The sequence below is a fragment of the Burkholderia sp. KJ006 genome (assembly GCF_000262695.1).
GTDB lineage: Bacteria > Pseudomonadota > Gammaproteobacteria > Burkholderiales > Burkholderiaceae > Burkholderia > Burkholderia vietnamiensis.
Window position 1 is genome coordinate 922,747 of the sequence record NC_017922.1, and the last position, 57,671, is coordinate 980,417.

Sequence of the window (57,671 nt, forward strand, 5' to 3'; positions counted from 1 at the left end):
CGTTGGCTGCGTTGGCCGCATCGGCCGGCGGCTGCGCGACGGCCGGCGCCGCGCTCACCGCACCGGCCGCAGCCGGTGCGGCTGCCGCCGCGTTCTCCGGCTGGACCGCGGCAGGCGCCGGCGAGTCGGCAGGCGCCGGGGCACGCGGTGCGGGCGCGGCCGCCGCCGGCGCAGCCGATTGCTGCACGGGCGTGGGCGCCGGTGCCTGCGGCGGGCGTGGGCGCCGGTGCCTGCGGCGCATCCGCGGCGCCGTTCGCCGGTTGCGCGGCCGGCCGGCGCACGCCGTGGCGGCCTTCCATGTTGCCGGTTGCGTACACGTCGGCTTCGTTCGGCTTCGAGAAGCTGTCGGTCGGCATCGGCTGGTCGGCGCTCTGCAGCGGCTTCACCAGGTGCGGCGTGATCAGGAAGATCAGCTCGGTGCGGTCCTGCTGGAACGACGTGCTGCGGAACAGCGCGCCGAGCACCGGCACTTCGCCGACGCCGGGAATCGCCTTGAGGGCGCCGGTGGCGTTGTCCTTGATGAGCCCGCCGATCGCGAACGACTCGCCGTCGCTCATCTGGACCGTCGTCGAGGCACGCCGCGTCGTGATGAGCGGCAGGATCGACGTGCCGCCGATGTTGGTCGCGCTCAGCGTGACGCCGGTTTGCGACAGCTCCGACACTTCCGGCGCGACCTTCAGGCTGATGCGGCCGTTCGCGAGCACCGTCGGCGTGAACTTCAGCGCGACACCGAATTCCTCCTGCTGCAGCGTGATCGTCGACACGCCGGTACCGCTGCTTTGCGGCACCGGGATGAAGATCTTGCCGCCGGCGAGGAACGTCGCCTCCTGGCCGCTGATCGTCACGAGGTTCGGCTCGGCGAGGATCTTCACGAGGTTGTCGGTGTTCTGCGCGTCGGCCGCGATGCTGAACGGCTTGTTGTTCGCCTTGTTGAACACCGCGGCGCTCGCGACGCCGGCGAGCAGGTTGCTGACCAGCGCGCCACTCCACGAGCCGAAGCCGCCCTGGATGTTCAGCGCGCTGCCCATCTGGTTGATCAGCGTCTTCGACACCTCGGCCACCTTGACCTCGAGCATCACCTGCTGCGGCGACGTGACGGACAGCATGTTGAGCACGCCGCCGCCCTTGGCCGTCCCGCCTTCGCCGCCGCCGGCGCTGTCGCTGTAGGCGCGCGCGATCTGCACGGCCTGCTGCGCGGCCTGCGAGTTCGACACGGTGCCCGCCAGCACGATCGTGCCGGCCGCGGTCGATACGTGAATGTCGCGCTCGGCCGGCATCAGTTGCAGCAGCGACGCCTGCAGGCCGCCCGCATCGGCGCCGACCGCCACGTCGATCACGCGGCACGCGCCGCTCTTGCCCTGCACGATCATGTTGGTCGTGCCGACCGACAGCCCGAGGATGTAGAGCGTCTGTGGCGATACCATGGTTGCCTGCGCAACGGCCGGATTGCCGATGGTGCGATTGCGGACTGCCTCCGGCATCGGCACCAGCAACGACTTGCCGAGCGGCACGCTGACGCTGGTCGAATCGCGCACCGCGCCCACGCAGTTCGGCCCGCGCAGCGGCCCGGCAGCCGCGGCCGGCGCGGCGGCGATCGCCGGCGCCATGCTGATCGTCATCTGCATCGGTCCCTTCGCGACGGCGGCCGGCGCGCTCGCGCCGCCCTTCGTCAAGGCCGCCGATTCGGCGGCTTCCTGCGCCAGTGCGCTGTATACCGTCAGCGTTCCGGTACAGAGGATCGCGGCCATCATCGCGCCTCGTGCGATACGTGTGCGCACCGGGCCGGTACCTGAGTGTTGCGGATTGATCTTCATTTCGTCTGATCCCCCGAGTGACCGGCGCAGCGCCGGTTGTCGACTTCCAAGGCCGCCGTGCCCTGACGGCGGCCGATCTGGTTAATCTGTTGTGTGGGCCTGTCGTGCGGCTTCAGAAACACTCGACGCTGCCGTGCACGCCGGTCAGTACGCCGATGCAATCGCGGCGTGCCTCCGACGACGCGTGCGACGCGACGTGCACGCGCACGGTTCGCACGCGGGCCGGTGCCGGCGCGGGCGGTGCATCGGGCACCGGTGCCTTGCCGAGCAGCGTCATCTTGGTCGCGCCGTCGGTGGTGAGCGTCTTGTGATCGACCTGGTTGCGCAGCACCAGCGACAGCGTGCCGACGCTGCGGGCGAGGTCGAGGCGTTCGGCCTGGTCGGGCGTGACTTCGAGCGTCACCGCGTTGACGACTTTCGGCGCGGTGTCGTCGCGGCTCACCTGCTGCGCGACCGCCAGCACCAGGATGTGCTCGAGCACGATCTTCGAGATGCTTTGCCCGTCGGTCTTGCCCTGCTGCTCCTGCGTGTTGACGATCACGTCGACGTAGTTGCCCGGCAGCGCGAAGCCCGCGACGCCGACCACGTCGTTCACGCGCACTGTGATCGCGCGGCTGCCGTCGGCGATCACCGCGGACAGCCCGCCCTTGGTGCCGACCGGCGCGAGCTTCGACTCGATCACCGGCTCGCCGCGGGCGAGGCTGGTGCGCACGACGCGCCCTTCGAGTTCCTTCGTGTCGGTGAACGCGCCGGTCGGCACGCTGCCCGCCGGCCAGCTCACCATGTGGATCTGGTTCGGCCCGAGCGGCTCGCCCAGATTCAGGTCGGTGGTCGCGACCGCGACGGACGTGACCGAACCGTTGGACGTGTTCATCAACCAGCGCGACGCGAACACGACCGCGGCAAGCCCCGCGACCATCGCGACCACCAGCATCAAGATTGCTCGACTGTTTTTCATGGCAATGCTCCTCGACGAATCGTGAAAGAAACAACTCAACCGGTGACGTGCGTGCGACCGCCGCGCTCGCCTGGCGGCAGATACCCGCCGTCGCGCTCCGGCGCCGCACCGAAATAGCTGGCCCAGGCGTCATGCAGCGCGTCGTGCGTCACTTCGGGCGGATCGCCGCGATACCGCGCGCCGGCGGCAACGAGGCGCAGCAGGTCGGTCGGGTAGCACGCGAGATACGCCTTGCCGGTCGGCAGGTGCAGCCGGTGCAGCAGGTAGTCGAAGGCGTCCTGCGACGACACCAGCCCGAGCGACTCGCACGCGGCGTCGAACACCGCGCGGTAGTGTTCGATCGACATCGCGCCGACGTGCAGCTTGGAGCCGAGCCGGCGCAGGAACGCTTCGTCGGCGAACTGCTCCGGCGCGAGGTTGCTCGAGAACACCGGCCACACGTCGAACGGCAGTACGAAGCGGGTGCCGGAATCGAGCGTCAGGAAATCGACGCCGCGATCGAGCGGGCGCAGCCAGCGGTTGAGCAGATCGCGCGGCTCGACGCGCTGGCGGCCGAGATCGTCGACGATGTACATGCCCATGTTCGCCTTCATGTGCGGCGGCGCCTGGTAGAAGCCGGCCGCGTCGTCGCGGCGCAGGTCGAGCTCGTCGAGCGTCAGCTCGCCGCCGGACATCACGACCGGCCGCTCGCACAGCCGCCAGCGGCGATCGACCGACTGCCCGTCGCCTTGCGACGGCGCGTCGATGTGCACCAGCGGATCGTGGATCTGGATCACTTCGCCGGCCGCGCAGATCGCGTACGGCACCGGCACATGACCGGCCATCAGCGCGCCGAGCCGCTCGGCGAGGTAGGTCTTGCCGCTGCCGGCCGGCCCGTGGATCAGCAGCGGCCGCCCGGCATTCAGCGCGGCGGCGGCCGCGTCGAGGATCGACGTGTCCATGATCACGCCGTCGAACACGGCCCACACGTCGTTCTGCGCGACGCGCAGCTTGCGCACCGAATGCGCGTCGATGCAGGCGAGATACGCATCGAGCGGCACCGGCGCCGGCCCGCTGTAGCTGCTGCGCGCGCGCTCTTCGAGCGCCGCGACGCGGCCGGCGTCGGTCAGGCGGAACGTCACGTCGAGGTCCGTCGTGCCGCGATGGGTCAGCTCGACCAGGTGCTCGCGCACCAGGAACGCGAACACGTCGTCGAGCACCGCGAGCGGCAGACAGTGGCGCTCGATCAGATCGCCGTACGACGGGCGGCCGAGCACCAGCGTCGCCTTCAGCACGAGCCCGGCCACGAAGGTCTGGCTCAGCCCGGTTTCCGCGATCGAGCGCGGCGCCGGCGGCAGCTGCGCGTCGGGCTTCGCATGCGCTTCCCGCTGCGGCGACGGCTGCGGCAGATGCGCTACCTGCGCGTCGCGTTTCGGTTCGGTGGGATTCGTGTTCATGTTCGTTCCATCCTCGTTGCGGATACGCCGCGCTATGCGCACGATGCGAACAGCATGCCCAGCGTGCCGACGGCGATTGCGACGCCATACGGCAACGCGCCGACCGACGCGGATTCGACGGGGCCGTCGGTTGCCCCTGCAAGCGGCGCGGCGGCGCGATGCGCGACCAGCATCCACACGTTGGTCCACATCCGGCGCATGCGGCCGCGCAGCAGCGCGAAGCCGAGTGCGCCGACGCCGCCCGCGACGAAGGTGGCCAGCACGATGTAGAAGGTCATCTGCGCGCCAACCCATGCGCCAATCGCGAGCATCAGCTTCACGTCGCCGGCGGCCATGCCGCGCAGCAGATAGAACGGCAGCAGCAGCCCGAGGCCGGTCGCCGCGCCGGCAAGCCACGCGAGCACGCCGGCCGGCACGCCGTGCAGCGCACATTGCGCGACCAGCGCACCGGCGAGCCCTGCGACGACGAGCCGGTTCGGGATGCGGCGGCTCGCGAGGTCCGTGCTGGCCGCCACGATCACGAGCAGCGTCACGCACAACGGAACCGGATAAGGCGGCGCAACTGGCAACATGGCGAACCTCGGTCAAATGAAACGATCTGGATTACTGCCCGAGCGCGGTATTCACCGCCGCGGTCACGATCGACGCAATCGCGTCGTACGCGCCTTGAACCGAGCCCTTCAGCGCGACCACGGCGCCGAGCACGACGGTCGCGAACACCGCTGCGAGCAGCGCGTATTCGATCGACGTCACCCCTCGCTCGTCGTCGATCCATCGCGATACCGCTACTGCAAGTACCCTGGCGCGCATGACGGCCTCCGATCCGGTTGATCGACCGAGCGGGAGACGGCTCGCGGAGCGCACCGGCCGAGCCATCCGCCATTCGGTCCATCAGACATTCGTTGCTTGGTATGTCCGGCCTTGCTCGACGGACGACATGGCGACGAACGGGCCGGACCAGCCGTTCGTCGCCCCGTCATTCAGATCGCCGCGTTGAGGTCGTCTGCGATCGTGTTGAACACAGTCTTCAGGTCGTTACCGACCAGCGTCAGCGCGGCAACGAGGCCGACTGCGATCAGCGCGGCAATCAGGCCGTATTCGATGGCCGTCACGCCTTGCTCGTCTTGAACGAAACCGCGGACCTTCTGGATGAACGTGGACATGGCTACTCTCCTTTTGCACTGCTACGAAAACCCCGTGGTCTGGAATAGACGCGGGGAGCGGGTACCACCGGTACTACAAAGAAACTCGGAGCCGAGGCTCAGCGACGGGTGCGGCCGGCTGCGAGCCGATCCGGGCCTGGAGACGTCGGTGAGCTGGTGTGTGCGCTGCACATGCGTGGACCGATCGGCGATACATCACGATCGAACCGGACGGCACGGCTGCCGTCCTGCACAAGGCCGCGGATTGAATGACCGACGCAAGCGCGTCGATACTGCTGAAGGTTCCCGTCGCGGCATGCGAGCCGCGTGGTGCTGTGGTCTGTCATTTTTATTCCCCAATGCTGTCATCTGATTCTTATTGCGCGAACGATGCTGACGCTCGCTCGATCGATCGGTCGACGATGCTGCCCGCCGCTGCGTGGACCACTGCGCCGTATTCCCCGACGCGCTTGCGGTCCATCGTCCTGCACGGGTGAGGCGCTCCGGTATGTTCTGCTGCGTCAACCGGTCGCGGCTCGCATCGTCGCCTGCCGTGCGGCCCTAGACGCAAAGAGCAGGCCAGCCGACCGACAATCGAGGCGCAGCAAGGATTCCGACGATCCATGCGCCGGGCCGGCGGCAGTGCGACACCCGAAATGTTTCAGATTTGATATATGCGCGGCGGGCATCGGCGCGCGTCGGCCGGGCGCAGGCGCGCTGCCAGGGCGGTTCGAAAAATTTTCTCGGGACTTTCCCGAACCCGCGACGCCATTCATCCGACGCGTATTCGATGCAGTCCCGAAGCAGCGACAAACGCGGAATGTTTCAAGCGAGAAACATGAATTGCGCGGCGACCGATTTCTCTGACGTAAAAACGCCGTTTTCGGCCGAAGAACTGCCGCATCGACATCGCGCGTTTCCGGCCGCGGTTTGCGTCGTGCGATTTTTTCTCCAACAATGCATTCACCGGACAGCGCCATCGAATGCGATTCGATCCGGATACACGACAACACGAAAAGCCGCGCGCACACCACGCGGCATTCACCAGACACGGGGCATCATGTACACGGCCAATGATGGAATGCGCTATCGCGCGACACGCTGTGCTCAATGGCTGACGGCCGACCGAATCGTTCCGTACAGCTGCGTGATGCTGCTGTTGTGCGTGGGCTTCGTGATCACATGGGCCGTCACCACCGACGCGTTCACGGCGCAAACCACCGCCCGCCCCGGCGTCGACTTCTCCGTGTTCTGGAGTGCATCGCATCTGGTGCTGCACGGTCATGCCGCAGCCGTCTACGATCCCGTGTTCTTCTCACGGGCCGAGGTCGCGAAATTCGGTGCCTACATGGGTCACCAGTCGCTGCCCTGGCTCTATCCGCCGACGATGCTGCTGTTCATCGCGCCGGTCGCCCTCGTGCCTTTCCTGCCCGCGTACATCCTCTTTTTTGCGGGCAGTCTTTTATGCTATGCGCACGCCGTCCTGCGACTGTCGGGCCTGCGTGCGCACCTGCCCGTGCCGCGCGCCACCGTGCTCGTCGTGCTCGGCTACTCGGCCGTCTGCGCGTGCGTGCTGTACGGGCAGAACGGGCTGCTCACCGCCGGCATCGCGGCGCTCGCGCTGCACCTGCTCGGCCCGCGCCCGATCGTAGCCGGCGTGCTGATCGGACTGCTCGCCATCAAGCCGCAGATGGCGACGGTGTTCCCGTTCGTGCTGATCGCGACGCGCGCATGGCGCGCGTTCGGCGCGGCGGCGGTCACGACGACGCTGTTCACCGCGGCCGGTTTCGCACTGACCGGCCCAGGCTCGCTGGAGGGCCTCGCTCACGCGTTGTCGATCGTGCGCGGCATGCACTTCACGCTTCCCGCGTACTGGTTCGTGTCGCCGACGCCGTTCGCCGCGCTGCGGCTCGCCGGTGCGTCCATCGCGGTGTCGCTCGCGGTGCAGGGCGCCGTCGCGCTGCTCGCGATGGCCGCGGCCGTCTCCGTGTGGCGCCGCACGACCGACATGCGCCTGCGCGGCGCGGTGCTGGCCGTCGCGACGCTGCTCGCGACGCCGTACCTGTGGCAATACGAGCTGACCTGGCTCGGCATCGCGGTGTTTTGCCTGATCGCGCACGGCCTCGACGAAGGCTGGCTGCCCGGCGACCAGATCGTGATCGTGCTCGCGTGGCTGCTGCCGGTGTTCGAAGTGTTCAACCGGATCACGAAGTGGCCGCAGATCGGCCCGGTCGTGCTGCTCGCCGTGCTGCTGATCACCGTGCGGCGCGTCGCGCTGCCGCCGCGGGAACGGCAATGAAGGCGCCGCGCTTCCTGCTGCATGGCGGCTCGGCGATCGATGCTCATCCGGAGCTGCCGATCGCCGGCCCGCGCCGCCATCCGCACTGGCTCAATCGCGATCGCGTGCGCACGTATGCGGCGGCGGCCCTGCTGACCGAGCTGCTGTTCGTCTGCGTCTATCTCGCGCGCGTGCACGGCTCGCATACGTCGGTGCCCGAGCCGCTCGCGCAGGATTTCGCGCCGCTGTGGAGCGCCGCGCGGCTCGCGGTGCACGGGCATGCGCTCGATGCGTGGCATTTTCCGTCGCTGTTCGCGATCGAGCGGCTGGCGATTCCGACGCTGAATCTCGCCGGCGGCTCCGCACCGTGGCTCTACCCGCCGACGATGCTGCTGCTGGTCGCGCCGCTCGGCTGGCTGCCGTATCCGGGCGCGCTCGCGATCTGGCTCGGGCTCACGTGGATGCTGTTCGCCGCGACGATCCGCGCGACCGTGCAGCGCGACGCCGCGCTGCTGTGTGCGCTGGCGTTTCCCGGCGCGTTCGTCGCGCTGCTCGCCGGACAGACGAGCCTCGCGAGCGCGGCGCTGGCGGGCCTCGGCCTGCTGGCGCTGAACCGGCGCCCGGTCGCGGCGGGCATCTGCTTCGCGTTGCTGACGGTCAAGCCGCAGATCGCCGTGCTGTTCCCGCTCGCGTTGCTGTGCGCCGCGCAATGGCGCGCGCTGGCGGCATGGGCCGCGACGCTCGCCGCGGGCGTCGTGCTGTCGACGCTCGCGTTCGGCTTCGAGACGTGGATCGCGTTCGGACACGGGATCGCCGACGCATACCGCAACGTCGACGCGGGCCATGCGCAGCTCGCGCGCATGCCGACGGTGTTCGCGCTGGCCGCGTACGCCGGATGGCCGGCCGCGCTGGCGCGCACGCTGCAGCTGCTGTCCGGCGCGGCCGCCGCGCTCGTCGTGGGGTACGCGTGGCGCGGCGCGTGTTCGTACGCGCTGCGCGCGGCGACGCTCGCCTGTGCCTGCCTGCTGGTCAGCCCGTATCTGTTCGACTACGACCTCACGTGGTACGGCCTCGTGATCGCGTGGTACGCACGCTATGCGTGGACGCACGGCTGGCGGCGCTTCGATCGCGAGTGGCTGCTGCTGATGTGGGTCATGCCGCTCGCCGGCCTCGTGCTGGTGCCGCATCTGTCGTTCCAGTTCATGCCGCTCGTCACGCTCGCGTCGCTCGCGATGCTCGCCGCCCGGATCGCACAGGAACGACGCGACGTGCCGTCGATGCCCGACGCGCACGATCACTCGACCGACACCGGCTTCACGCATCCGGCCCGGTCGCATCACCGCTCGACGCACGGATTGCGCCGCATCGGCCGCCCGCTGTTCGGCGCCGATCGCTGATATGTCATTACAGGGGAACCCGTCATGCGCGAATCGCTCTACACACCGCTCGTGTCGCTCGTCGTGCCGTTCTACAACGAAGGCGAAGCCGTCGAACGCTTCTTCGACGTCGTGATTCCGCTGATGGCGGGCATCGAGGCGATCCGCTTCGAGATCGTCTGCGTGAACGACGGCAGCCGAGACGACACGCTCGACCGCCTGATCCGCGCCAGCATGAGCGATCGGCGCGTGCGGATCATCGACCTCACCCGCAACTTCGGCAAGGAAGCGGCGCTCACGGCCGGCCTCGACGAAGCGGCCGGCGACGCGGTGATCCCGCTCGACGCGGACCTGCAGGATCCGCCTAGCCTGATCCCCGTCATGATCGAACACTGGCGCGACGGCGCGGAAGTGGTCGCCGCGCAGCGCAGCAGCCGCGCCTGCGATTCGTTCGCGAAGCGCACCACCGCCGCGATCTACTACCGCGTGCACAACCTGCTGTCGGACGTGAAGCTGCCGGAGAACGTCGGCGATTTCCGGCTGATGGACCGCAAGGTCGTCAACGCGCTGCGCAGCCTGCCCGAACGGCATCGCTTCATGAAGGGGCTGTTCGCGTGGGTCGGCTACCGCACCGTGATCGTCGAGTATCAGCGCGACGCGCGCAGCGCCGGGCACTCGAAGTTCTCCGGATGGAAGCTGTGGAACCTCGCGCTCGAAGGCATCACGAGCTTCAGCACCGTGCCGCTGCGCAGCTGGACCTACATCGGCGTGTGCATCGCCGCGCTCGCTTTCCTGTATGGGGCGTTCATCATCGCCCGCACGCTGCTGTTCGGCAATCCGGTGCTCGGCTATCCGTCGCTGCTGTCGATCATGCTGTTCATCGGCGGGATCGAGCTGATCGGCATCGGCGTCGTCGGCGAGTACGTCGGGCGCATCTACGACGAGACCAAGCAACGGCCCGTCTATCTGGTGCGCCGCCGCTATCAGGCGCACGCGAAGGTGATCGAGCTGCCGGTCGCGCGCGATGCGCGGCGGGCCGGCGCACGCCGGCGCGTGCAGCCGGCGCGCGTGCGGGTCGGCGCGCGCTGAGCCGCGGGGCGCGCCGATGTTCGCGCTGCTGTATGCCGAACGTGCGCGGCTGGCACGCTTCGGCGTGACCGGGCTCGGCTCGACCGCGCTGCACGTGCTGGTCGCATCCGCGCTGTATGCCTGGTTCGATGCGACGCAGGTCGCCGCGAACGCGGCCGCGTTCGTCTGCGCGACCGCGTTCTCGTATCTGGCGAACACGCTGTGGAGCTTCTCGTCGACGCTGCATTCGCGCAACCTGCTGCGTTACCTCACCGTCGCAACGGCCGGCTTCATCGAAACGATGCTGCTCGCGCGCGCCGCCGAACTGCTCGACGTATCGCGCGGCGCGGCCATCGTCGCGATCGCGCTGCTGATCCCGCCGACGATGTTCGTGATGCACCGCGCGTGGACGTATCGCTGATGCGTCGGCGTCGTGCGAGGCCCGGTGGCCTGCATCCAATCGTTGCATGAGACGGCGATGCGGCGGCTTGCACCGCTTCCGCCGATACCGCTGCTTCGGTCTACCGCTCGCATCCGATCGCATGCGCCGCACGCGCGGCCTTGTCGCGACGTTCATCGAACGGTCATCGAACCGTCGCAGCCGATCGGCGCGGCGCCTGCTAGGATGGCATGTCCGCCGCGGGACGGCGGCGACGCTCGCACGCTGCGCGGCACGAATCGTGCTCGGTGCGCACCCGCCTCCCATTCGACGCCGGCTTCGGCGCTACGCGCCGTCGGCACGAGACTCGTGACTCGTCCATGCCCAGGAAAAAATCCAGCCTCTGGCTCCGGCCTTTCGACCTGCTTGCCGCCGCCACCGGCACGCGGCCGAAACGTAAAACCGCGAAGCCCGCCGCGTCGGTCAAGCGTAGCGCCGCCACCAAGACGGCGCGCGCCGCCCGCCCCGCCGCGCCCGCGGCCCGCACGTCGCCGCGCGAGACGCAGGGCGCGTGGCTGCGTTCGTTCCATTCGGCGCGCCCGGCCGCCGGCCGCCTCGTCAACCATCTCGCCTATGCGCTGTACCTGCCCGCCGCGGCGGCGACGACGCGCGACATGCCGCTCGTCGTGATGCTGCACGGCTGCAAGCAGACCGCCGAATCGTTCGCGGCCGGCACGCGCATCTGCCGCGTCGCGGCGCGCGCCGGGTTTGCGGTGCTGTTGCCCGAGCAGGCCAAGACGGCGCACTCGCACCGCTGCTGGAACTGGCATGGCGATGCATCGCTGTCGGAAGCGCCGGCGATCGCGTCGCTGGTCGATGCGATCGTGCGCGAACGCGGCTTCGATCGCGACCGCGTCTATCTGGCCGGCATGTCGGCTGGCGCCGGGCTGGCCGCGCGGCTCGCGATCGACTATCCCGACCGGTTCGCGGCCGTCGGGCTGCACTCCGGCCCGGTCATCGCGCCGCCGTTGTCGACGATGGCCGCGATGAGCGTGATGCGGCGCGGGCTGCGCGACGATCCGATCCGCACCGTCGACACCTGCGTCGACACGCGTCATTACCCCGGCATGCCCGCGCTGATCGTGCACGGCGGGCTCGACACGGTCGTCGCCGAGCAGAACGCGGTGCAGCTCGGCGTCGCGTTCGCGCGCCTCAATCGGCTGATCGACGAGGCAGGCGAGCCGCGCGTCGGCGAGCAGCGCACGTACACGCACGACGGCGTGCGCTACACCGACTATCTGCGCGGCGGCCGGGTGATCGTGCGCGTCTGCATCGTGCACGGCCTCGCCCATGCGTGGAGCGGCGGCGATCCGCGCGAGGCGTTCCATTCCGCGACCGGGCCGGATGCGACCGCGATGTTCTGGAATTTCTTCCGCAGGCGACGGCGCAAGCGCTAGCGCGGCGGCGCGCATGCACGGCTCACGCGCGCTGCGCGATCGCCGTCGCGTCGCTCGCGTCCGCGTGCGACCGCCGGATCGGCAGCCGCACGCAGAACGTCGTGCCCTGCCCCGGCACGCTCGTCACGTCGATCGTGCCGCGATGGCGCTCGACGATCCCGTGCGACACCGACAACCCGAGCCCCGTACCCTGTCCGACCGGCTTCGTCGTGAAGAACGGATCGAAGATCCGCCGCGCGACGTCCGGCGCCATGCCGGTTCCGGTGTCGCTGATCGCGATCGACACGCATTCGCCGTCGCTCGACGTGCGGATCGTGATCACGCCGCGCGTCGGAATCGCGTGCGCCGCGTTGACCAGCAGGTTCATGAACACCTGATTCAACTGCGACGGCAGGCATTCGACCGGCGGCACGTCACCGTACTCGCGCACGATGTCGGCCTTGTACTTCAGTTCGTTGTGGACCACGTTCAGCGTGCTGTCGAGGCCCGCGTGCAGATCGACCACGCTCCACTCGCCGCTGCCCGGCCGCGAGAAATCGCGCAGGTCCTGCACGATGCGCCGCACGCGCACCGCGCCGTCGATCGACTCGTCGATCAGCGTGACGATCTCGTCGCGCACGTAGTCGAGGTCGGCCGCGCGGCGCTGCGCCGCCAGCGCGTCGCGCGCGGCCGGCTCGAGTTGCGGCAGCAGCGCGTCGTGCGCGGCGAGCACGTCGAGCAGGCTGCGCACCCACGTGCGCAGCGTATTGAGGTTCGCGCTGATGAAGCCGATCGGATTGTTGATCTCGTGCGCGACGCCGGCCGCGAGCTGGCCGATCGACGCGAGCTTTTCCGATTGCAGCAGCTGCACGTGGGTGTCCTCGAGCGCGCGCAACAGGCGCCGCTGTTCGTCCTTCTCCTGCTCGAGCCGCGCCTGCGCGGCACGGCGCTCGTCGATCTCGGTCGCCATGTTCTCGCGCGTGCGCTGCAGCATCGCGGTGGTCTGCTCGTAGCGGCGCAACGCGGTCTCGAGCTCCGCGGTGCGCACGCGCACCAGCCGTTCGAGCGTGTCGGTCATGCCGCGCAGGAACGTCGTGCGGGCGTCGAACCGGCACACCAGCAGCGTGACGGTCAAGGTCGCGGTGGTGAACATCGCGATGGTCGTCGCGAGCCACGGCGCGTCGATCCCGTTCGCGGCGCCGCAGCGCGCGTCCGGCGCAAAATGCGCGGCCGCCATCGCCGTGTAGTGCATGCCGGTGATCGCGATGCCCATGACGAGCGCCGCGCCGATCCGCAGCGCGCTCGCATGGCGCGCGTGCTGCGCGCGCAACGCCTGCGCCATCCACAGCGCGGCCGTCGACGCGATCACCGCCACGCCGATCGACGCCGCGAACAGCGCGGGATCGTAGCGAATGCCGGGCGTCATGCGCATCGCCGCCATCCCGGTGTAGTGCATCCCGACGATGCCCGCGCCCATCAGCATGCCGCCGGCCAGCAGCCGCGCGCCGCCCAGGCGCGCACGCGTGACGACGGTCAGCGCGAAGTACGACACGAGCACGGCGATCGCCAGCGATGCGCCCGTATCGGTCAGCGCATAACCGAGCGGAATCGGCAGCGACAGCGCGAGCATGCCGACGAAGTGCATCGACCAGATCCCCGTGCCCATCGCGACCGCGCCGCCTGCCAGCCAGGCGCGCCTGAGCGTCCGCTTCTCGAGCAGCGAGATGAACGCGGCGAGGTCGAGCGCCGTGTACGAGGCGAGCGTCGCGATCACGAGCGACAGCAGGACGAGCGGCAGATTGTAGGTGCCATGCATGATTGCGCCTCGGTCGGATTGAACGCGTGGCCCTCGCGCGCGAGGGCCGTGCAGCCGCGCGCCGGCTCAGGCGGACGGCGCGTGGCTCGCCGCAGCCGCGCCCGCGCCCGTCGCACCGGTCGCGCCGGCCACCACGAGGATGTCGAACGACGTGCCTTCGCGCGCCTCGAAGCGGCGCACGAGTTCGATCTGGTGCGCCGTCATCACGCTGCCCTTCGTCATCAGCAGCACGCCGCGATGCGTGCGCAGATCGTCGGCGAGCTGCATGCCCTCGCGCAGCTGCGCGGACTGGATCTCCGCCACCGACGCCGCGATGCCGAGGTTCTGGGGATCGCGCATCAGGTCGATGAAGCGCGCGACGAGCAGCGGGTCGTAGCGCACGCCGGCCTGCGAGCGCAGCACGTCGATCGCCTGCTCGACCGAATGCGGCGCGCCGATTTCGCCGTTGCGCATCCCTTCGAAGTCGCGCGCGATCGCGACGATCCGCGAGCCTTGCGGAATCGCGTCGCCGACGAGGCCGTCGGGCGTCCCGCGTCCGTTGAAGCGCTCGTACTGGTGCAGCACGATCGACGCGACCTTGTGCAGCTGCGCGATCGGCGTCAGCACCATCTGCGCCCGCAGCGGATGCTGCTGGAACAGGCTGTGTTCGTCGGTCGTCATCTTGACGATCGGCTTGTGCAGCAGCTCGTCGGGCAGCGACAGCTTGCCGATCCCGTGCAGCAACCCCGCGTAATACACGTCCTGCGCGTGCAGGCTGCTCATCCCGGCCGACAGCGCGAGCCGGCGCGCGATCTCGCCGACGCGCATCGCATGACCGCTCGCGGATCCGCAGCGCAGCTCGATCATGCTGGCGCAGACCTGGACCATCGCGGTGAAACTGCTTTTCAGGTCCTGCTGCGCGGCTTCGAGGAACAGCACCGTCTGCGCGAGCTCCTCGGTGCGCGCGCGCACCTGGGTCTCCAGCTCCGCGTTGAACCGGCGCAGCGTTTCGTTCTGCGCTTCGGTCAACGCGGCGAGCCGCGCGGCCTCGGCGCGCAGGCGCCGCTGCTCGAGCGCCTGCTCGAGCGTCATCAGCAGGTCCTGATCGTCCCAGGGCTTGTTCAGGTAGCGATACACGCCGCCCTCGTTGACGGCCTCGACGATCGACGCGATGTCGGAATAGCCGGTCAGCAGCACCCGCATCGTCTCCGGGTACAGCGCGCGGGCACGGCGGAGAAACGCCGCGCCGCTCATGGTCGGCATCCGCATGTCGGACACGATCAGGTCGACTTCGGTCGTCGCGAGGATTTCCAGCGCCGCCTCCCCGCTGTCGGCCGTCAACACTTCGTAATTCGCGGGCCGCAGCACGCGCCGCAGCGCGGACAGCACGTTCGGCTCGTCGTCGACCAGCAGGATCGACGCGGTGCGGCGCGGCTCGCCGTCCGCCGTTGCGCCGATCGTTTCAGGCAGCGCGGCAGTCATGCCGGTCGCGCCATCGGTTGCGTCTGTTCCGTTCGTCGCGGAAATCGTCATAATCGGCCTCGGATCAATTGTCTTCACCACCTCTCCTCTGTGAGAACGGCCGGCGGCGCGCATTCCGTATCGGGGAAAACGCTGATGCAGCGCAGCCGACTGGCGGCGCAGCTGGCTGCGACGCGCGCCGGCTTCCGGTATCGTGGCGGGGCGCGCCGAGCGCGGCGCGCGCCGGCTGCACACTCATTCAACCTATGGAGCACGCATGATCCTGGAAATGGCATCGCTCGAAATCGATCCGGCGCAAGCCGCCCAATTCGAAGCGGCGGTTCGCGCCGCACTGCCGCTGTTCGCGCGGGCGCGCGGCTGCGGCGGCGCGCAGCTGCATCGCGTGATCGAGCGCAGCGGCGGCTATCTGCTCGTCGTCGAATGGGAGACCGTCGACGACCACATGGTGCATTTCCGCCAGTCGGACGACTTCCAGGCGTGGCGGCAGCTGGCTGGCCCGTTCTTCAAGAGCCCGCCGCAGGTCATGCATACGGAAGTCGCGGTGAAGTGAGCGCCGCGACACGCGAGCGGCGCGCCGCCCCGCATCGGCGGCGTCGCGCCCGCGCCCGCGCCCGCACGCGCACTCGCACTCGCACTCGCGCGCGCCGTTCGCGCGTGAGCGCAACGCCGCATCCCGCGCACCTCGCGCAACCGATCCTCTACGAGCCTTCGCAATGACCATCGACCCTTCCGTCCTCGCCGCCTTCACGCCGACCGGCAAGCTGCGCGCATCGATCAATCTCGGCAACCCGATTCTCGCGAACCGCGACCCGGCCACCGGCGAGCCGTTCGGCGTGTCGATCGACCTCGCGCGCGCATTCGCCGAGCGCCTGTCGGCCGAACTCGAACTGGTCGTGTTCGACGCGGCCGGCAAATCGGTGCAGGCGCTCGCCGACGAGCGCGCCGACTTCGGCTTCTTCGCGATCGATCCGCTGCGCGGCGAGACGGTCGCGTTCACCGAGCCGTACGTGCTGATCGAGGGCTACTACCTGGTGCGCGACGATTCGCCGATCCGCAGCAATGCCGACGTCGATCAGCCGCACAACCGCGTGACGGTCGGCAAGGGCAGCGCGTACGACCTGTTTCTCACGCGCGAGCTGAAGGCCGCGCAGATCGTGCGTGCGCCGACTTCGGCGGACGTCGTGCCGACCTTCGTCGACGAGCGGCTCGAAGTCGCAGCGGGCGTGAAGCAGCAGCTCGAGGCCGATGCGGCGAAGACGCCCGGCCTGCGGCTGCTCGGCGAGCGCTTCATGGTGATCCGGCAGGCGATGGGCGTGCCGAAGAGTCGCGGCGAAGCGGCCGCCGCGCTGCTCGGCGCATTCGTGGAGGAGATGAAGGCGTCGGGCTTCGTCGCCGATGCGCTGCGGCGGCACGGGATCAGCGGCGCGTCGGTCGCGCCGTAACGCTGACCGGCCGCTGACCGGCCGCGCTGCACGGCGGCGTCGGCCTCGGTGCAAACCGAGGCGCCGACATTACTCCACGGCGGCCGGCACGAACGGCTGCGGATACCGCCCCGCCGCCTGACGCTCGATCATCCAGTCCGGATAGCCGGACGGCAGCGCACTCACCGTGTCGAGATGCGCCAGCTCGTCCGCGCTCAGCACGACGTCGAGCGCGCCGAGATTGTCTTCGAGCTGCTCGATCCGTTTGGCGCCGACGATGACGCTCGTCACATGCGGCTTCGCGAGGAGCCACGCGAGCGCGATCCGCGCCACCGACACGCCGCGCGCGTCGGCGAGCGTGCGCATCGCCGCCACGCACGGCCACGCGCGCTCGAGATCGACCGGCGGGAAATCGAAATGCGCACGGCGCGCACCGGCATCGGCCGGCGCGCCGGGCCCGAACTTCCCCGACAGCAGGCCGCCGGCGAGGGGCGACCAGACCAGCAGCGACAGTTGCTCGTCGCGCGCGAGCGGCACCAGCTCGCGCTCGACGTCGCGTCCGGCGATCGAGTAATAGGCCTGCAGGGTCTCGAAGCGCGTCGCGCGGAGCGCTTCGCTGAGCCCGAGCGCCTTGCCGATCTTGCCGGCTCGCCAGTTCGAGACGCCCACATAACGCACCAGCCCCTGACGCGTCAGGTCGTCCAGCGCCCGCAGCGTCTCGTCGATCGGCGTGACCGGATCGTTCGCATGGATCTGGTAGAGGTCGATATGGTCGACCTGCAGCCGTTCCAGGCTGCGCTGCGCCGAATCCATGATGTGCGCGCGCGACGCGCCCTGATCGTTCGGCTTCGGACCCATCGCGCCGGCCGTCTTGGTCGCCAGCACGACGTCGGCGCGCGGCACGCCGAGGTCCTTCAGCGCCTGGCCGACGATGCGCTCGGACTGGCCGAACGAGTAGACGTCCGCGGTATCGATGAAGTTGATGCCGCCGGCCAGCGCGCGTTCGATCAGCCGGTTCGCGTCGTGCTGGCCGACGGCGCCGATCGCCGCCCACATGCCGGCGTCCGCATTGCCGCCGAGCGTCATCGTGCCGAGACACAGCTCGGAGACGTACAGGCCCGTGCGGCCCAATTGCTTGTATTTCATCCTGGTTCCTTTCCGGTTCGCCAACACCGCATGCGGCGGCGCGCGCTCACGCGTCGCGCGCCGGATGCGAATTCAGCCGATCTGTGCGCGCCCCGCGCGCCACTGCGCGGCGACGGTCGCGACGCGCTCGCCGTAGCGGCGCGCGGTCTCGAGATCGCCCGGCGACATTTCGTCGGGCGACGCATCGGCCGGCGTCTGCGCCATCGGCGCAAGATACGAGCCCATGCGATTCAGGTCGTCGCGCTGCGACGCCTTCAGGTTCGCCGGCTTGAGGTCCATGCTGACCCAGAGGCCGCCGTGCTGGCCCGCCAGCAACACGAAGTACTCGAGCGTGTTCAGCTTGTCGCCGTTGACGCTCGCGCTGTTGGTGAAGCCGCCGAACAGCTTGTTGCGCCACGCGCCTTCGAACCACGCCTTCGCCGTGGCGTCGGCGAATTTCTTGAACTGCCAGCTGGGGCCGCCCATGTAGGTCGGCGAGCCGAACAGGATCGCGTCGGCCGCGGCAAGCGTGCGCCACGCGTCGTCGGCGACGTTTCCGTCGGCGTCGATCGCGACTAGCACGGCGCCCGCGCCATCGGCGACGGCCTTTGCCATCCGTTCGGTATGGCCGTAGCCGGAGTGGTAGACGACGACCGTGCCGGCCGCGGAGAAAGTCGATTGCGTCATGGTTGAGCGTCCTTTGGTTCGGGTTGCCGTCGGGCGACGACATGGGAACGCACTTTACTGAGTCGCAAATGCGTTATAAATGGGCGACCTTTGAACGTTCTGTTACCCCCGGAGAGAACAATGCAAAACCTCGATGCGCTTCTGATCTTCGCCCGGGTGGCCGAGATGACGAGCTTCACGCGCGCCGCCGAGAGCCTGGGGATCCAGAAGGGACGCGCGTCGATGGTCGTCCGCCAGCTGGAGCGCGACGTCGGCGTGGCGCTGCTGCACCGGACGACGCGCAGCGTGCAGCTGACCGAGGACGGCCGCGCGTTTTACGCGCGCGCCCGCGATCTGCTGGCCGAAGTGCAGGAATTGCAGTCGATGTTTTCGGGCAGCGGCACGCGCCTGCGCGGGCGGCTGCGCGTCGACATGCCGACCGAGCTGGCGCGCAGCGTCGTGGTGCCGGCGCTGCCGCAGCTGATGGCCGCGCATCCCGAACTCGAGCTGGAACTGTCGAGCACCGACCGGCGCGTCGATCTCGTGCAGGAAGGGTTCGACTGCGTCGTGCGGCTCGGCCCGATCATCGACGACACGCTGATCGCGCGGCCGCTCGGCCGCCTGCGGATGATCAATGCGGCGAGCCCCGACTATCTGGCGCGGCACGGCGTACCGCATACGCTCGACGATCTGCTCGGCCAGGGGCACCGGATGGTCCACTACTCGCTGACGCTCGGCGCGCGGCACGCCGGATGGGAATACCCGAAGGGCGACGGCTACGCGACGCTCGCCTTGCCGAGCGCGATGCAGGTGAACAACGTGCAGACCTATCATGCGGCCGGGCTGGCCGGCATCGGCCTGATCCAGGCCGGCTATTCGGGCGTCGCGCCGCACATCGCGAGCGGCGCGCTGGTGGAGGTGCTGCCCGACCTGCGGCCCGAACCGCTCGCCGCGTCGCTGGTGGTGGCGCATCGGCGCAATCTGTCGCCGCGCGTGCGCGCGTTCATGGACTGGATCGAACGCGTGCTGCAACCGTACTTCGATTGAGCGCACGCGGCATCGCGCGAGCGACCGTCCTCGCCGCCAACGACCCGTTGCGACGTTTCAGATCTGCAACCTGAACCGCGGTGCGGTCGCCCGGTTTCGTCAGACGCAGGTAGGCGCGCGTCGGCGCGGTCCGTACTGCGGCAGACGCTCCCGACGCCGCCTCGCGGCTTGCCCGATATCCGCGCGTGCGCGGTGCGGCGCGGTTGCGCGATCGCAGCGCGGCGCCGTCGCCTTCGCGTTGAGCGCGACCGCGCCGAGATGGCGGCCGGCATTCGACAACGCGACGAACGACGGCCGAGCCGATTCGCCGCGCGCGATCGTTTCAGGATCGACACATTTCCGGCGACGGCGAGCATCCCGACCCGCATGGGCGCGCCGCCGGCCGCCTGCCCGCGCGCATCGACGGCCGTGGCACGCTCCATGCGTTCACGCCAGAGACGCCGGACCCACCGTATCGGCGCGCACACAATATTTCGAATAAGTCCGCGTCCGGCGCACCCGTCGATGAGTTCTCCGGTGCACGGCGCATCGGGGGACACGATGAAAACGAACACGACCGTCTCGATCGGCGCGGCTGCGCGTGCCGACAGCAGCACAGCAACGCTCCCTTCGCGGCCGCTGGCCGCCGCATCTCGCGCATTTCATCGCGCCGACGCGCTCGACGCGAACCCGGCGACGCCCGTGCGCACGCGCGCGCCGCGTGCGGCCGCGCGCAGCGCCGGCGTCCGCAGGTTCGGCCGGCCCACCGCCGGCCGCGCACCGCAACCCGCACGCTGAGCGCCAGCCGGCGCTGCATTCGGACGCACCGCGGCCGTCCGCGCGCGCCGCCGACAGCGGCGGCCGGCGCCCGATGGCCCGATGGCCCGGTGGCCCGACAGCTCGTTGCACCGCCGGCAGCCGGCAAGCGCACGCAATCCCGTCGACGAGAGCCTGCCCTTCCATCATGAATCCGACTGAGAAACCCGGCCGTTCGGACATCGCACTGGTGGTTTCGCTGGCCGTCCTGTTCGTGGTCGCGCATCCCTACACGGGCATCCGGCACGACGCGATTCTGTACACCGCGCAGGCGCTGCACAACCTCCATCCCGACAGCTTTGCGCACGACCTGTTCTTCCAGTACGGCTCGCAGGATCGCTGGACGATCTACGGGCGGATGTTCGCGCTGCTCGTGTCCGCGCTCGGCCTGCGCGCGAGCAATCTCGCGTGCCTGATCGCCGCTCAGGCACTGTGGTGGACCGGCATCTGGCGGCTCGCCCGCCAGCTGCTGCCCACGCCGTGGCACTGGGTCGCGCTGCTGTTCGTCGCGTGCATGCCGGCCGATTACGGCGCCGGCCTGATCTTCTCGTACGACGAAGGCTTCGTCACCGCGCGGCTGCCGGCCGAAGCGCTCGGCCTGTGGGCGATCGCGTCGCTGCTCGAACGCCGGTATCGCGTGGCGCTCGCGCTGACCGTCGTCGCCGCCGCCGTTCATCCGCTGATCGGCGGCGCGGCGCTGGCGTTCGTCGCACTCGTGCGGCTGCCGCGCGTCGCGTGGTGGCGGCTATTGCCGATCGCGCTGATCGCGTTCGCCGTCGTCGAGATGCCGGCCTTCCACGCGCTCCACCTCGATCCGTTCGATCCGGAATGGCGAGCGATCGCGCGCTACAACGTGCCGTTCCTGTTCCCGACCCTGTGGTCACTCACCGCATGGAGCAAGCTGTGCTGGGCGATCGCGCTTCCGGCCGCGCTATCCGCGGACCCGGCGCAGCCGCAACGCGCGCTGTGGTCGAACCTCGCGTTGATCGGCGTGGCGGGCGTCGCGGCCACCACGATCGCGGACCTGACCGGCCAGGACGCGCTGTGGATCCAGCTGCAGCCGTGGCGCACGCTGTGGCTGCTCTCGGTGATGCAATGGCCGGCCGCCATCCTGCTCGTGCGGCGCGAAGCACGCGTGCGGCCGACACTGGTCTGGCTGCTGGCGATCTGCTGGCTGCTGCTCGACGTCGGCGGCGGGATCATCGCGCTGGCCGTCGCCGCCGCGCTGCACGTGGGCGCGCGCCGGCCCGCCGCTGCGGTGCCGGTCACGCAGCTGCGCGACCTCGGTACGGTGCACCGCGCCGCATGGATCGGAACCACGCTGATCGCCGCGATCGTCTGGTTCGTATTCCAGTGCGCGTATCAGGTCGCGCGCGCCGCTTATCCGACCGGCAAGGTCGCGCTCGACATCGGGTGGCTCGAGGCGTTGATTCACACGCATCTGGCGATCGTGCCGGTCGCGTTGCTGGTCGCGCTCCACCTGTCTCGCACGCGACTCGCGGCCGCCGCGCTTCCCGTCACATTGGCCGCGCTCGCCGCGTATGGATTCGTCAATCTCGACCAGCGCTCCGCGGCGGCGACGCTCGTCGAAGCGCGCGCCGACCGCCCGGCGCTCGCGCCGTTCGCCCGCACGGTCGCTCGCGGCGACATCGTGTATTGGGACGGCCCGGGCGACGAAGTCGTCTACCCGTGGTTCCTGATGAAGACGTCGAGCTATTACTCGTCGGCGCAGGCGGCCGGGTTGATCTTCAACCGCCGCACCACCTTCGAGGCCGTGCGGCGCGTCGAGCTGATCCGGCGAGACCCGTATGCCGCGCGGCCGCCGCGCGGCGGCGCCACCGCCGCTGCGGACAAGCACTCGAACGTCTTCGTGTCCACCTACGACTACGTCGCGCTGACCGCGGCCGGCATCCGGCGCGTGTGCGCCGATCCCGTGCTCGATTTCATCGTGTCGCGTCGGCACTACCCGGCATTGGCGACGCGCGACGCGTGGTCGCCCGACGCCGCAAGCACCTTCTGGCTGTACGACTGCGGCCGCATCAGGACGGCAGGCGCGGCCGCGCACGCGCTGACCGTACATGCGCAACCGCGCACCGACACCGACGCAATTCACGAGCGAATGCCCGCTGCAGCGCAGGCCGGCCCGCCCGCGCGTGACGACGCGCGCGTGGACGGCGCTTGAGCCGGACGCCCGCAACCGCTTCGACATCACGGCTCGCCGTCCGGCTGGAACGGCAGAGACGACACACGACAAACCAGCGACTCGACACTCGGGGTGACATCATGGATCAATCGGTTGACGTACTGATCATCGGCGCCGGGCCGGGCGGCCTCACCGCCGCCTACCTGCTGACCAAACAGACCGCGCTGTCGGTCGCGCTCGTCGAGAAGGATCCCCACTATGTCGGCGGCATCAGTCGCACCGAACGGTTCGACGGCCATTGCTTCGACATCGGCGGGCACCGCTTCTTCTCCAAGTCCGCCGAGGTCGTCGCGCTATGGCACGAGCTGCTGCCGGACGACTTCATCGAGCGGCCGCGCAGCTCGCGCATCTTCTACCGGAACAAGTTCTACCGCTATCCGCTCGACGGGCTCGAAGCGTTGATGAACCTGGGCATCGTCGAAAGCGCGCGCTGCGTGCTGTCGTACCTCGCCGCGCGCGTGCGGCCGTGCCGCAACCCGACGTCGTTTCATCAATGGGTCGCCAATCAGTTCGGCGAACGGCTGTTCTCGATCTTCTTCAAGACCTACACCGAAAAGGTGTGGGGCATGTCCTGCGACGAAATTTCGGCCGACTGGGCCGCACAGCGCATCAAGGGACTCAGCCTGTCCACCGCGATCGTCGGTGCGGTGAAGCGGTCGCTCGGGATCCGGTCGCGCCGGACCGACGTCAAGTCGCTGATCGAATCGTTCCACTACCCGCGGCGCGGCCCCGGCATGCTGTGGGAAGCCGCCGCGCGCAAGTTCGAGCAGCAAGGCGGACGGTTGATGATGGGCCACGCAGCGGGCGCACTGCAGTACGACGGCCGCGCGCGGCGCTGGCTCGTCGAAACCATCGGCCCCGACGGACAGACGCATCGCATCAGCGCGCGCGACGTCGTGTGCACCGCGCCGCTGCGGGAAACCATCAACGCGATTTCGCCGCGGCCGTCGTCCGCCGATGCCGCCGCGCGGCTCCAGTACCGCGACTTCATCACGGTCGCGCTGATACTCGACCGGCCGGCCACGTTCACGGACAACTGGATCTACATCCACGACCCGTCGGTCAAGGTCGGGCGCATCCAGAACTTCGCATCGTGGTCGCCCGAGATGGTGCCCGACGCCGCGACGGGCGGTTGCCTCGGGCTCGAGTACTTCTGCTTCGACGGCGATGCGATGTGGGAGAGCAGCGACGCCGACATCACCGCGCTCGCGATCCGCGAGCTCGAACAGATCGGCCTGGCGACGCGCGACCAGATCCGCGGCGCGCGCGTCGTGCGCCAGCCGAAGGCGTACCCGGTGTACGACGACGATTACCGCGCGATCGTCGACCAGATCCGGGCCGATCTGGCCGAACACTTTCCGAATCTGCATCTCGTCGGCCGCAACGGCATGCACAAGTACAACAACCAGGACCACGCGATGATGACGGCGATGCTGACCGTCGAGAACATCGTCGCCGGGCATCGGCTTCGCGACGTATGGGCCGTCAACGAGGACGCCGAATATCACGAGAGCGGCGCCGAACCGCAAACCGGCGCAGCGGGCCTGCGCGCCGTGCCGGCCCGCACCGTTCAGTGGAGGCGGACATGATGCTGTCGCGCTATTGCGTCGTCAGCGTGGTGTCGCTCGGCGTCGACTGGGCGCTGTTCGTCGTCCTGAAGGCGACGATGCCGATCGACGCGGGGATCTCGGCGTGGCTCGCGTACCTGGGCGGCGGTGTCGTCAACTATCTGCTGTCGCGCCGCGTGGTGTTCCGCTCCGACGCGACCGGCCGCCGGCAGCTCGGCGAAGCGCTGCTGTTCGCGGCGAGCTGCGCGCTCGGCTCGCTGCTGACCGGCGGCATCGTGCACGTCGCGTCGGCGCGGGTCGGCACGGTCGCCGCGAAATGGATCGCGGTGGCCGTCAGCTTCGTCACGCTATATCTGGTGCGCAGGATCGTCGTGTTCAGGACGGCGCACGTGCGCGTAGGGGATGCGGCGGCGGCCGCGCGCCGCGAAGCCGGCGCGAGCGCGCACGTCGAGGCGACGGTTCGTTGACCGCGTGGGCGGATAACGGTCGAGCGCGTGCATAGCGCGTCCGCCCGCGTGTCGGACGCGCGATCGATCGCACTGCCCGAATCGAAAACCGGCGCCGACGTCCGATCCGAACGCCGGCGGCGGCCTCGGCAACGCTGCGTTTCGCCCCGACACGCAGTGCCCGCGTTGGCGCGGGACGAAAGCGCCAGTCAGCGGCAGCACCGCTGATCAACCGGCCTGGGCCACGCCGTCACGCACCGCGTCGCCGCCGTCCGAGGCCGTGCGCGCGAGCACCGGCTTCAACGCGTGTCCGGTATGGCTCGCGTTCACCTTCGCGAGCCTTTCCGGGGGCGCCGCCGCGACGATCGTGCCGCCGCCCACACCGCCTTCGGGGCCGAGATCGATGATCCAGTCGGCTTCCGCGATCACGTCGAGGTCGTGTTCGATCACGACGACGCTGTGCCCGCCGTCGACCAGCCGGTGCAGCACGCGGATCAGCTTCGCGACGTCGGCCATGTGCAGGCCGACCGTCGGCTCGTCGAGCACGTACAGCGTGTGCGGCGCCTTCTGCCCGCGCCGCGTGATGTCGTCGCGCACCTTGGTCAGCTCGGTGACGAGCTTGATCCGCTGCGCCTCGCCGCCGGACAGCGTCGGCGACGGCTGGCCGAGCGTCAGATAGCCGAGGCCGACGTCCTTCATCAGCTGCAGCGGATGCGCGATGTTCGAGATCGGCGCGAAGAACGCGACCGCTTCGTCGATCTCCATCGTCAGCACGTCGCCGATGTTCCGGCCGCGCCACGTGACCGCGAGTGTTTCGGGGTTGAAGCGCTGCCCGTGGCACACGTCGCACGGCACCTTCACGTCCGGCAAAAAGCTCATGCCGATGGTGCGCACGCCCTGCCCTTCGCACGCCGGGCAGCGCCCGTCGCCGGTGTTGAACGAGAAGCGCGACGCCGTGTAGCCGCGCGCGCGCGCTTCGAGCGTGTCGGCGAACAGCTTGCGGATCGTGTCCCACACGCCGATGTAGGTGGCCGGGCACGAACGCGGCGTCTTGCCGATCGGCGTCTGGTCGACTTCGAGCACGCGGTCGATGCTCTCCCAGCCGCTCAGCGACGCGCAGCCCTGCCACGCGTGCGTCACGCTCAGCGCCGGCCGCGGCGCGCTGCGCGCGAGCACGCTGGAGCGGCGCTTCGTCGCCGGCGCGTCCAGCTGCGCGGCCTTGCGCGCGCGGCGCGTGGCCGGCGACGACAGCACCGAGCGGCCGACCGCGTCCAGCAGGTTCGTCATCAGCACGTCGCGCGCGAGCGTCGACTTGCCGGAGCCGCTCACGCCGGTCACCGCGACGAGCCGCGCCAGCGGAATATCGACGGTAACGTCGCGCAGGTTGTGCAGCGTCGCGCGATGCACGGTGAGCCAGCCGTCCGGCACCGCGTCGGCGCCGTGCTGGCCGCGCGGGTTCACCGGGCGGCGCGGCTGCAACGGATGCGTCATCGGATGCGCGAGCAGGCGGCCCGTCACCGAATCGGGCTGCGCGGCGAGATCGGCGACCGCGCCTTCGGCAACCAGCGTACCGCCGCGCTTGCCGGCGCCCGGCCCGATATCGATGATGTGATCGGCGCGGCGGATCGTGTCCTCGTCATGCTCGACGACGACCAGCGTATTGCCCTTGTCGCCGAGCTTGCGCAGCGCGTCCAGCAGGATCCGGTTGTCGCGCGGATGCAGGCCGATGGTCGGCTCGTCGAGCACGTAGCACACGCCCTGCAGATTGCTGCCGAGCTGCGCGGCGAGCCGGATGCGCTGCGCTTCGCCGCCCGACAGGCTCGGCGCGGCGCGATCGAGGCTCAGATAGCCGAGCCCGACTTCCTCGAGGAACGCGAGACGGCTGCCGATCTCGCTGACGATGTCGCGCGCGATCTGCGCGTCGCGGCCGGTCAATTCGAGCGCATCGATCCAGCGGCGCGTGTCGGACACCGTCCATTGCGCGACGTCGACGATCGAGTGCGCATCGAACGTCACCGCGCGCGCGGACGGATTCAGGCGCGTGCCGCCGCAATCGGGGCACGGCTCGTTGCCGACGCCTTCCGGCTCCTGCTCGTCCGACGGCAAGGTCTGCTCGCGGCCGCGTTCGTCGCCGGCGAACACCGTGTCGTCGTAAGCGGCGCGCTGCTCGCGCGTGAGCGTGACGCCGGTGCCGACGCACGTCGTGCACCAGCCGTGCTTGCTGTTGTACGAGAACATGCGCGGATCGAGCTCGGGGTAGCTGGTGCCGCACACCGGGCACGCGCGCTTCACCGACAGCACCTTGACCGCCCCGACGCCCGCGGTCGAGCGATCGTTCTGCAGCGCCTGCTGCAGCCCGTCGAGCGGCGCGAGCAGATGCATCACGCCCTTGCCGAGCTCGAGCGTGTCGTCGAGCGCGCGCCGCAACGCGGCTTCGTCGTCGGGCGACACGACGAGATCGGCCACCGGCAGCTCGATCGTGTGCTCGCGGAAACGGTCGAGCTTCGGCCACGGATCGACCGGCACGAATTCGCCGTCGACGCGCAGATGCGTACTGCCGCGCGCCTTCGCCCACTTCGCGAGATCGGTGTACACGCCCTTGCGGTTGACGACGAGCGGCGCGAGCAGCCCGACGTGCTCGCCGCGATGGTCGCGCAGCAGCTGCGCGGCGATCGACTCGACGGTTTGCGACGTGACCGGCGTGCCGTCGTGGATGCAATGCTGGAGGCCGAGCTTCACGTACAGCAGACGCAGGAAATGCCAGACCTCGGACGTGGTCGCGACCGTGCTCTTGCGGCCGCCGCGCGACAGCCGCTGCTCGATCGCGACGGTCGGCGGAATGCCGTACACCGCGTCGACCTCGGGCCGCCCGGCCGGCTGCACGATCGAGCGCGCATAGGCGTTCAGCGATTCGAGGTAGCGGCGCTGGCCCTCGTGGAACAGGATGTCGAACGCGAGCGTCGACTTGCCGGAACCCGACACGCCGGTGATCACGTTGAACCTGCCGTGCGGAATGTCGACGTCGAGCGCCTTCAGGTTGTGTTCGCGCGCATTGACGATCCGCACGACGTCCTCGCCTTCGATCGCGCGCCGCGCGCGCGCCGCGTTCAGCGCGACCTGCAGCGGCACGCCTTCGTCGGCGCCCGCCGCGTTGCCGTCCATCGCGCGCTCGTACTGCAGCAGCGCGACGCCCGTATGCGATTGCGCGCACGCCTTCACGTCGTCGGGCGTGCCCGCGCACAGCACCAGGCCGCCGCCGTCGCCGCCTTCCGGGCCGAGATCGATCAGCCAGTCGGCCGCGCGGATCACGTCGAGGTTGTGCTCGATCACGATCAGCGAATGGCCGGCCGCGAGCAGCTTGCCGAACGCGCGCATCAGCTTCGCGATGTCGTCGAAGTGCAGGCCGGTGGTCGGCTCGTCGAACATGAACAGCTTCGCGCGCGCGATGCGCGCCTCCTCGCTCGCGACGCGGCGCCCGCCGGCCGCCGCCGCCGATTCGGCGAGGAAGCCGGCCAGCTTCAGCCGCTGCGCTTCGCCGCCCGACAACGTCGGCACCGGCTGGCCGAGCTTCACGTATTCGAGCCCGACGTCGACGATCGGCTGCAGCACGCGCAGCACCTCGGCGTCCGTCGCGAAGAAGCCGACCGCTTCGCTGACCGTCAGGTCGAGCACGTCGGCGATGTTCAGCGCGCGGCCGTCGCGCTCGATCCGCACTTCGAGGATTTCCGCGCGGTAGCGGCTGCCGTCGCAATCGGGGCAACGCAGATACACGTCGCTCAGGAACTGCATCTCGATGTGTTCGAACCCGGAGCCGCCGCAGGTCGGGCAGCGGCCGTCGCCGGAGTTGAAGCTGAACGTGCCGGCGCCGTAGCCGCGTTGCAGCGCGAGCGGCGCTTTCGCGAACAGCTTGCGGATCTCGTCGAACGCGCCGACGTAGCTCGCCGGGTTCGAGCGCGTGGTCTTGCCGATCGGCGACTGATCGACGAACACGACGTCGCCGACCTGATCGGCGCCCGCCAGACTGCGGAACGCGCCGGGCGACTCCGTCGCCTTGCCGTGATGGCGCGCCAGCGCCGGATACAGCACGTCCTGCAGCAGCGTCGACTTGCCGGAGCCCGACACGCCCGTCACGCAGACGAGCCGTTGCAGCGGGATCTCGACCGTCACGTCGCGCAGATTGTGTTCGGTCGCGCCTTCGAGCACGATGCGCGGCGTGTCGGCGTCGACCGGGCGGCGCGCCCAGTCCGACGCATGCGCGACGTGCTTGCGGCCACCGAGATACTCGCCCGTCAGCGTGTGCGCCGAGCGGATGTCGCCCGGCGTGCCGTCGAACACGATCGTGCCGCCGCGCTCGCCGGGGCCGGGGCCCATGTCGATCAGCCGGTCGGCCGCAAGCATCACCGACGGATCGTGCTCGACGACGACCAGCGTATTGCCGGCGTCGCGCAGCCGCTGCATCGCGTCGACGATGCGCGTGAGGTCGCGCGGATGCAGCCCGATGCTCGGCTCGTCGAGCACGAACAGCGTTTTGGTCAGCGACGTGCCGAGCGCCGTGGTGAGGTTGATCCGCTGCACTTCGCCGCCCGACAGCGTCCGGCTCTGCCGGTCGAGCGTCAGGTAGCCGAGCCCCACGTCGCACAGATACTTGACGCGCGTACGCACTTCCGCGAGCAGCAGCTTCAGCGCATCGTCGAGCAGCGCGCTCGGCAGCTCGATGTCGTCGAAGAAGCGGCGAATCCGCTCGATCGGCAGCAGCATCAGGTCGTGCACCGTCAGACCGGGCAGCGCGTCGAGTTGCGCGCGCGTCCATTCGACGCCGCGCGGCATGAAGCGGTCGGCCGGCGCGAGCACCGCGTCGGCATTCGGCTTCGAGCCGAGCCGCCACAGCAGCGATTCGGTTTTCAGGCGCGCGCCGCCGCAGACTTCGCAGGGCGTGTAGCTGCGGTACTTCGACAGCAGCACGCGGATGTGCATCTTGTACGCCTTCGACTCCAGATAGCCGAAGAAGCGTTTCACGCCGTACCACTGGCTCTGCCACTTGCCGTTCCAGTCGGGCGAGCCGTTGATCACCCAGTCGCGCTCGGCCTCCGTCAGATCCGACCACGGCGTGTCGCGGCGGATGTCCGCTTTCGCCGCGTAGCGCATCAGGTCGTCCTGGCATTCCTTCCATGCGGGCGTCTGCATCGGCTTGATCGCGCCGCCGCGCAGCGTCTTGCGCGCGTCGGGAATCACGAGGCCGAGATCGACGCCGATCACGCGGCCGAAGCCGCGGCAGGTTTCGCATGCGCCGTATGCGGAGTTGAACGAGAACAGCGCGGCCTGCGGCTCCGCGTAGCGCAGATCGCTGTCGGGGTCGTGCAGCCCGGTGGAGAAGCGCCACAGCTGCGGCTCGGCCGAGGCGTCCTGCGCATCCGCCGGCAGCACGTAGACGTTCACGCGGCCGCCGCCGCGCTTGAGCGACGCCTCGATCGCCTCGACCACGCGCACCTTGTCGGCCTGCTGCACGCGGAAGCGGTCGGCCACCACGTCGAGCAGCTTGCGCGGGCCGGTCGGCGACGCGACTTCACGCTGCGCCTGCACGCGCGTGTAGCCGCTCGCCGACAGCCACTGCGTGACCTCTTCGTCTGACGCGCTGTCCGGCAGCTCGACCGGGAACGTGACGACGACGCGCGGATCGTCGGCGCGCGTGCGCTCGAGCAGCTGCGCGTAGATCGTCTCCGGCGTATCGTGGCGCACCTGGCGCGCGGTCTTGCGGTCGAACAGTTCGGCCGCGCGCGCGTACAGCAGCTTCAGGTGGTCGTTCAGCTCGGTCATCGTGCCGACCGTCGAGCGCGAGCTGCGCACCGGGTTGGTCTGGTCGATCGCGATGGCGGGCGGCACGCCGTCGACGCGCTCGACCTGCGGGCGGTCCATCCGGTCGAGGAACTGCCGGGCATACGCGCTGAACGTCTCGACGTAGCGCCGCTGGCCTTCCGCGTACAGCGTGTCGAACACGAGGCTCGACTTGCCTGAGCCCGACGGGCCGGTGACGACCGTCATTTCGCCGGTGCGCAGGTCGAGGTCGAGATTCTTGAGGTTGTGCTGACGTGCTCCGCGAATGCGGATCAGATTGCTGGATGACAATTTGCCTGCCCGTCTGAAGGAGTTAGCCGGAATCACGGTGCCGCGGCGCTGCGGCGGATCTCCGCAGGCACGGCGCACGCGTCGCAGGGGTCATGCCTGGGCGGCGCGCGTCCGGCGGATACTATACTGTACATTCATACAGTTTTCCATCGGGTGGGCGGGCGCCTTGGTCGGATGGGGGCGGCATGCGCGGGGCTCGATGCGCCGGGGAACGGCGCGGGGATCGGGCCGCGATCGTTGGTGGGGCGGCGTTGGCTGGCGTTGGCCGCGGCGGTCGGTGGGCGGAGTTGGCCGGTGAGCTTGGTTGGCCGGTGAGCCGAGTTGGGCGAGTTGGCCGCGTCGGCCGCGCTGGTCGCATTGGCCGGGTAGCCGAGTCGGTCCGCGTTGGCCGGCATTGGCACCGTCGGTCGGTGGGCGGAACTGGCCGGTGAGCCTAGTTAGCCGCGTCGGCCACGCTAGCCGCGTCGGTCGCATTAGCCGGGTAGACGACGAGTCGGTCCGCGTTGGCCGGCATTGGCCGCGTCGGTCAGTGGGCGGAGTTGGGCGGTGAACCGAGTTGGCTTCGTTGCCCTAGTTGGCCGCGTCGGTCGCGCTGGCCGCATTAGCCGGGCAAACGAGCTGGTCCGCGTTGGCCGGCGTTGGCAACCATTCGCCGGCGTCCCTCGCGCCGCGATGCGCGCCCGAGCCGGCTTGCCGGACGGAACGTGCGGCCGCGACCGTCCAGCGGCCCGCGGCCCGCAACAATCAGCCTTCCTGGCGCTCGATCAGGAAACGCTCGCGGCGCTTGCCCTTGATCCACGCGGGTTCACGCCCGCGCCCCGTCCACGTGCGCCCGGTGCTCGGGTCCCGATACTTCGGCGCGCCGGTCGGCGTGCGCGTCGATGCCCTGGCGGCACGGCCCGGACGCCCGAAGATCTGCCGGGCCGTCAGCCCGTATTCGGCGATACGGGCGCGCACCTCCTGCAGAACGGTCTCGAGCTCGGCCTGCCGCGCCTCCTCGGCACGCAGCATCAGTTCATCGGCTTGCGCCTTCAGTTCCAGGTAACCCGACATCCTTTTTCTCCAAAGTGTTCCGATGCGATGAAAATCCGAACCGCGCGCGCCGCGAGCAGTTCGTCGTGTGCTCGATGAACGATCGTGCCGCTCGCTGCGCGGCGCCGTTCGCGCCTGTCCGAAGCGCCGCTGGCGAGCACGCTCGTGTTCGTCAGAACGGCAGGCCGACGTCCGGCTTCGCAGCCGTCAGCACGCGGCGGAAATCCGCCTGGATACGCTCGAGCCCTTCCTGCGTCTCCGCCTCGAAGCGCAGCACGACCACGGGCGTCGTGTTCGACGAGCGCGCGAGGCCGAAGCCGTCCGGATACTCGACGCGCAGCCCGTCGATCGTCACGACCTCGTCCGCGCCGTCGAACTTCGCCTCGCTCTGCAGCTTCTCGATCAGACGGAAGTTCTCGCCTTCTTCGAGCTTGAGCTGCAGTTCCGGCGTGCTCATCGCATCCGGCAGCGCATTGAGCACCGCGCTCGGATCGGCCGTCTTCGCGAGGATCTCAAGCAGCCGCGCACCCGTGTACAGCCCGTCGTCGAAGCCGTACCAGCGATCCTTGAAGAACACGTGGCCGCTCATCTCGCCCGCGAGCGGCGCGCCGGTCTCGCGCAGCTTCGCCTTCACCAGCGAGTGGCCCGTCTTCCACATCAGCGGCTCGCCGCCCTTCTCCTTCACCCACTGCGCGAGATGGCGCGTGCACTTCACGTCGTAGATGATCTGCGCGCCCGGATTGCGCGACAGCACTTCCTCCGCGAACAGCATCAGCTGGCGGTCCGGGTAGATGATCTGGCCGTCCTTCGTGACGACGCCCAGGCGGTCGCCGTCGCCGTCGAACGCGAAGCCGAGTTCCGCGTCGGTGTCCTTCAGCGCCTGGATCACGTCCTGCAGGTTTTCCGGGTGCGCGGGATCGGGGTGATGGTTCGGGAACGTGCCGTCGATGTCGGTGAAGCGCTCGACCAGCTCGCAGCCGAGCGCCTTGAACAGACGCGTGGCGAGCGGACCGGCGACGCCGTTGCCTGCATCGACGACGAGCTTCAGCGGACGCGCGAGCTTCACGTCGCCGACGATGCGCGCGATGTACTGATCGGCCACGTCGAATGCTTCGTACGAGCCGCTGCCGGTGTCGTAGCGCTCGTCGACGATGCGGCGGTACAGCGCCTGGATCTGCTCGCCGTAGATCGCCGCGCCGCGCAGCACCATCTTGAAGCCGTTGTAGTCGGGCGGGTTGTGGCTGCCGGTGACGACGATGCACGAATCGACGCGGCGCTCACCGCCCTTCAGCGCGAGCGGCACGCTCGCCGCGAAATAGCCGACCGGCGTGGGCACCATGCCGACGTCGACGACGTCGACGCCCGCCGCACGCAGGCCATCGGCCAGCGCGCCGACGAGTTCCGGCCCGGACAGGCGGCCGTCGCGCGCGACCACGACGGCGTCGCCGCCTTGCGCGCGCACTTCGCTGCCGAACGCGCGGCCGATGGCGCGCGCCGTGTCGGCGTCGAGCGTCTTGCCGACCACGCCGCGAATGTCATATGCCTTGAAGATGGATTGGGAGATCATCAGTTCTCTCTCGGTTGCGTGCATGGAAAACGCTCGGACCGGCGCGTACGCATGGCCGCCTGCGCTGCCGCCGCGCAATCGCGGCGCACCTGGGCGACGGACCAATTCACATGCGCGCACGGCAGCAGCGGCATCTCGTCCCGGCGCGCGCAATGCGCGTTGCCGTGCGTGGCCGGGGCACCGGATCGCCGATACGGACGACTGCCGGCGATGCGCTTCACAATGTCGCCGGTTCCGCGTCGCTGCGGATCGCCGTGCACCGTCGCCGCGGCCGCCGACGCGCATGCAGCTCGCCCACACGACGCGCGCGTCGCGTCGTCGTTCGCGAACCGCGTTGCAAATCGCCACCGTCCTGCCACGGTCGAGCCGCATGCACGGCTGCCGATGCGCCGGCCGCGTCGCTTCCGCCCCCGCCGGTCGTTCGATCAGGCACTGTACGTCGCACACACGCAGACGGGCCGACAAAGCTCTGAACGATTCCGCCAGCGCGCGCCACGGCTACGACGGCATCGCATCCCCAGCCGCACGCGCCGCGCTCAGTCCGTCTGCGCGAGATACGGCGACGTGAACACGCGCGGCGGAAACGGCGCCAGCCCGCCTTGCGGCGTGAAGCTGTAGCGCAGATACACGGCGGCCGTCCATTCGCGATACTGATACGCGTTGCCGAACGACGCGGTCGCGCCGACGGCGAGTTGCGGCGCGACCTGATATTCGCCGCGCGCGGCCAGCGAATAGGCGACGCCCGTCTTGCTGTGCGACGGGTACAGCGCGCCCGGATCGAGGCCCACGGCCTGGCTGGCGGCCGCGTTCGCCGCCGCTTGCGCCTGCATGCCCGGATCGAGGGGGAAATACGGCACCGCGTTCTGCCGGTAATGCTGCACGCCGATCGAGCCGTTCAGATCGTAGGTGAACGCGCCGGTCCTGCCTGAATACTCGACCGGAATGTTCAGTATCACGTACTGCTGCGGGCTGAAGTAACCGCCGTGCCCGTACGTGAAATACGACTGGTTCTTGCTGAAGCGCATCCACGTCGCGTTGACGCCGACGGTGAGCGTCCGGTCGGCGTCGTTCAGGATGCGCGTATACGCGCCGCCGCTGCCCTTGCCGGAGAAGTTGCGCTCGACGTGATGGCCGTCGTAGAAGTCGAATCCGGCCGCGACGTAGGTGCCGCTCGTGCCGTCGTCCCAGCTCAGCGTGCCGCGCGCGCCGCTGCGCATCACGCCGCCCCACTTGAGGCCCGCGCCGGCGTCGCGCGCGCCCGCGTACGACAGCACGCTGTCGGTCACCGCACGGCGCGTCACGGCCAGCGAATACGCCGCGCGATCGGTGATCGCGCCGTTGTAGCGCGCGCCGCCGACGATGTCCTGATACGGAAACCCGACCGGCGTCGCGCCGATCTCGGCCTGCACCTGCTTGCCCTCGTAGCCGAGCGCGACGCCGACGCCGCTCGCGGTCTGCGAGCCCGGCGAGCCGCCGCCCGCCGCCTTCGACAAGCCGGCGCCGAATCGCGCGAGGGTCGGCACGTCGGTGCTCGCGCTGCCGCCGTCGAGCATGACCGGCGTGGCCGTCACGACGACGTGGCCGTTACCGGCCTTGATGCGCCCTTCGATCGGCGCCTCGATATCGGTGAGAGCCGACAGCCCGGCTTCGCCGGTCCGGTTGCGGAACACGAGGCCGCCGGTCAGCGCGCTGGTCTGTTCGCGATTCACCTGCGCGAGCTCCGAGGCGACGTCGAGCAGCTGCGCATCGGCGTTGGCGGCGCCGTCCGGCTGCGGCGGCTGGCTCGCGGGCCGGCCGCCCGCATAGCCGGCCGGCGGACGCGGAATGTAGCGTGGCGCCGCATACGGATCCGCGTCCGTCTGCGCGAGCACGGGCTGCCATGTCGCCTGCGCCTTCGCGCCGCCGCGCGCCAGCCTGCCGGGCCGGGACGCAGCCACGGGCACGGGCGCGGCCGCCGATGCAGTCGCCGATGCCGCGGCACGCGACGCGGGCGACATCGGCCACGGCGTCGCGACGTAGCCCGCACCACAGTCGTCGTCAGGGCTGCCCGACGCCCCGCATTCGGGCGACGGCACGTCGGCCGCCGCCTCCCGATACGACCGATAGCGCGGCGCGGCCGCGGCGCGTCCCGACTCCGCCAAGCCGCCGCCGTCGCCGCCGTAACCGTCCGGATCGCGCGCAACGGGCAGCGGCGCGGCGCGCGGCGCCGGACGGGCCTCGGGCATGGCGGACGGTATGACGTAGGTCGCGGGCGGCGCGGGCGGCATCGAATAAGGCACGGTCGGAACGTAAGAGGACGGAGAGGGCCACGAAGGCGCGCCGGGCGCCGGCAGCGCCGCGCCGGAACGCGTCGACGGACGCGCCGCATCGACGGCGGTCTTGCCTTCGAACGGATTGGTGCCGGGCAGCGGGTTCGCGCCGATGCGCCGCATCGCGTCGTCCCAGCCGCGCGGCACGTTCGCGCGTGTCGGCTTGCCGGACGCGGGCGGCGTATTGGCCACCAGCAACGCCCGCTGCAGATACTGCGCGGCGAGCGTGAGCTTGCCTTGCGCGCGATACAGGCGGCCGACGGCCGCGAGCAGCGCCGGATCGTCGGGCGCACTGCGCAGCGCGCTCGCCGCGAACGCTTCACCGTCGTGCCACGCCTTCGCGCTGCTCGCCGCATAGATCGCCGCGATCAGCAGGCCGACGTCGTCGGGGCGGCGGGCCAGCGCGACCCGATAGCACTTCAGCGCGTTCGCCGGATCGCCGGCCGACGTGTACAGCCGCGCGAGCGCACCCTGCAGCTCCGGGTTGTCGGGCATCGCGGCCAGCCACGGCGCGATGACGGCGTAGCCGCCGGCGAGGTCGCCTTCGTCGCGCACCTGATCGGCGCGACGCACGACGATGTCGAGATTGAGCCGTTCGAAGTCCGCACGCTGCGCGGGCGACAACTGCATCGCATCGAGCCGCCGCATCGCCTCGGCCACGCGCGCATCGTCGTGCGCGGCCGACGCGAGCCGCGCGTATTGCAGCAGCAGGCCCGCGTTGCCGGGTTCCCGGCCCAGCGCACGCTGCACGATCCACAGCGCGCGCGCGGCGTCGCCGGCCTGCGCGTAGCCGGCGGACAGCTGCGCCGCGAGCGCCGGCACCGACAGGCCGATGCCGTCCGCCTCGTGCAGCACGGCGAGCGCCTTCGCTTGCTGGCCATGGCGCACCAGGCGCGTCGCGAGGGCCACCTGCTGGCCGACCCACAACCGGTGCTGCAACGTCGTCATCGCCGCGGTGCGCTGCGCGGGGGCGATGCGCTCGAGCCGCTGCAGGCCGACGCTCCAGTCCTGCGTCTGCTCGGCCAGCAGCGCACCGGCATAGAGCGCATCGGGCATGTCGGGCCGCTCGGCCAGCAAGCCGTCCATCAGGCTGCGCGCGGAGGCGATCGCGCCTTGGCGCACGTACACGCGCGCGAGGTCGAGCCGCAGCCACGGATCGTCCGGATTGCCAGCGAGCGCATCCTCGAACAGGCTGCGCGCCGCGCCGAGGTCGCCGTGCGCTTCGGCCTGCCGCGCCTGCGCGGCCTCGGCCGTACTGCGCAAGCGCTCGAGGCCGCCCGCCTTCGCTTGCTGCTCGGCGCTCAGTTGCGTCGCGAACTGCAACGCCTCGTCCGCGCGCCCCTGCGCGGCCAGCGCGCCGACCAGGCCGCGCATCGCGTCCGGGTTGTCCGACTGGCGCCGCAACGCCATCCGGTACGCCTGCTCGGCGCCGGGCGCGTCGCGGTTCTCCAGCAGCGCGTCGCCGAGCAGCACCTGCGCGGTGACGTTCGACGGGTCCGCGAGAATCGCGCGCTCGAACAGTGCCTTCGCCTGCGCGAAGTCGCCGTTGCTCTGCGCGCCGAGCGCGCTGCTCGTGTAGAACCAGTAGGTCGCGCTGTCGAGCGCCGAGCGCCAGCGCGCCGCATTGCCGCCGCGCGACGCGCGTTCGAGATCGCTGCGCGCCTGCGCGAAGCGCTCCTGCTTCAGCGCGACGATGCCGCGCCCGCCCAACGCATCGCTGTCGTTCGGGTTGGTGTCGAGCACGGCGTCGAAACGCGCGCGCGCCGCGGCGAGGTCGCCACGATCGAGCGCCGCGAAGCCGTCGTCGATCGCGCGGCCGCGCGCTTCGTTCGCCGCGCCGCGCCGATCGGGCTCGCGCGCCGCCAGATCGGGCCGCACCATGCTGTCGTAGCGCGCCTTGACCGGAGCATCGTCGGGCGCGACCTTCAGGTACGCGAGATAGCGCGCCTGGTCGGACGGCCGCGCCGCGAGCCACAGCAGCGCCTGACGCCAGCTTTGCAGCGCGTCCTTGCCGACCTTGCCGTCGCCGGCCAACTGTTCGAGCCGGTCGATGCCGTCGCGGCGCGTCGCGTCGCGATAGGTCAGATGTTGCGCATAGGCGAGCGCGTAGCGCGGATCGTCCGGGTTGTCGCGCGCGAGCCGTTCGAGGCCGCGCCGCGCATCGTTCCATCCGCTCGGCGTGGCCGCGAGCGCCTGGAAATACTCGCGCTGCAGCGCCGGCGACGACGGCACGCCCTGCAGCGCGCGCTGATACTGCCGCACGGCCTGTTCGCTCTGCCCGCTTTGCGCGAGGCGGCGCGCATCGCCCAGCTCGGCGTCCCGCGCACTCGATTCGCCCAGGCGGCTCGCGAGTTCGTCGATGCGCGCGAAGCCGGGCGCGGTGCGGCGCAGTTGCTCCAGATAGCGGCGCGCGCCGTCGAGATCGCGGCGATCGGCGAGCACCATCCCCATTCCGAACAGTGCGTCGGGCTGATTCGGATCGACGCCGAGCACCTTGTTCCACGCCTGCGCCGCGAGATCGCCGCGACCGTGCGCCTGCCAGTAGCGGCCCTGATCGACGAGCACTTTGAGCGCGTCGTTGGCGGCCTGCGCCGCATGCGGCAGCGCCAGCGCGCACACGAGGCTCGCGACACCGCCCGCGCGGGCGCCGAGCCCGCGTAACCGTCGGTCGCGCATGTCACTCCTTCAGCCGGCGCGCCGCACGCGCACGCAGCAAACGATAGAACAGCGCCGCCGCGATGAAGGCGCCCAGCACGCCGACCAGCGCGAGCAGCACCGGCCGCCCCGACATGACCCAGCGCACGTAGGTGAGCGGCGGCAGCGCGCCGAGGTGATACGCGGTGTCGGTCGACGCGACCGTCACCGTGCGATCGCGAATCACCACCGTCGCGCCGCGGATCGACGCGAGCAGATCCTCGTCGAGCAGCGCCGGCCCGAGCACCGCGTCCGCATGGCCGGTCGCGCCGATCAGCGCGACCGCGCTGCGGGTCTTGCGCAACGGCGATTCGAAGCCGGCGATCACCGCGCTCGCGCCGTCCGCCACGATCGACAGGCCGGCCTGCACGCGCTCGGCGCCCGGCGAATCGGCCGCGACCGCGCGGCCGAACAGGCCGCCGAACACGCCGCCGCGGCGCTCGTCGTCGAACGGGATGCGCGCGGCCCAGCGGCTCAGCAGCGGCTGCGAGTCCGGCGCGCCGAGTATCAGCAGATCGCGCGACGCGAACGCGTCCACGCCGGCCGCGTCGGTCACCGCCACGCCGCTGACCGGATAGCCGGTCGACGCGCCCATCCGCCCCATCGCGAGCAGGTACAGGCCGTAGACGTCCGCCGACGGCTCGTTCGGCAGCACGACGGCCGTGTCCGACAGATCGGCCATGCGCGTGAACGGAAAGCCGCTGTTCGCGAACGCGGCCAGATCGGGCAGCGCGATGTAGTGCGGAAACGACGACACGTCGATCGTCGAGCCCGGGTCGATCGCGCCCGCGACGTTCTGCAGCAGCCGCCCGGTGCATTTGCCCTGATCCGGCATCTCGTAGAAGAAGTTCAGCGCCAGTTGCGCATGCGGCGTCACCAGCGGCGGCGGCACGTGCAGCGTCGCGCGCGCGGTGCCGTCGGCGACGAACGGCAGGTAGCGGCTCAGGCTCCAGTTGGCCCAGTCGCGCGCCGGAATCGGCAGCGCCTTCACGAACGTATCGTCGACGCTCAGGTTGAGCGACGAGCGATCGGCGCGCAGGGTCGGCGTATAGCGATACCGCAGATCGATCGGCGCGCCGCGCGTGTTCCACGTAAACAGATCGGGCGCCATGCGCAGATCGAGCCGCACCGGGCCGGCCTGGTAGCCGGACACCGACAGCGCGCGTTCCGCCGCCAGTTCGCCGAAGCGGACCGGGCGAACCGACGACAGCCAGTTCGGCGCGTCATACGGCACGCGCGGCGCGGGCGGCTGCACACCGGTGACCGTGGCGCGCGTGCCCGCGAGCGGGCCGCGGCCGAATGCGAGCGCCAGCGCGGCCGCCTTCAGTTCGGCCGGCGTGCGGCCGAGCACCAGCAACAGCTGGCCGTGTGCGGGCGCGGGGCGGTCGGCGACCGCCAGCGTCGGCCCGTCGATGGCCGGCAGCGGGACGCCGTCCACCCGATCGTCGGTGGTCGCGAACACCACGACGTTGCCCGCTTCCGGCATGGCGCCGACGCGCACCGGGAAGCGCGCGCCGCGATACGACGCGAGCGCGCCGAACCACGATGCGACGATGCCGGCCGCCTCCAGCGTCTCGCGCGACGGCCGCGCGGCGAACGCGAACGGCAGCTCGAGCCGCCGCACGTCGCGCTGATCGAAGAACGGCGCGGGCAGCACGCCGAGCTCGGGCGGCTCGGGCAGCGTCGCATAGGTCAATTCCAGGCGGCTCGCGTTGCTCACCGTCGCCCACAGCGACGAACTGGCCGGATTCTCGCAGCCGTTCGTGTAATGGCCGATCAGCTGAACGTTCAGATGGTTGTACTCGGTGACGAAGCGCGGATCGATCGGCACGTCGCGTGCGACCGTCATCCCCGCCTGCGCGGCCGGCAGCGGCAGCGTCGCCGCCACTTCGCCGTTGACCAGCACCTTCAGCTGCGACAGATCCGGCAGCAATGCGGGCGAGTAGCTGTAGACGAGGTGCAGCGCCGCCGCCGTGACGACCTCGTCGCGCCGCACCGAAAACGCGACGCCGTTCTGGCCGTCCGTGCCGTGCAACTGCAACGGATCGCGCGCGCCGAGATCGGCGAACGTCAGCGCCTGACGCCGGCCGCCCGGCGCCGGCGTGCCGGGCTCCGCCGTGGTCGGCAGCCGGCCGGCGCGGCGACGCTCGGCTTCGTCCTTCGGCACCGGCTCGGCGAGCAGCGGCGGCGGCGCGACGGCGGGGCCGGCCGGCACGGCCATCGACAGTGACGGCAAACGATCGGCCAGCCGCTCCGGCGGCTCGCCGGGCGATGCGGCACGATCGAACGCGCGCACCGCGCCGGGCTGCTGGGCCAGCGCAGCGGATGCCCAGAGGCCCGACGCGACGCCGCTCGCGAGCGCGCCGAACGCGAACGCGAACGCGTACGTCCGCAGCTTGCGCGGCAAGTGCGTGTGCCAGCTGCCGGCCCGCGCGCGGCATGCCGCGGCCGCCCCCATCGAAACGCGCGCGTTTTCACCCGCGTCGTCGCGCGTGCCGCCGCGCCATCGCGACATCCCCGTCATGCTGTTTGCCCTCGTGTTATTTCTTCGTGATGGTGTCGGCGGCGTCGCCCTTGCCGCTGCGCCCGCCGTGGTAACCGCGGCCGCCGCGCAGGTCGCCGTACAGGCGCGCGATCACGCGCAGCAAGCCACGTATGCCGACCGTCGCGAGATGCAGGAACGCATGCGGCGGCGAGTCCGGCCGGCGGCCGGCCGTCCAGTCGATCCATGCGTCCGCGCGCGCGAACGTCGAGCTGACCAGATCGAATTCCTGTTGTTGCGACAGGGTCTCGAAGCGGATGCCGAGCCGCCCCGGTTCCGCGTACTCGATCGTCCCCGGAAACGCGTACTCGTCGACGCCGCGAAACAGCGACACGGTCACCTGTTCGCCGTCGGGCACTCGCGCGTCCTCCGGCACCGCGACGCCGATGCCGCCTTCCGAGTAGTCGAGCGTTTCGCACGCCAGCGTGCGGCCGTTGCCGAACCGCAGCATCACCGGAATGCGCGCGGCGACGCGATGCGACTCGCGCACCTGCCGGCGCTCGTTCGCCGCGGCGACCGCGAGGCCGAGGATCAGCAGGTTGTAAGTCGTCCACGCGAGGTTGAACGCCGTCGTCTGCACCTCGCTGCCCACGCCGCGATTCAGCGCGATATGCAGCGCGCCCATCGCGAGGCCGAACGCGTTCAGGATCACCAGGCTCAGGTACGGCTTCGAGATCGCCCAGTCGAAATAGCCGCGGTCGATCCGGCCGCCCTTGGCCGTGACGTTGAACGTGCCCAGCCGCGGATTGACCAGCGCGAGCAGCGTCGGCAACGCGATGTACGACGCGAGCACGGCCTCATAGACCTCCGCCCAGAACGAATGCCGGAACCGGCTCTGCATCCGCGAGTTCGTCAGCGTCGCGTGCACGACGTGCGGCAGCGCGTAGAGCGCGAGCATCGTCGCCGATGCGTGGATCACGTGCGCGCCGAAGAACAGGAACGACAGCGGCGCGGTGAGGAACACCAGCCGCGGGATGCCGTAGAAGAAATGCATCATCGCGTTGAGGTAGCACAGCCGCTGCCCCAACGTGAGTCCGCGGCCGAACAGCGGATTGTCGATGCGGAAGATCTGCGTCATGCCGCGCGCCCAGCGGATGCGCTGGCCGATGTGGCCCGTCAGGCTTTCGGTCGCGAGACCGGCCGCCTGCGGGATCGCGAGATAGGCGGTCGTATAGCCGTGGCGATGCAGCTTCAGCGCCGTATGGGCGTCCTCGGTGACCGTCTCGGTCGCGATGCCGCCGATCTCCTCGACCATCGAGCGCCGCAGCAGCGCGCACGATCCGCAGAAGAACGTCGCGTTCCAGAGGTCGTTGCCGTCCTGCACCAGCCCGTAGAACAACTCGCCTTCGTTCGGCACCTTGCGGAAGATCCCGAGGTTGCGCTCGAACGGATCGGCCGAGAAGAAATGGTGGGGCGTCTGCAGCATCGACAGCTTCGGGTCGCGGATGAACCAGCCGAGGCACAGCTGCAGGAACGAGCGCGTCGGCACATGATCGCAATCGAAGATCGCGACGTACTCGCCGTGAGTCGACTTCAGCGCTTCGTTCAGGTTGCCGGCTTTCGCGTAACGGTTGTGATCGCGGATCGTCCAGTGCACGCCGACGGCTTCGCAGAAGTCCCTGAACTCCGGCCGGCGCCCGTCGTCGAGCACGTGGATCGACAGCTTGTCGGCCGGATAGTCGAGCGCGAGCGCCGCGTAGATCGTCGGTTTGACGACACTGAGCGGCTCGTTGTACGTCGGGATGAACACGTCGACGCTCGGCCAGTCCGCGCGCGACGCGGGCAGCGGCAACGGCTTGCGCCCCAGCGGCCATGCCGTCTGGAAGTAGCCGAGCAGCAGCACCGCGGCCGCATACACTTCGGCCGCGACGAGCAGCGCGCCCCAGGCGGCGTCGAGCGGGTGCGACCACACCAGCGTTTCGGTGAGTCGCCAGAACATGTACCGGCCGGTGGCCACAACCGACAGCACGATCATCACGAGCGTCGCGTAGCGGCCGTTCACGCGCCGGATCGCGAGCGCACCGGCCAGGCAGCAGGTCGCGAACGCGAGCTGGCCGGCGTCGTCGAGCGGCACCGTACAGACGAAATACAGCGCCAGCGCCGCGCATGCGGCGAGCGGCGCCGTGACGAGCCAGCCGCTGCCCGGCAACCGGTCGAGCAGCCGGTCGAGCGCCGATCCGCGAGCGGCCTCGACAGCCGCGCTCATGCCACGCTCCGCGCATTCGCGCGCCGCCCGAGCGCGCGCTCGAGCCACTCGGCGCACGCGCTCAGATCGGCCGCGGCCTGCGAACGCGGGTCGTAGCGATTCACGGTCGTGCGGCACGCGAGCGATTCAGCGACGCCCTGGTCCGCGTGAATCACGCCGGCGAAGCGCGCCGCGCCGACGCTGTCGCGCAACGCGCGCAGCACGTCGCGGCCCAGCTCGCGCGACTGATCGACCTGATTGACCACGTAGCCGTCGCCGATGAAGTCGGTGCGCGTCGCCGCATAGGCGTCGAGCATGCGCCGCATCTGCGGGATCGACGCGTACGACGCCGCGTCGGCGAGCAACACGGTCAGCACGAAATGCGCAGCCGTCAGTGCGGCGCGCATGTAGACCGACGAGCCGGGCGGCGTATCGACGATCACGATGTCGTCGTCGCCGAGCGCGAGCGCGGCGAGCCCGCGTGCGAGCCACGCCGGATCGCGATCGAGCATGCGCTCGAAGCGGCGCTGATCCGTTTCGCCGACCACGCCGAACGGCATCACCGCGATGCCGTCGACCACCGCGAGCGGCCACTGCCGCTCGCTCAGCGCCGCGCCGGCCAGCCCGTCGCTCATCTCGAGCGGTACGCCAAAATGCAGCTTCAGCGCATTCTGCGGATCCAGATCCACCACGCACACGCGATGCCGGCGCGACGCCGCGAGCACGGCCGCGAGGTTCGCCGCCAGCGTCGTCTTGCCGACGCCGCCCTTTGCCGACGCGATCACGACGATCTTCATGAACGGCCCGTCCATACCGGCGGCTGCTTCGGCGCGTCGGCCGGCACATGGCCGCGCAGCCGCTCGAACAGCGCATTCAGCGGCTCGGACGAGCCGGGCGCGCGCGTGCGGTCTGAGGCCGGCGACTTGCCGACCAGTTTCTTCAGCGCGCCGGCGCTGCGATCGCGTGCGGCGGCGTCGGTTGCGGACGCTACGCGCGTGTCGGCCGTCACGGCGTCGACCTCGGGCTGCGTGTGCTCGGCAGCGATCGGCGCGGGCGTGCGAGGCGCGTCGTCCGCTTGCAATTCGACACCAGCGAGCAGCGGCCAGCGCGCGCGCGCCGCATCGGCATCCGCTTCCGCGCGCACCTCGTGATAGCGTCCGGCATCGCCGCCGAAACGCTTGAACAACGATTCGATATCCCGTGAGCTCGACATAAGCTGCCCTGTTGTCATGACGGAGAGTCCGGTCGCGCGGACCGTTCAGTGCGGCGCGCGAGCGATGCGCAACTCGATCCGTGCGTCGTCCTGCGGCACGACGTCCTGCGTCACGCGCAGGCCGGCCGCGCCGACGCTGTCGAACCAGCCCTGATACGCGCCCTGCAGGAACGCCGCCGACCAGCCAAGATGGCCCGCGCCGAGCGCGCGCAACGGCGCCGCGTAATGAACGATACGCAGAAATGCCTGTTCGTCGGACAGCTTGGCGTAGCCCCACTGCATCTCGCGCCAGCGCGCGTTCAAGGCGTTCGCGAGATCGTCGGTCGACTCGCACGGGCCGAGCGGATGCGCGGCCGCGAAGCGCATGCCGACGCGCGCCATCAGTTGGCGGAGTTCGTCCTGATCGAGCTGATCGCTGAATTCGCCGGCAAGCGCCTCCAGGAACCCGCGCCATTGCGGCGACACCTGGCGCTCGAGAAGGTGCTCCAAGATTTCCTGCATGCGAGACGGCCCCGGTGAAATTGGATGATCGGTGTGCCCGCATCGTGCATGTCGTGTGCGGGCATCGTGCCAACGGCGTTTTGGAAATCGTAGCGAATCCCGCTTCGCGGATGGGCGCCAACATCTAGCCCGGAGGCGACAAACTGGCAGACGTAACGGACAACGGGCCGGCTGCGTCAGTGCGGCCGTTTCGTGTGCTCGCCCGTCGCCGGGCGGCAAACACACTTCACGCAGCGCCGGGCGCGCCGCGAGGCATCGAGCGACTACGCGGGTGTCGTGTCAGGCCAGGCCCGGCGACGATTCATCGCGGAATTCGCAGAACAGTTCGCGCCGATCGGCGAGCACCTCGATCTGCTCCGGCGTCAATCCGGCGACGATCGATGCGACTTCGTCGGACATGCCCAGCTGCTGCTTCGCGACTTCGCGATCCGCATGCAGCAGGCGCTGCGCGAGCGTCAGGTATGAACGGTTGAATTCAGCGATTGCGTCGAAGACGTCGTCCTGTTCGGCCATGATCGTTCCTGTTATTGTCGGCCGGCCGTCGGATTCGGCAGGCCACGGGGCGCATGTTCCCGACGCCCGGCGTTCTCGACCGAATACTGTATGTGACGCATGCACCGCTGAACGGACAAAGCATAGATGTAATCCGCCAAATCGCGATGTTTGGCGACTGGCGCGATTGCCGCAATCGCCGCAATTACCGCCGGCGCGGAATGGGACCTACGGGGACGGAACCGGTGCGTCCGGCCTGGCCTGCGTCAGGCGCTCGACGAGCGCCTCGAGCTCCGCCGGCTTCAGCGCAATGATCAACGACGCAATCTCATTCGAGATGCCGAGCTCGCGCGCAGCCACGTCACAATCGATCTTCAGCATCTGCTGCATCAGTTCGAGGTAGGCCGGGTCCAGCGCTTCCAGTGCGCGGCAAATGTCGCCTTGTTCCATCATCGCGCCCTCCCGATAACGCGCCCGTGATGTCGATGGATCGGCATTCCGACGCGTCGGCAGATGCCGTTCCGGTGTGCGGATGCAAGCCGCGCTTCGACGCGGCTGCCGTCGAATGAATACCATTTCAAAATAGTTCGTTGTGCAATTCGTGATGTCGTGATCGGCCTGTCCGATTCGCCCAGGATTCAGTCGTCGTTTCAATCCGGAACGCCCCTAGGATTTGTGCAACTGCACACGCTCGACGCAATGCGATTGCGCGGTGTGCAACGTCGATTGTCTGGGCGCCCGGACGCCGCATCGGAAACCGGCGTGGTCCGCTCTTCACTCCGAAATCATGGAAATATCGCTATGTTGAAAGTGACGAAAGCCGTCTTTCCGGTCGCCGGCCTGGGCACGCGGTTCCTGCCCGCCACCAAGGCGAGCCCCAAGGAAATGTTGCCGGTCGTGGACAAGCCGTTGATCCAGTATGCCGTCGAAGAGGCGATCGAAGCGGGCATCACCGAGATGATCTTCGTGACCGGGCGCAGCAAGCGCGCGATCGAAGATCACTTCGACAAGTCGTACGAGATCGAGGCCGAACTCGAGGCACGCGGCAAGGAGAAGCTGCTGTCGCTCGTGCGCAGCATCAAGCCGAGCCACGTCGACTGCTTCTACGTTCGCCAGGCCGAAGCGCTCGGGCTCGGTCACGCCGTCCTGTGCGCGGAGAAGCTCGTCGGCGACAACCCGTTCGCCGTGATTCTCGCCGACGACCTGCTCGACGGCCCGACGCCGGTTCTGCGCCAGATGATCGACGTATTCGACCACTATCATGCGTCGGTCATCGGCGTCGAGGAGATCGCGCCGGCGGATTCGAAGTCCTATGGCGTGATCGACGGCAAGCGCTGGGAAGACGATCTCTTCAAGCTGTCGGGGATCGTCGAGAAGCCCGAACCGGCGCAGGCGCCGTCGAATTTCGGCGTCGTGGGCCGTTATGTGCTGAAGCCGAAGATCTTCAAGCATCTGCGCGGACTCAAGCCGGGCGCGGGCGGTGAACTGCAGCTGACCGACGCGATCCAGTCGCTGCTCACCGATGAACAGGTGCTCGCGTACCGCTACGACGGCACGCGCTTCGACTGCGGCAGCAAGCTCGGCTACCTGAAGGCGACGGTCGAATTTGCGTTGCGGCATCCGGAGGTCGCGGCGGATTTCGAACGGTATCTGCTCGCGCGGATGTCGGAGCAGCTGGTCGTCTGACGCCGGTCGCGCGCCGCGGACCGCGGCGCATCGTGCGACCGATCTTTCACGCCACGTGCCGCGGACATTGCGGCGTCGCGCAGCGAGGACCGCACATGTGGACCGCCATCGGCAACCTCGGTGACGCTGCGCTGACGCTCCCGCTCGCCGCCGTGTGTTTCGCGTGGCTCACGCGCTCGTTGTACGGCTGGCGCATTGCGCTGTCGTGGGCCACGCTGCTCGCCGCGGCGATGTTGCTCGTCGGCGTCACGAAGATACTTCATGCGGGATGCGGCGTGCAGATTCGCGCGGTGCACTTCCGCGCGATCAGCGGGCATGCCCTGCTCGCTGCGGCCGTGTGGCCGATGGCGTGCCTGCTGATGCTGCACGACGGCTGGAACACGCGTACATTGCGCGCGCTGTTGCCGGGGCTCGCGCTTGCCGCGACGATCGCCGTGGCGCGCGCACGCGACGACGCACATACCACGTCCGAAGTGATGGCCGGCTGGATGCTCGGTGTGCTCGTCACCGTCGTGCTACTGAAACGATGGACGGATGCACCGATCCTGCCGCCCGTATTGCGGCCGCTCGCGGTGGTGTCGGTATGCGCCGTGGCGGCGCTTGCGTATGGACGGCATGCGGCGATTCAGGATGCGATCGACATGTATGCGCCGGTGGTTTGTGCAAGGGGGATGTGAGCGGGGGATGGCCGAATCATCGGCAGGGCAGGCGGCGCACGATCGGGGCTAATGAATGGCAGCGCCGAGCAACATTCTGTCGGAATCGCACGGTACACATTACCCACAATGCGCTTATAGCGCACCGCACCATTTCTTCTCGCTGGGGAGCCGATGAAGATTCTCATCTACGGCATCAACTATGCACCAGAGCCCGCTGGCATCGGCGAGTACACCGCCGAAATGGCTGAAACGCTCTGCGAGAAGGGCCACACGGTACGCGTCGTGTGCGCACCGCCGCTCTTTCCCCAGCGTCAAGCCGCCAACGGTGACTCGCTGCGACGGTATGAGGTGGAACCGCGCAATCGCGCCATGCTGTGGCGCGTCCCGCTATGGATTCCGTCACGAGCGGGCGGTATGCGCCGCATCGCGCACCTGGCCAGCTTTGCACTGGCAAGTCTACCGGGCATGCTTGCGCATGCTATCTGGCGCCCTGACGTCGTCATGTGCATCACGCCAAGCCTGTTGAACGCTCCGGCGGGCTGGATCGTCGCGCGGTTGGCTGCGGCGCATGCGTGGATTCACATTCAGCATTCGGCGGCCGCCGCGCCGCTGAGCGGCGGACTATTGGAGAGATCCCTGTTCACGCGCGCCGTGCTCGCCATCGAGCGGCTGCTTCTAAAGCGGTTCGATACCGTATCCGCAATCTCGGGCAAGATGGTCGAACACGCAATGGACAACGGCATTGATCCACGCAAGCTCGTCCACTTCACGAACTGGGCGGACGTTCACTCAATCTACCCGCTTCGACGGCCGAGCGAACTGCGCGCCACGCTATATATTTCTCCGGCCGCGACGGTGGTGCTCTACTCCGGCGATATGGGCACGATGCAAGGGCTTGATATTCTCGCCGAGGCGGCCCACCGACTTGTGTTGCGCGACAACGTGATATTCGTCTTTTGCGGCAACGGGTCCGCACGTGCGGAACTCCTTCTGCGTTGTGTCGGCCTCAGGAACTGCCGGTTTCTGGAGCGACAACCGCATGCCCGGCTCAATGAGCTACTAAATCTCGCTGACATCCACGTCATACCGCAACCCGCTGGCGCTCGTAATCTTACGATGCCATTGGATCTGCCGCGGGTGTTCGCCAGCGGACGTGCCGTGGTCGCCGTGGCTAACCCCGGAACCGAACTGCACGATGTGGTCGCTTCGCGCGGCGTGGTGGTGCAGCCGGGCGATTCAGAACGGCTTGCATCGGCTATCGACGCGCTGGCAGCGAATGCGGCCGAGCGTGCTCGTCTAGGACAGGCCGGGCGCAAATTTGCCGAGGCCGTCCTCTCGCGCGACACGGTGTTGAAAAAACTCGACGCCAGGTTGCGCGCATTGCGTCCGGTGTCGTCCAACGCTGGTGTACCCGGCGCACGGCATCCGGATTTCTGAAACTGCATTCGACTCTTCTCCATACCGCAACATGAAGATCACCATCATCGGTACCGGCTACGTAGGCCTCGTCACTGGCGCTTGCCTCGCCGAAATCGGCAACGACGTGTTTTGCGTCGACGTCGACCAACGCAAGATCGACATCCTGAACGGCGGCGGCGTACCGATTCACGAGCCGGGCCTGAAGGAGCTGATCGATCGCAATCGCGCGAGCGGCCGGCTGCAGTTCTCGACCGATATCGAAGCGAGCGTCGCGCACGGCGACATCCAGTTCATCGCCGTCGGTACGCCGCCCGACGAGGACGGTTCCGCCGATCTACAATACGTGCTCGCCGCGGCGCGCAACATCGGGCGCTACATGACCGGCGCGAAGGTGGTGGTCGACAAGTCGACCGTGCCGGTGGGCACCGCGCTGCACGTGCGCGATGCAATCGCGACCGAGCTCGCGCGGCGCGGCGTGCGCCATGAATTCTCGGTCGTGTCGAATCCGGAGTTTTTGAAGGAAGGTGCGGCCGTCGACGATTTCATGCGCCCGGACCGCATCGTGATCGGCACCGATTCCGACGAAGCCGGCGAGCGTGCGCGCGAACAGATGAAGCGGCTGTATGCGCCGTTCAACCGCAATCATGAGCGGACGCGCTATATGGACGTGCGCTCGGCAGAGTTCACCAAGTATGCGGCGAACGCGATGCTCGCGACGCGCATCTCGTTCATGAACGAGCTTGCGAATCTGGCCGATCGCGTCGGCGCGGATATCGAGGCCGTGCGGCGCGGCATCGGTTCGGATCCGCGGATCGGTTACGACTTCCTGTATGCCGGGGTCGGCTACGGCGGATCGTGTTTTCCGAAGGACGTGCGTGCACTGGTGCAGACCGCTGCCGAATACGGCCAGTCGCTGCGGATTCTGGAAGCCGTCGAGGCGGTCAACGATGCGCAGAAGAAAGTGCTGCTCGAGAAGATTTCGGAGCGATTCGGGGAAGATCTGTCGGGGCTCACGTTCGGGCTGTGGGGGCTGGCGTTCAAGCCCAATACCGACGACATGCGCGAGGCGCCGAGCCGCGATCTGATCGCCGGGCTGCTGAAGCGTGGTGCGAGCGTTCGCGCTTACGATCCGGTTGCGACGGAGGAAGCGCGGCGTGTGCTCGCGCTCGATCTTGGCGACGATCCTGGGGCGCATGCAAGGCTTCAGTTCGTCGCGACGTCGGAAGAGGCTGCGGCCGGCGCCGACGCGCTGGTGATCGTTACCGAGTGGAAGGTGTTCAAGAGCCCGAATTTCGCGGCGCTGGTGGAATTGCTGAATGAGCCGGTAATCTTCGATGGGCGGAATCTTTATGAGCCGGAGGCGATGGGGGAGTTGGGGGTTGAGTATTACAGTATTGGGCGGCCGGATGTCCGTGAGCCGAACGAACCGATGAAAGTTCTAAGGGTGGCGCGAGCGCAATGAGGGAGTGCGTAACCCGCGGCCGAGAGATGCGCAATATATCGTCGAAAGCACATCGATTTAAATGTGCGCACCACATCATCGAATCAAGATTAGAGGCAATACTGTTTGTCAAGCTCGGTCAGAGACTGGCAGCGCCCCCAAAATCCTTGGACTGTTGAAACATACGACCGCGAACCGGGTGAAGTTGGATCCAACGTGGACGCTTGTCGGTCCAGACACGATGACGATGGCCGAGGACCGGACGAACCTGAGTCGACAGCCTACGATGAATGTGCCAATCGCCGCGACGCGCCCATGAGGATAGTGATGATGATGAAGTTCGCTCTGCCCTGCTCGCTAGTACTTGTGTCATGCGTGAACACCACCTGCCTGGCACAAAGTACCGGGCAAGTCCTATCGGGGCAAAGCACCCCGCGGCCGCGTTTCGGCCAACCTGCCGCGAAGAGATTGAACGGAGCCGTGTACAGCACGTCATTACCGTTCGACCCGCTGCTAGGTGCGCCTTCCATCGATGCGCCTGCGCTCGTCGACCAACCGGATATCTCGGCATTCGATCCGCTGCTCGCAGCACCTTCCGACTACCTTGATAGCAGGCCGTCAGTATCGGCCGGCGCGAGCGGTATCGCGCCGGCCGCTCATGGAGCAACGACGGAACACGGCGGATCAGCCGACGCCGCTGAAGGCTATGCGGCCACGCCGACGGAGAGAACACTACTCGAAATCGCGGTCGATCGCGGCAACACGGGTCGATTAGCCGACGGCGTTCGGACGCCGCTAATGGTGCAATCGCAGACGAAAGCTCAGCATTGGGACCCTACAACGCAGTCCATGGAAGCAGGTAGCGACATATCGGCACAAGCGGCATCGCCGGTGACATCCGGTGTCGCACATGGCGGCAGCCCAGCTGCGGACACACAAATTTACAGGCTGCCGTGGTAGGTAGTTGCTCGAGATATCGGAACTTCGTATGGCTGGCGAGTCGGAACTCAGACGCTCACGTCGAATCACTCCGGGTAAAGCAGCGTGAATGGTTTCGTCGCGCTGTTCCATGGAGGCAAGAAGCCATCCGTTTGACCACGACGTTGTGCCCCCACGGCCGTGACTGCCTTGAGTAATCTCGTCCGACACAAAGTCGGTCGGCGCGCCTCGATGCGGCTCCCACAGTGCTTGTGCTGCGACTCGCTCGAGTGAGCGATATGTACGATTTCCTGGACGTCAGGCGCGAGGCGTAGAACGGGATCTCCCGATCCCAGACCGCTCGCCAATGCGCGGCAATTGGCGCGCATTCTTATCCCAACGGGCTAGTGGCCAATTTATCGAGCACCACGACGGTCGCTTCGACCCGGCGGTTACCGATAGGCTTCCGTCAGCGCCCGTCCCGGCGACCTACCAAGGCACTTGGGATATGTTGCGTACCGCGGTACGTCTGGCCATCACCGCCCGCAGCGATAATTTGGCTCTCTCGGTCTGCCCGATTCAAAGCCCCGGCAGGTCGTGAGTACTGTCGCGGCACCAGCACGGTTTCAGGTAGACCGCTTCTGGCATACGAAGCCTTCATCGCGTGTCTCGACTCGCGAGGCATCGAAGAACACGCCCGGGCGCATCGACGTGAGGAGGCCCTTGCTATCGTTCACTGACTTCTTCGATCACAACGCCGATGACCGTGCTCGCCGACATGCCGTCTCGTATAGTTGCAGGTACTCATCGGCCATTCTGCGCGCCGAAAAACAGTCAATACCTTCCCTCGCGATCCGACGGGCGTGAGAAAGGGCCTCGGCGTCGCACAGCAGTCGGCTCAACTCCGCTGACAATGCAGGCACGTCATCGGGCGGCACCAGCGCACCACTGGCCCCACCGTCCAGCGCCTCGGGGATGCCATCGACATCCGACGCGATGACCGCGCAACCCGCTTCGCGCGCCTCCAGGACGGCAAGGCCAAACGGCTCTCGGCGCGACGCCAACACGAACACATCGGTTTGCTTGAGATGCGCCATGACGTTTTGCTTGAACCCAAGAAAATGCACGCGGCCATGAAGTTCCAGTTCCCGCACGATAGCCTCGAAGGAGGCGCGGTCCCTGCCTTCGCCGATAACGTACAGGTGTGCATCAACTTTGGTCGCCTGACTCGCCGCAAATGCTCGGATCAGCACGTCAATGCCTTTTCGATGAAATAGCCCGGCAACCGTTGTCACACTGGGTCTCTGCATGAGCGACGTCGTTGCCTGATCGTCCTCTTTGCGGGCGCGTGGCGTGCCAACCGTGCCGTTTCGTATAGTCGCAACTCGGCTTGGATCCACGCCCCGGTTCACCATAGCTGCGGTTACCGCTCGGCTTACACCCACGACACGATCCGCTAGGCCCATGTATTTGGCGGAGCGATTGAACTCATTGTGAACAGTCGAGATGAGCGTATAGGTTTTCGCTGCCTTCCCTACCTTGCCCAGAAAGAGGCCCGTCACCATGTGCGCGTGGACGATATCGGGGCGCTCCCGGAACAGGATGGCCACGAATTTCATCACCATGAACGGTATCATTGCCTTTCGAACCGGGCGTTGCCTGAGTTCGACGTGACGCACCCCGTATCGTTCGAGCAGTTCGACGTACTCACCCCCAGCCGATACCACCACTATGTCGTGCCCCTCCTTGGCTTGATGACAAGCCAGATCGACCAGCACGTTAATGATGCCGTTTCCGCACTCCCGTACGTCATTAGCCAGATGCAATATCTTCACTGGTCCTTTCCCACCATTTTATTGTTACCGACAGTTAGGCTAGTTTGAGCAAGTCCTCATCTGATCTTTTTCATAATAGCCCCACCGGTGGCGAGCCGATTACCATTTGCGCTCACTCCTTCAATAAGCAGCTCGACATGTCCGCGCTCCAGAACCGGGACGCCAGTTTGCTGGGTTACCACGAGATCACGCACCACAACGCCCGAGCTTTCATCGACGAGCACAGGATTTCCGCCATTAATCGACGTCGAATCTATCTCGACATCGGTTGCTCCGCTCACAAGCACCGAATTTGTTCCCATTGTGGGATGGGTAATTTCGATTGAATTTCCGCTCATCCTTGCACCATACGGATAATAGGTATCGTATGACGACTCGTGAGCTATCGCGATACCGTGCCCACGTGGACTGATGATCCTGTTACTGTAAATTCCACAGTGGCTAGCTCCGATGCAAGCGACCCCTCGGGCGTGTGACGAAACACTCGTATTTCCCTTGATAATCACATTGTCAGTTTGCTTCGGCCAGCTTGCGTAAGCAACGGCCGAAAATGAGTCGTCACCGGTATTCAAAGCGAAATTACTCTCTACGACGACATCCGACGAACCGTTCACCACATGTATGCCATCGGCGAGCGTGTTTTCGACATGATTGCCAGAAACCAACACCGAGCGACTATTCGCGATCAGAATCCCGGCCGACGCGCCGCCCTGTATCAAGAGGTTCTTTACATAGCAGTGCTCCACGTCCTCCATCACAACGTCTGCGGAATTCTGCTCGTGGAGCCGCGTTCTCGCGTTCGAAATGAATCGAAGGTCCCGAACACCACACTGGTTGGCTCCCTTGAATACCAGGGCAGCCCTTGCGGGCGAAAGCGCCTTGAGCACGCTCTCTGGACCAGCCCCGGACACCGTCACCTGCCCGCTAACGGTGATTTCCCCGCTATGCAGATAGGTGCCGGCGGGGAAAAACAATTCCCCGCCGCCCGCCGCATTCAATGCTGCAACGGCCCGCTGCAAGGCCGGAGAGTCGTCACCACGCCCATCGCCCGTTGCGCCGTAATCTCTGACGTTGAACACCGCCGGCGCCGCTGATGCTACCGTCGCATACCCCAGCAAAACTAGAGCTCGAATAGCGCGCACCAGGGATCGTCTACTATCGTGGTCCATAGCAATACCCCTCATTCCTGAGCTGCAGGCTTCAAGAGCTGGCCCAGTCTGCCACTTGCCGCGAACGCGATCATTGCACCGACGCTGACCAAGCAGCTCGCAATCTGCACGGCGACTGAAAGCTCTTCTATACACAGCGCGTAGTTCAGCGTAAGGCATACCACCGATATGACAGCTGGAAGTGCCGCTTCCGCAAGCAGTCGTCCGCACCAAGCCAATACCAGTGCGTCACACAAATTTCGCAAAACAACAACGACGGCTACACCATTCAGTCCGAAGTGTGATGCACCAACCCAAATAGCAGCAAGCAGAAGCGGCGTTTCGATCAGGCTCAATTTGGCCACGATGTTTGGCTGCCCAGTCGCCTGCAGAAAGGCAATGACGATTACGCTTTGACCCGCCGCCCACACGCCGAGGATAAGCAAGCGCGCGACCGGAATAGCATTCGCCGCGAACTCGTGGCCAACCCAGAGGATCAGAAACGGTTTGATGATCCAAAGGGCAACGATGAGACACGCAGTATAAATGTATCCGTGAATCCGCAATGCCTGCAGGCACAGGCGATGCGCGTCCTCGGGTGTATTACTGGAAAAGCGCGGAAACATGGTGCGGGCAAGCGCATTGGGCATCAGCATACAGCGCAGAATCAGATTCTGCGGCACCCCATAGACGCTCAATGCTGCGGCGCCCACGACTGACCCTATCGCAAAGCGATCGGCATTATCGGCGAGGACCCGCACCGACGATGAGGTGACAACCCATTTTCCGAAATGCAGCAAATCGAGCGCGCGCGCGCGGGAAAACCTCCCAAGCCAACTCAGGTCGAACGTACTGCGCACCACCACTGCAAGCATTATGCAAGTCAGGAGACGTGCGATCGCGGCCGCAGGAACAACGATCTCGAGAGACGGACCGACCATCAGCCCAGCAATGAGCGGTAAAGTTTGAACACCTAATGTTCCGATAAACTGCACCCCATTGTAGATACCGAATCGTTCAGCGCCTTCGAGAGCGCCGCCCAATACCGCAGAAAGATTCACGATTGGAATGGCGATGGCAATCCATAGAACTGATCTCGCAATTTCAAAATGGTACGATTCAGGCGCCTTCACGAGATGGTGCAATATCCAGTCGCCGGCAAAATAAAAACATATCCCACCTACTATTCCAAGCGCCGTATTGAGATATACCGCGCTCCAGAAAACGGCACGGACCTCGCTCATGTCCCGGTGTACCACTTTCGATATCCGGTTTGCAGTCGCTCTGCTTATGCCGAGGTCGAGAATTCCAAAATATCCGACCAGTGTCCACACGAACGTAAGGATGCCATATCTGACCTCGCCAAGATGATGGAGGTATGCCGGCACCGTAACGAGCGAAACGGCAATTGGTAGTGCCGAGCCACCAAGATTCAATCCAAAATTCCTGACTATATTTTTGATCTTCACGAACGACATCCGATTCGGGTAAATTGACCGCCCATGCCATGTGACTCCATCATGCAGTTCGCTCCGGGGGACCATAGCCCGTCACGACTCCAGGCGATGCTTTACCCTTTACCAGGGTGCCGCCAACGGCCGTTAGACGTGGCGCCAGAGCGATAACGACCAGCAGCGAAACGCCGATTTGCGGAAACACAGCATTGAGCGAACCACGTAACAGGATGAACAGAAAACCGGCAACCGTGCCGACCAGCAGTCGATCGAGCCCCAACACTCGCTGCTGGAGCGACGCCTGATAGCGCCCGTCATACTTGGCGGCAAACCAGCCCGTAGCCGCAAAGAAAGCGACGACCCCGATAATTCCCAGTCCGCTCAATGCCTCCCCGATGAGCGGCGCGGAAAGATTCGAGTACTCGTACCCCACGTAGTCAGCCGCCAGGGCACCCGTAATTGTCGCCTTCCCCGCCCAGAGGGAGCGTGGCACCCAGAAGAAGATTGCGGACAGAAAATTGCTTCCCCACGATATGCCGATACCCTCAGTCATGCGCGCAATATTGGCGAGTTGCTGCAAGCCATCGAAATCGACGCCACCTATCAGGTATGTGCCGATGTCGGGCAGCAAACTTCCTTGACGGGACATTGCCTCCCCAAGATTCTTCACCACCGGGAACAGCGTATACAGGAACACTGGCGCGGCCGTCCACATAATGATGCGAGTACTCCTTCGGCGAAGCGGCCGCAAAACAAGCAGCGCGCCCAACATCATGCCCAGAAAGTGAAACCGCGGGCTCGATATCGGGTTATTCACGAACATTGCAACGGCAGCGCAAACCAGTGTGAACATAGCCAGCATCGGAAAATATCGTTTCCTCTTCGCGGCAACCCGAATCGTACGCGCGTTTACAACGTATGCGGCCAACGCAATGGCTACACCGAATACCGAGAACTTCGCGGCGTTATAGACGAGTGCCAGTTGATCAGACTGGTAGATCATCTCGCCCAGCGCGCTACGCTCCTGAAGAAAGCTGGCTGGACCGACGGTTGCGATCAAAGCCATAGCCGGGACGGCGCCTGCAAAAGCAAGCATGATCTTCACCACGGTGATCCGTGTGGCGGCCGCCGCCTCGCCGGCTACGCCCGCATAGGCTACACCGCCCCTTCTCAGCCGATATGCGATGGAGAACGACCATAGACCGACAGTCACGGCGCACAAAGCGTATTCCATGTCGGCGTCGGTTGCGACGCGCGCCCAGGGATAAAAATTGCTGGTCACCTGCAGCCAGCCTGGAATCAGTAAGAAGAACGCGTGATAAAGCCAGAAAACGGTCGCTATTGGCCTCGCGTCTCTAGACGTGATGGTTTCGCCGAACTGGTAGACGGAGTAGAAGACGCATGCAAGCAATACGGGTTGGACAGCGTTGTCATCGACAAGCACGACCAGCAGTACCGTCACTCCCAATAGCAACTCCACTGTCGCCTTCAATTTTCTAGATGTGGATGCTCGACTCACGTTCTGCTCGCTTTCCTGATTTTAGTCACGCATTCGCCATGCGCCCCGGTAAATTCAACGACGGCCGATCTCGCTTCTAAACGACTCGTAGCCCTCGATCACAAAGTGCTCGAAGCGACGCTTGAAGGTTTCGGACGAAAAACGCAGCGCGTTCTCGCGACACGCGTACGGATCGAATCTCGTGCGATCGGCCTCGAATCGTCCCACTGCACTTACAATGCTGGCCGCGTCTTGACCGTTGTAGAAAACGCCAGTCGGTGCGCCTTCGCTACCATCACGTACCGACTCTCGCACGCCCCCTTGACCGTATGCAATGACGGGGGTGCCGCACGCTTGCGCCTCCACCGGCACAATTCCGAAATCCTCCTCCGCATTAAAGATGAACGCGTTAGCACGCTGCATCAGAGAAAGCAATGTTGAGAACGGTTGATAGCCGAGAATTTCGATATTCGGCGTGGACATCGACTTTACGATCGACAGATCCGGCCCCCCCCCGACA

Annotated in this window: 42 protein-coding genes and 1 pseudogene (2 of these 43 only partly in view); 17 read left to right on the top strand and 26 right to left on the bottom strand. The window is 67.8% G+C overall.

Translation table 11 applies throughout. The annotated features are described in order from the left end of the window. From MYA_RS28005 to MYA_RS28030, 6 genes and pseudogenes are all read right to left on the bottom strand, one after another. Positions 1-1,814 (bottom strand): annotated as a pseudogene (locus MYA_RS28005) (type II and III secretion system protein family protein) (it extends 155 nt beyond the left edge of the window). A 112-nt stretch (positions 1,815-1,926) separates the two neighbouring features. Continuing rightward, positions 1,927-2,772 (bottom strand): Flp pilus assembly protein CpaB, encoded by an 846-nt coding sequence (gene cpaB / locus MYA_RS28010; RefSeq protein WP_011880530.1) that lies wholly within the window; start codon positions 2,770-2,772, stop codon positions 1,927-1,929. Between the two features lie 35 nt (positions 2,773-2,807). Then, on the bottom strand, positions 2,808-4,208 hold the full coding sequence (locus MYA_RS28015) for an ATP-binding protein (protein WP_014726177.1): 1,401 nt from the start codon (positions 4,206-4,208) through the stop codon (positions 2,808-2,810). A 32-nt stretch (positions 4,209-4,240) separates the two neighbouring features. Then, positions 4,241-4,780 carry an A24 family peptidase gene (locus MYA_RS28020; protein WP_014726178.1) on the bottom strand — a complete coding sequence of 180 codons (540 nt, stop codon included), beginning with the start codon at positions 4,778-4,780 and terminating at the stop codon, positions 4,241-4,243. A 31-nt stretch (positions 4,781-4,811) separates the two neighbouring features. Beyond that, positions 4,812-5,018 carry a Flp family type IVb pilin gene (locus MYA_RS28025; RefSeq protein WP_011880533.1) on the bottom strand — a complete coding sequence of 69 codons (207 nt, stop codon included), beginning with the start codon at positions 5,016-5,018 and terminating at the stop codon, positions 4,812-4,814. A 170-nt stretch (positions 5,019-5,188) separates the two neighbouring features. After that, positions 5,189-5,371 carry a Flp family type IVb pilin gene (locus MYA_RS28030; RefSeq protein ID WP_011880534.1) on the bottom strand — a complete coding sequence of 61 codons (183 nt, stop codon included), beginning with the start codon at positions 5,369-5,371 and terminating at the stop codon, positions 5,189-5,191. Between the two features lie 1,039 nt (positions 5,372-6,410). Between MYA_RS28030 and MYA_RS28035 the strand changes: the two genes are divergently transcribed. The 5 genes from MYA_RS28035 to MYA_RS28055 all read left to right on the top strand — a co-directional run bounded on the left by MYA_RS28035 (position 6,411) and on the right by MYA_RS28055 (position 11,908). Next, entirely contained in the window at positions 6,411-7,649 is a 1,239-nt protein-coding gene (locus tag MYA_RS28035; protein ID WP_041494399.1) for a glycosyltransferase family 87 protein, read from the top strand. Next, positions 7,646-9,025 (top strand): glycosyltransferase family 87 protein, encoded by a 1,380-nt coding sequence (locus tag MYA_RS28040; RefSeq protein ID WP_014726181.1) that lies wholly within the window; start codon positions 7,646-7,648, stop codon positions 9,023-9,025. The genes MYA_RS28035 and MYA_RS28040 overlap by 4 nt, the downstream gene beginning before the upstream one ends. A 24-nt stretch (positions 9,026-9,049) precedes the next feature. Then, positions 9,050-10,093, top strand: coding sequence for a glycosyltransferase family 2 protein (locus MYA_RS28045; RefSeq protein ID WP_011880538.1), 1,044 nt, complete (start codon positions 9,050-9,052; stop codon positions 10,091-10,093). Positions 10,094-10,109: 16 nt separating this feature from the next. Continuing rightward, complete coding sequence (locus MYA_RS28050) at positions 10,110-10,493, top strand: GtrA family protein (RefSeq protein ID WP_011880539.1); 384 nt, start codon at positions 10,110-10,112, stop codon at positions 10,491-10,493. Between the two features lie 338 nt (positions 10,494-10,831). Continuing rightward, on the top strand, positions 10,832-11,908 hold the full coding sequence (locus MYA_RS28055) for an extracellular catalytic domain type 1 short-chain-length polyhydroxyalkanoate depolymerase (RefSeq protein ID WP_014726183.1): 1,077 nt from the start codon (positions 10,832-10,834) through the stop codon (positions 11,906-11,908). A gap of 22 nt (positions 11,909-11,930) precedes the next feature. Here the strand turns inward: MYA_RS28055 and MYA_RS28060 are convergent, their stop codons facing one another. Together MYA_RS28060 and MYA_RS28065 are read right to left on the bottom strand one after the other, a co-directional pair. Further along, a complete protein-coding gene (locus MYA_RS28060) occupies positions 11,931-13,703 on the bottom strand; it encodes a histidine kinase (RefSeq protein ID WP_014726184.1) in 1,773 nt (590 codons plus the stop codon). A 66-nt stretch (positions 13,704-13,769) separates the two neighbouring features. Beyond that, the gene (locus tag MYA_RS28065) at positions 13,770-15,215 is read right to left on the bottom strand and encodes an HD domain-containing phosphohydrolase (protein WP_014726185.1); all 1,446 of its coding nucleotides are present in this window, start codon (positions 15,213-15,215) and stop codon (positions 13,770-13,772) included. A 205-nt stretch (positions 15,216-15,420) separates the two neighbouring features. Between MYA_RS28065 and MYA_RS28070 the strand changes: the two genes are divergently transcribed. Both MYA_RS28070 and MYA_RS28075 read left to right on the top strand, forming a co-directional pair. Beyond that, positions 15,421-15,714, top strand: a complete 294-nt coding sequence (locus tag MYA_RS28070; RefSeq protein WP_014726186.1) for an antibiotic biosynthesis monooxygenase family protein — start codon at positions 15,421-15,423, stop codon at positions 15,712-15,714. Positions 15,715-15,877: 163 nt separating this feature from the next. Next, positions 15,878-16,606, top strand: coding sequence for an ABC transporter substrate-binding protein (locus MYA_RS28075; protein WP_014726188.1), 729 nt, complete (start codon positions 15,878-15,880; stop codon positions 16,604-16,606). Positions 16,607-16,675: 69 nt separating this feature from the next. Here MYA_RS28075 and MYA_RS28080 read toward each other — a convergent pair whose 3' ends face one another. Then, on the bottom strand, positions 16,676-17,731 hold the full coding sequence (locus MYA_RS28080) for an aldo/keto reductase (protein WP_014726189.1): 1,056 nt from the start codon (positions 17,729-17,731) through the stop codon (positions 16,676-16,678). Between the two features lie 72 nt (positions 17,732-17,803). Beyond that, positions 17,804-18,397, bottom strand: coding sequence for a flavodoxin family protein (locus MYA_RS28085; protein WP_014726190.1), 594 nt, complete (start codon positions 18,395-18,397; stop codon positions 17,804-17,806). Positions 18,398-18,517: 120 nt separating this feature from the next. On the opposite strand from MYA_RS28085, the gene MYA_RS28090 reads away from it, so the two are divergent. The 5 genes from MYA_RS28090 to MYA_RS28115 all read left to right on the top strand — a co-directional run bounded on the left by MYA_RS28090 (position 18,518) and on the right by MYA_RS28115 (position 24,456). Further along, the gene (locus tag MYA_RS28090; protein WP_011880547.1) at positions 18,518-19,423 is read left to right on the top strand and encodes a LysR family transcriptional regulator; all 906 of its coding nucleotides are present in this window, start codon (positions 18,518-18,520) and stop codon (positions 19,421-19,423) included. 168 nt (positions 19,424-19,591) lie between these two features. Then, positions 19,592-20,200 carry a hypothetical protein gene (locus MYA_RS31815; protein WP_155626130.1) on the top strand — a complete coding sequence of 203 codons (609 nt, stop codon included), beginning with the start codon at positions 19,592-19,594 and terminating at the stop codon, positions 20,198-20,200. Positions 20,201-20,366: 166 nt separating this feature from the next. Then, on the top strand, positions 20,367-22,400 hold the full coding sequence (locus tag MYA_RS28105; protein WP_014726193.1) for a hypothetical protein: 2,034 nt from the start codon (positions 20,367-20,369) through the stop codon (positions 22,398-22,400). A gap of 101 nt (positions 22,401-22,501) precedes the next feature. Continuing rightward, positions 22,502-24,010: an NAD(P)/FAD-dependent oxidoreductase gene (locus MYA_RS28110; RefSeq protein ID WP_014726194.1), complete on the top strand. Its 1,509-nt coding sequence runs from the start codon at positions 22,502-22,504 to the stop codon at positions 24,008-24,010. Continuing rightward, the gene (locus MYA_RS28115) at positions 24,007-24,456 is read left to right on the top strand and encodes a GtrA family protein (RefSeq protein WP_011880551.1); all 450 of its coding nucleotides are present in this window, start codon (positions 24,007-24,009) and stop codon (positions 24,454-24,456) included. Before MYA_RS28110 ends, MYA_RS28115 begins: the two co-directional genes overlap by 4 nt. A 207-nt stretch (positions 24,457-24,663) precedes the next feature. On the opposite strand, the gene uvrA is transcribed toward MYA_RS28115, so the two are convergent. The 11 genes from uvrA to MYA_RS32370 form a co-directional block, all read right to left on the bottom strand. Continuing rightward, positions 24,664-30,558, bottom strand: a complete 5,895-nt coding sequence (gene uvrA, locus MYA_RS28120; protein WP_014726195.1) for an excinuclease ABC subunit UvrA — start codon at positions 30,556-30,558, stop codon at positions 24,664-24,666. A gap of 744 nt (positions 30,559-31,302) precedes the next feature. Further along, on the bottom strand, positions 31,303-31,611 hold the full coding sequence (locus MYA_RS28125; protein ID WP_014726197.1) for an H-NS histone family protein: 309 nt from the start codon (positions 31,609-31,611) through the stop codon (positions 31,303-31,305). A 151-nt stretch (positions 31,612-31,762) separates the two neighbouring features. After that, positions 31,763-33,157 carry a phosphomannomutase/phosphoglucomutase gene (locus MYA_RS28130; protein WP_041494401.1) on the bottom strand — a complete coding sequence of 465 codons (1,395 nt, stop codon included), beginning with the start codon at positions 33,155-33,157 and terminating at the stop codon, positions 31,763-31,765. Positions 33,158-33,693: 536 nt separating this feature from the next. Beyond that, positions 33,694-38,142 (bottom strand): cellulose biosynthesis protein BcsC, encoded by a 4,449-nt coding sequence (locus MYA_RS28135; protein ID WP_014726200.1) that lies wholly within the window; start codon positions 38,140-38,142, stop codon positions 33,694-33,696. A gap of 1 nt (position 38,143) precedes the next feature. Beyond that, positions 38,144-40,684 (bottom strand): cellulose biosynthesis cyclic di-GMP-binding regulatory protein BcsB, encoded by a 2,541-nt coding sequence (gene bcsB, locus MYA_RS28140; RefSeq protein ID WP_014726201.1) that lies wholly within the window; start codon positions 40,682-40,684, stop codon positions 38,144-38,146. Positions 40,685-40,700: 16 nt separating this feature from the next. After that, positions 40,701-42,908, bottom strand: a complete 2,208-nt coding sequence (gene bcsA / locus MYA_RS28145; protein WP_014726202.1) for a UDP-forming cellulose synthase catalytic subunit — start codon at positions 42,906-42,908, stop codon at positions 40,701-40,703. Then, complete coding sequence (gene bcsQ / locus MYA_RS28150) at positions 42,905-43,684, bottom strand: cellulose biosynthesis protein BcsQ (protein WP_041494471.1); 780 nt, start codon at positions 43,682-43,684, stop codon at positions 42,905-42,907. The genes bcsA and bcsQ overlap by 4 nt, the downstream gene beginning before the upstream one ends. Then, positions 43,681-44,118 (bottom strand): cellulose biosynthesis protein BcsP, encoded by a 438-nt coding sequence (gene bcsP / locus MYA_RS28155; protein WP_318999882.1) that lies wholly within the window; start codon positions 44,116-44,118, stop codon positions 43,681-43,683. Before bcsP ends, bcsQ begins: the two co-directional genes overlap by 4 nt. A gap of 27 nt (positions 44,119-44,145) precedes the next feature. Beyond that, positions 44,146-44,601, bottom strand: a complete 456-nt coding sequence (gene bcsD / locus MYA_RS28160) for a cellulose biosynthesis protein BcsD (RefSeq protein ID WP_041494403.1) — start codon at positions 44,599-44,601, stop codon at positions 44,146-44,148. 279 nt (positions 44,602-44,880) lie between these two features. Next, positions 44,881-45,114 carry a flagellar transcriptional regulator FlhD gene (locus tag MYA_RS28165; RefSeq protein WP_011880561.1) on the bottom strand — a complete coding sequence of 78 codons (234 nt, stop codon included), beginning with the start codon at positions 45,112-45,114 and terminating at the stop codon, positions 44,881-44,883. Positions 45,115-45,321: 207 nt separating this feature from the next. Then, entirely contained in the window at positions 45,322-45,747 is a 426-nt protein-coding gene (locus MYA_RS32370; protein WP_238539617.1) for a flagellar transcriptional regulator FlhD, read from the bottom strand. 147 nt (positions 45,748-45,894) lie between these two features. Between MYA_RS32370 and galU the strand changes: the two genes are divergently transcribed. From galU to MYA_RS31610, 5 genes are all read left to right on the top strand, one after another. Further along, complete coding sequence (gene galU, locus MYA_RS28175; RefSeq protein WP_011880563.1) at positions 45,895-46,779, top strand: UTP--glucose-1-phosphate uridylyltransferase GalU; 885 nt, start codon at positions 45,895-45,897, stop codon at positions 46,777-46,779. A 95-nt stretch (positions 46,780-46,874) separates the two neighbouring features. Continuing rightward, positions 46,875-47,456 (top strand): phosphatase PAP2 family protein, encoded by a 582-nt coding sequence (locus MYA_RS28180; protein ID WP_014726208.1) that lies wholly within the window; start codon positions 46,875-46,877, stop codon positions 47,454-47,456. Between the two features lie 153 nt (positions 47,457-47,609). Continuing rightward, entirely contained in the window at positions 47,610-48,875 is a 1,266-nt protein-coding gene (locus tag MYA_RS28185; protein WP_014726209.1) for a WcaI family glycosyltransferase, read from the top strand. Positions 48,876-48,906: 31 nt separating this feature from the next. Further along, complete coding sequence (locus MYA_RS28190) at positions 48,907-50,319, top strand: UDP-glucose dehydrogenase family protein (protein ID WP_041494404.1); 1,413 nt, start codon at positions 48,907-48,909, stop codon at positions 50,317-50,319. Positions 50,320-50,625: 306 nt separating this feature from the next. After that, positions 50,626-51,258, top strand: a complete 633-nt coding sequence (locus MYA_RS31610) for a hypothetical protein (RefSeq protein ID WP_146230249.1) — start codon at positions 50,626-50,628, stop codon at positions 51,256-51,258. Between the two features lie 707 nt (positions 51,259-51,965). On the opposite strand, the gene MYA_RS28195 is transcribed toward MYA_RS31610, so the two are convergent. From MYA_RS28195 to MYA_RS28210, 5 genes are all read right to left on the bottom strand, one after another. Next, positions 51,966-53,051, bottom strand: coding sequence for a glycosyltransferase family 4 protein (locus MYA_RS28195; protein WP_014726211.1), 1,086 nt, complete (start codon positions 53,049-53,051; stop codon positions 51,966-51,968). Positions 53,052-53,107: 56 nt separating this feature from the next. Then, the gene (locus MYA_RS30560) at positions 53,108-54,130 is read right to left on the bottom strand and encodes a glycosyl hydrolase family 28-related protein (protein WP_158333108.1); all 1,023 of its coding nucleotides are present in this window, start codon (positions 54,128-54,130) and stop codon (positions 53,108-53,110) included. Positions 54,131-54,231: 101 nt separating this feature from the next. Next, positions 54,232-55,668: a flippase gene (locus MYA_RS30565; protein ID WP_158333109.1), complete on the bottom strand. Its 1,437-nt coding sequence runs from the start codon at positions 55,666-55,668 to the stop codon at positions 54,232-54,234. A 49-nt stretch (positions 55,669-55,717) separates the two neighbouring features. After that, positions 55,718-57,172, bottom strand: a complete 1,455-nt coding sequence (locus MYA_RS28205; protein WP_014726213.1) for a hypothetical protein — start codon at positions 57,170-57,172, stop codon at positions 55,718-55,720. A gap of 54 nt (positions 57,173-57,226) precedes the next feature. Continuing rightward, positions 57,227-57,671: the final stretch of a glycosyltransferase family 4 protein gene (locus MYA_RS28210; protein ID WP_014726214.1), read on the bottom strand. Its footprint extends 713 nt past the window's final position; the window shows 445 of its 1,158 coding nt (coding positions 714-1,158); its start codon lies beyond the right edge, outside the window — the gene reads right to left on this strand; it ends in the stop codon at positions 57,227-57,229.

Bases quoted from the DNA above. Each gene is read 5' to 3' on its own strand.
- cpaB (WP_011880530.1), bottom strand. From the start codon at position 2,772: ATGAAAAACAGTCGAGCAATCTTGATGCTGGTGGTCGCGATGGTCGCG.
- MYA_RS28015 (WP_014726177.1), bottom strand. From the start codon at position 4,208: ATGAACACGAATCCCACCGAACCGAAACGCGACGCGCAGGTAGCGCAT.
- MYA_RS28020 (WP_014726178.1), bottom strand. From the start codon at position 4,780: ATGTTGCCAGTTGCGCCGCCTTATCCGGTTCCGTTGTGCGTGACGCTG.
- MYA_RS28025 (WP_011880533.1), bottom strand. From the start codon at position 5,018: ATGCGCGCCAGGGTACTTGCAGTAGCGGTATCGCGATGGATCGACGAC.
- MYA_RS28030 (WP_011880534.1), bottom strand. From the start codon at position 5,371: ATGTCCACGTTCATCCAGAAGGTCCGCGGTTTCGTTCAAGACGAGCAA.
- MYA_RS28035 (WP_041494399.1), top strand. From the start codon at position 6,411: ATGTACACGGCCAATGATGGAATGCGCTATCGCGCGACACGCTGTGCT.
- MYA_RS28040 (WP_014726181.1), top strand. From the start codon at position 7,646: ATGAAGGCGCCGCGCTTCCTGCTGCATGGCGGCTCGGCGATCGATGCT.
- MYA_RS28045 (WP_011880538.1), top strand. From the start codon at position 9,050: ATGCGCGAATCGCTCTACACACCGCTCGTGTCGCTCGTCGTGCCGTTC.
- MYA_RS28050 (WP_011880539.1), top strand. From the start codon at position 10,110: ATGTTCGCGCTGCTGTATGCCGAACGTGCGCGGCTGGCACGCTTCGGC.
- MYA_RS28055 (WP_014726183.1), top strand. From the start codon at position 10,832: ATGCCCAGGAAAAAATCCAGCCTCTGGCTCCGGCCTTTCGACCTGCTT.
- MYA_RS28060 (WP_014726184.1), bottom strand. From the start codon at position 13,703: ATGCATGGCACCTACAATCTGCCGCTCGTCCTGCTGTCGCTCGTGATC.
- MYA_RS28065 (WP_014726185.1), bottom strand. From the start codon at position 15,215: ATGACGATTTCCGCGACGAACGGAACAGACGCAACCGATGGCGCGACC.
- MYA_RS28070 (WP_014726186.1), top strand. From the start codon at position 15,421: ATGATCCTGGAAATGGCATCGCTCGAAATCGATCCGGCGCAAGCCGCC.
- MYA_RS28075 (WP_014726188.1), top strand. From the start codon at position 15,878: ATGACCATCGACCCTTCCGTCCTCGCCGCCTTCACGCCGACCGGCAAG.
- MYA_RS28080 (WP_014726189.1), bottom strand. From the start codon at position 17,731: ATGAAATACAAGCAATTGGGCCGCACGGGCCTGTACGTCTCCGAGCTG.
- MYA_RS28085 (WP_014726190.1), bottom strand. From the start codon at position 18,397: ATGACGCAATCGACTTTCTCCGCGGCCGGCACGGTCGTCGTCTACCAC.
- MYA_RS28090 (WP_011880547.1), top strand. From the start codon at position 18,518: ATGCAAAACCTCGATGCGCTTCTGATCTTCGCCCGGGTGGCCGAGATG.
- MYA_RS28105 (WP_014726193.1), top strand. From the start codon at position 20,367: ATGAATCCGACTGAGAAACCCGGCCGTTCGGACATCGCACTGGTGGTT.
- MYA_RS28110 (WP_014726194.1), top strand. From the start codon at position 22,502: ATGGATCAATCGGTTGACGTACTGATCATCGGCGCCGGGCCGGGCGGC.
- MYA_RS28115 (WP_011880551.1), top strand. From the start codon at position 24,007: ATGATGCTGTCGCGCTATTGCGTCGTCAGCGTGGTGTCGCTCGGCGTC.
- MYA_RS28125 (WP_014726197.1), bottom strand. From the start codon at position 31,611: ATGTCGGGTTACCTGGAACTGAAGGCGCAAGCCGATGAACTGATGCTG.
- MYA_RS28130 (WP_041494401.1), bottom strand. From the start codon at position 33,157: ATGATCTCCCAATCCATCTTCAAGGCATATGACATTCGCGGCGTGGTC.
- MYA_RS28135 (WP_014726200.1), bottom strand. From the start codon at position 38,142: ATGCGCGACCGACGGTTACGCGGGCTCGGCGCCCGCGCGGGCGGTGTC.
- bcsB (WP_014726201.1), bottom strand. From the start codon at position 40,684: ATGACGGGGATGTCGCGATGGCGCGGCGGCACGCGCGACGACGCGGGT.
- bcsA (WP_014726202.1), bottom strand. From the start codon at position 42,908: ATGAGCGCGGCTGTCGAGGCCGCTCGCGGATCGGCGCTCGACCGGCTG.
- bcsQ (WP_041494471.1), bottom strand. From the start codon at position 43,684: ATGAAGATCGTCGTGATCGCGTCGGCAAAGGGCGGCGTCGGCAAGACG.
- bcsP (WP_318999882.1), bottom strand. From the start codon at position 44,118: ATGACAACAGGGCAGCTTATGTCGAGCTCACGGGATATCGAATCGTTG.
- bcsD (WP_041494403.1), bottom strand. From the start codon at position 44,601: ATGCAGGAAATCTTGGAGCACCTTCTCGAGCGCCAGGTGTCGCCGCAA.
- MYA_RS28165 (WP_011880561.1), bottom strand. From the start codon at position 45,114: ATGGCCGAACAGGACGACGTCTTCGACGCAATCGCTGAATTCAACCGT.
- galU (WP_011880563.1), top strand. From the start codon at position 45,895: ATGTTGAAAGTGACGAAAGCCGTCTTTCCGGTCGCCGGCCTGGGCACG.
- MYA_RS28180 (WP_014726208.1), top strand. From the start codon at position 46,875: ATGTGGACCGCCATCGGCAACCTCGGTGACGCTGCGCTGACGCTCCCG.
- MYA_RS28185 (WP_014726209.1), top strand. From the start codon at position 47,610: ATGAAGATTCTCATCTACGGCATCAACTATGCACCAGAGCCCGCTGGC.
- MYA_RS28190 (WP_041494404.1), top strand. From the start codon at position 48,907: ATGAAGATCACCATCATCGGTACCGGCTACGTAGGCCTCGTCACTGGC.
- MYA_RS31610 (WP_146230249.1), top strand. From the start codon at position 50,626: ATGATGATGAAGTTCGCTCTGCCCTGCTCGCTAGTACTTGTGTCATGC.